This is a genomic window from Pseudomonas sp. IT-P12 (genome assembly GCF_949767465.1).
In the GTDB taxonomy this organism is placed as follows: domain Bacteria; phylum Pseudomonadota; class Gammaproteobacteria; order Pseudomonadales; family Pseudomonadaceae; genus Aquipseudomonas.
In genome coordinates this window covers 55,838-110,706 of sequence record NZ_CATKPY010000027.1, presented here as the reverse complement: position 1 = coordinate 110,706, position 54,869 = coordinate 55,838, and the positions used below count along the sequence as shown (strand labels likewise).

Sequence of the window (54,869 nt, the reverse complement as noted above, 5' to 3'; positions counted from 1 at the left end):
CCTAGGCTGGAGCTATCGCATGTGAGCTATCGCACTGGAGATCACTCATGCCCGGTCCACTGGCATCCCTCAAGATTCTGGATTTCTCGACCCTGCTGCCGGGGCCGTTCGCTTCGCTGCTTTTAGCCGACATGGGCGCCGAGGTATTGCGTATCGAGTCGCCGACCCGCACCGACCTGCTGCGCGTGCTGCCGCCCCATGACCAGGGCGTGTCGGCGAGCCACGCCTACCTCAACCGCAACAAACGCAGCCTCGCGCTGGACCTCAAGCAGCCCGAGGCGCTGGAAATCATCACGGCGTTGCTGCAGGACCACGACATCGTCCTGGAACAGTTCCGCCCCGGTGTGATGGAGCGATTGGGGTTGGGCTACGAAGCATTGAAGGCCATCAATCCGAAACTGATCTATGTGTCGATCACCGGTTACGGGCAGACCGGTCCCTACCGGGATCGCGCCGGCCATGACATCAATTACCTGGCGTTGGCCGGGCAGGCAAGCTACACCGGCCGCGTCGACTCCGGGCCGTTGCCTCTGGGCATGCAGGTGGCGGATGTCGCGGGTGGCTCGTTGCACGCGGTCGCAGGACTGCTGGCGGCGGTGATTGCCCGCCAGCACAGCGGCCTGGGGCAGTACCTGGACGTGAGCATGACCGACTGCGCGTTCAGCCTGAACGCCATGGCCGGTGCCGGTTACCTGGCCTGCGGCGAGGAGCCGGGCCGGGAAGCGCAGGTGCTCAACGGTGGCAGCTTTTATGACTATTACCGTTCGCGGGACGGACGATGGTTGTCGGTGGGCAGCCTGGAGCCGGCATTCATGAAGCAACTGTGCACGGCACTGGGCCTCGAAGAGCTGGCAGCCCTGGGCCTGTCGCCGCAACCGGCACGGCAAAAACAGCTCAAGGACGCATTGAAGATCGAATTCGAGAAACACGATTTCGCCGAATTGTGTGCGTTGTTTGCCGAACTGGATGCCTGTGTCGAACCGGTGTTGAGCCTGGGGGAGGCGGTGAGGCATCCGCAGTTGCAGGCACGGCAATTGGTGACCCAGGTTCCACGGGGCGATGGTTTGAGCCAGGCGCAGATGGCGTGCCCGCTGAAATTCTCCCAGGGGTTACCGCAGCCGCGGCATATCGGTGCGGCACTGGGTGAACATACGGATGAGGTGTTGGGGGCTTTAGGGTTCAGTGGGGAGCGGATTAGCGATTTGCGGCGGGCCAAGGTGATTCTTTAGCGCTTGTCCCGGCGCCATCGCGAGCAGGCTCGCTCCCACAGTAGCCGGCGTCGTTCATACATTTTGTCTGCGACATCTGACCCTGTGGGAGCGAGCCTGCTCGCGATAGGGCCAGACCGGTCACCACAAAAACCAGCTACTCGACTCGCATCTCCCCACTGAACACCAAGGTGTTGCGGCACCGCCGACACAGATACCTCCGCCCCTGGCGCACCAGGCTGTGGCGCTGGGCCGAGAAGGGGAAATCGCTGTCGGCGCACGGGCACTTGTAGATGTAGCGGGTCACGCTACGTCGCTTGACGTCATAGGTGTGGCAGCGATTGGGTGGCAGTTCGTATACACCGCGCATGATCAATTGCCACTCTTCACCATGGGGCTGGATGCGATCGCCGAACAACTGGTGGGCGATCAGGTGGGCGACCTCATGGGCCACGGTCTGCTTGAGGAAGTCTTCGGTGTTTTCCCGGTACAGCTGCGGATTGAACCGCAGCAGGTTCTCGTGCAGGTGCGCGACACCGGCTTTTTGCCCGCGCAGCTTGAGGCTGACCACCGGGCGTTTGAACGTTCGTTTGAAAAAGGATTCGGCTTGTTGGAAACAGTCTTCGACGCGGGTATTGAGTTGCTCGGGCATGCTTGATGGCTCTCCAGAGATGCCGAGTATGCCGCAACCCCGGGGCCTTGCGAATCGCCGATGCGCCGAATGGTCGTCGCGCCTGCGGTGGTCCTGGACAATAGAAGGCCGCCTTGCGGCGGCCTGTATTGGCAGATGTTGTTATTGGGTGACGTGTCGCTAATTGGTATAGACCGGCCCTACGCCAAGCCCCCAGACAATGACCGTGAACGCCATGATGGCCACCAGCACTACCAGGCCGACTGCAAGCACTGAACTCGAAAACAGGAAGCCCTCATCCGATGGAATATTCATGAAGGTCGGCAGCCCCACATACAGCAGGTACACCGTGTAGCAGATGGCCGCCGTCCCGACGATCATCCCCAGCCACATGTGGGGGTACAGGGCCGCGAGGCCGCCGACGAACAGCGGGGTCGCGGTATAGGTCGCAAACGCCACGCAGCGAGCCAGGCTCGGGTTGGCATCATAGGTGCGCGCCATCCAGTGAATGAACGCGCCCATCACTGCAACGCCCCCGAGCATCGCCAGGTACGACATGATCGTCATCCAGAGCGCACTCTCGTTCGTCAGCATCACCGGCGCACGGTTGCCGATCACCCAGCCAACCTGCGTGGTGCCGATAAACGCCGACACAGCGGGGATCGCCGCAAGAATCAGCGTGTGGGTCAGGTACATGTGGCTGATGCTTTCCTCCTGATCGCCACGGATTTCTTTCCATTCCTGGTCGGGGTGGGTGAAAAGCCCCACTACGTGATGGATCATGCCAGTCACTCCTCTTGTTTTTACCGTCGCCCCCCAGTGGAGCGCTTACGGGCCAAAGTGGCCAGGTAAGAAAGGTCTTTATATGTCTGCGACCTTATGTCGCAGTATAGAAAGGTCTTACCGGCGTTGGTGCAGGGGTGTTAGAGCAAATCGCGCTGTAAAGATGGCTGTTAATCGCCGCAAGCTCTGTCAAACGCCGGCCCTCCGGCAGACAGAGAGCGCTTCGCCAGCCCGGCGTTTATGCGTAAAATGCCGGCCTTTCGTCACACCTCACGGATTTCGCGTCATGGGCACTCTCACGGTCAACCAGAACAAACTGCAAAAGCGCCTTCGCCGATTGGCCGGTGAGGCCGTTACCGATTTCAACATGATTGAAGACGGCGACAAGGTCATGGTCTGCCTGTCCGGTGGCAAGGACAGCTACACCATGCTCGATGTGCTGATGCATTTGCAGAAGGTAGCGCCGATCAAGTTCGAGATCGTCGCCGTGAACATGGACCAGAAGCAGCCGGGCTTTCCCGAGGACGTGCTGCCGGCGTACCTGAAAACGCTGGGCATCGAGTATCACATCGTCGAGAAAGACACCTATTCGGTGGTCAAGGAACTGATTCCGGAAGGCAAGACCACCTGCTCGCTGTGCTCGCGCCTGCGTCGCGGCACGCTCTACACCTTTGCCGACGAAATCGGCGCGACCAAGATGGCCCTCGGTCATCACCGCGACGACATCGTCGAAACCTTCTTCCTCAACATGTTCTTCAATGGCTCGCTCAAGGCCATGCCGCCAAAGTTGCGTGCCGACGACGGCCGTAATGTGGTGATTCGGCCGTTGGCCTACTGCAACGAAAAAGACATCCAGGCCTACTCGGACTTCAAGCAGTTCCCGATCATCCCGTGCAACCTCTGCGGGTCGCAGGAAAACCTGCAGCGTCAGGTGGTCAAGGAAATGCTTCAGGACTGGGAGCGCAAGACTCCGGGCCGCACCGAGAGCATCTTCCGCAGCTTGCAGAACGTGATCCCGTCGCAGCTGGCGGACCGCAACCTGTTCGATTTCACCAGCCTGAAGATCGACGAAACCGCGGCTTCGCGCTTCGTCAACGTAGTCAACCTGTAAACAGGTTCTGTTTTTCAATACCAGGAGAGGGCATGCGCGATTACAAGTGGCTGAACGAGTACTGCCTGAACCGCTTCGGTTCGGCGGCTGAACTGCAAGCCCATCTGCCCGTTCCCAAGACCCCGGCGCAATTGCGCGACATCACCGACGACCGCTACCTCTCGACCATGGCCCTGCGTGTCTTCCGCGCCGGGCTCAAGCACAGTTTGGTGGACGCCAAGTGGCCGGCCTTCGAGGAAGTGTTTTTCCGCTTCGACCCGGAAAAGGTCGTGCTGATGAGTGCCGAACACCTTGAGCGCCTGATGCAGGATGCGCGAATCATCCGTCACCTGGGCAAGCTCAAGAGCGTGCCGCGCAACGCGCAGTTCGTGCTGGACGTGGCCCATGAGAAAGGTAGCTTCGGCACGTTGATCGCCGATTGGCCGGTGACCGATATCGTCGGCTTGTGGACGTACCTGAAAAAGCGCGGCAGTCAATTGGGCGGGCTGTCGGCGCCCCGGTTCCTGCGGATGGTCGGCAAGGACACCTTCGTGCCGAGCTATGACGTGGTGGCGGCATTGAATGCGCAGAAGATCATCGACAAGGTGCCGACCAGCCTGCGCGACCTGGCCCTGGTGCAAGACGTGTTCAACCAGTGGCACGAAGAGAGCGGTGGGCGGCCGATGAGCCAGATCTCGATGATGCTGGCTTACACCGCCAATCACTGACACCGAGTTGAATCCGTCAGCGGCAAGCCGATCCCGCTCCCACAGGGCAACGACCCTGATCCAGTGTGGGAGCGAGCCTGCTCCGGGCCGCGTTGCGACAATAGCGGTTGATCAGGCGGCGGCGATTGCGCCTTCACCCGCCAGCCTGCGGTTCAACTGATGCCGCCAGCGCACATACAGCAATGCCGAGCAGAACACCGCCAGGCTCGCGCCCATCTCCAGCAACCCGAACACCTGCCGGTTCGGGTCATACGCGGCCAACGCGCCCTTGATGAAATACAGATTCACCGCAAAACACATCCACGAATGCCCGCGGGGGCTGCCGACCAGCATGCCGGGCGCCAACAACAGCAGCGGCACCAGCTCGATCAGCAGAATCACCCAGGGTCGGGCGCCGTGCAGGTCCGCCACCCACAGGTAGTAGACGCACAGCAGCCCCACCAGGCCGAAAAAACACAGCAGGCTGATCACGCGCATGGCCCTCACGCGCGGCTCGAGCCATTCGATGGCGGGCAGGACTTTCGGCTTCTTGGCCACCCTCAGCCCTCCAGTTTCTGTGCGGTCCTGGCCAGGCGCAGGCCCAGGGCGCGGCACAGCGCCACTTCGTGGGTATCCAGGGCGCTTTTGCCATCGGCACCGGCGTGATGGCTGGCGCCGTACGGCGTGCCACCGCCCTGGGTTTCCAGGAGGGCCGATTCGCTGTACGGCAGGCCGGTGATCAGCATGCCGTGGTGCAACAAGGGCAGCATCATCGACAGCAGGGTGGTTTCCTGGCCGCCGTGCAGGCTGGCGGTGGAGGTGAACACACCCGCCGGTTTGCCCACCAGGGCTCCGGTCAGCCACAGGTTGCTGGTGCCGTCGAGGAAGTATTTGAGCGGCGCCGCCATGTTGCCGAAGCGCGTGGGGCTGCCGAGGGCCAGGCCCGCGCAGTTTTTCAGGTCATCGAGGCTGGCGTACAGCGCACCTTCGTCGGGAATGTCCGGCGACACGGCTTCACATTCGGCCGAGATCGCCGGCACGGTGCGCAGGCGCGCTTCCATCCCGGCCTGCTCGACACCCCGGGCAATCTGCCGGGCCATTTCGTTGGTCGAGCCGCTGCGGCTGTAATACAGCACCAGAATGTACGGCGCACTCATGGCAACAGTTCCAGGATCTGCTCGGGTGGGCGGCCGATCACGGCTTTGTCGCCGACCTCGAGAATCGGCCGCTCCATCAGTTTCGGGTGGGCGGCGATTGCGGCGATCAACTGCGCCTCGCTCAGGCTGGCGTCGGCCAGGTGGAGGGTTTTGTAGTCCTCTTCGCCGGTGCGCAGGAGTTGCCGGGCGCTGAGGCCGAGCTTTTTCAGCAAGCCCTGGATCTGCGCGGCGTCCAGCGGTTCATCCAGGTAGCGGACCACGGTCGGGGTCAGGCCACGGGCTTCGAGCAGCTCCAGCGCGCCGCGGGATTTCGAGCAGCGCGGGTTGTGATAAAGCGTCAGATCGGTCATGTGCGGGTCGCATTTGGCGTAAGGTGGCGGCTATTCTAACTGTGCTGCGCGTAATCCAGAACCTTGGGAGGCGATGGGTCGCAGGCGCATTCAATTTTGAACAAGGATTACGACATGACAAGGCGATTGGCAGCGGCATTCGCGATTTTCGCAGCGCTGATGCTGGGGGGCTGCGGCAACGATTACGGGATCGACCAGAACGGCCAGAAAGTCGCGGCCGAACGTCTGGACAAGCAGTGGCTGGTGCTCAATTACTGGGCGGAGTGGTGTGGGCCGTGCCGTACCGAGATCCCGGAGCTGAACACCCTGGCCGATCAATTGAAAGGCAAGAACATCGGCGTATTCGGGGTCAACTTCGACAACGTGCAGGGCGAAGAACTGAAAAGTGCCAGCGAAAAGCTGGGCATCAAGTTCACCGTGCTGGCACAGGATCCCAGCGAGATTTTCGACTTGCCGCGCAGCGAGGCGTTGCCGGTGACGTACATCATCGACAACAAGGGCAAGGTGCGTGAACAACTGATGGGCGAACAGACGGCGGCGGGCGTCATGGCCAAGCTGCAAGCATTGCAGGCGATCCCCTGAGCGCGATGATCGATCCCGCGTGCGAGCGCGGGACCGATACTCACACAGGGCTCAACCCTCTTCGAGCCACCAGCGCAGTGGCTTGCCTTCGGCGGGCCAGAAGCGCATCTGCTCGATCGATGACACGTCCCAGCGCTGTACGCCTTCCAGCGCCTGGAGGAAACGCTTTTCCTGTTCCATGAGCGCGGGTGCACACAATTTGCGGGTGCTGCCGACCTTGCCGAAACTCAGCTTGTCGCCGTCCAGCGTGTAGGGCGCAAACCAGTGGTTGCAGCCGGCATTGCCATAGGCCCGGCCGTCTTCTCCGAGGGTGATGGTCAGGTGGCTGTAATCCATCAATGGGCGCTCGCCAATCCACTCCAGAATGTAGCTGCGGTTCTGTTGCAGTTGGACCGGCTCGGCGGCGCAGCCCAGCAGGCTGGCACCGACCAGTGCGCTCAGAGCGAGGCGTTTCATCACGCAGGCTCCTGGCATTTCGGGCACAGGTGTTTCTCGCCAACGCTGCGCCAGCCCAGTTCGGCAATCCGCGCCGTGGCCGCAGGTTTTTCAGCCTTGTTGCCCAGCTTGGCGTCGACGGCGAACTCGAAGCTCAGTTCCCTGGCGCAGCTGTCGCAATTGACTTTCCAGGTGTGGATCGCCAGTTCGCCGAACACCGGGCCACTGGCCACCGCGACCCATTGACCGGGCGGGTTGATCAGGTGGCGTACCGTTTCGACGGTCAGGCGCATGGACAAGTCCTTGGCGCCCTTGAGGGTGACGACCAGCACGTCATTGTTGCGAATCGAGCCGCCGTTGCCGGTGACTTGATAACGCCCCGGCACCAGGGCGCGGCATTCGGTGAGGGTGTGTTGCGGGTTCATCAGGTTATAGCGGAAATCGTGTTCGACCATGGGTCCTCCAAATCTGCGCGGAATGCTAGCACGGACATCGGTGCCGCACTGCGCACAGAAGCGACCTTCGATCCGGTTCAGCCGACATCCACTCGGTTTTGCGGGTCGCCGGCCGCCCACGCGGCAATATTCTGCAATGTTGTCGCGGCGATGGCGCCCAGGGCCTCACGGGTCAGGAAGGCCTGGTGCGCGGTGACGATCACGTTGGGGAAGGTCAGCAGGCGGGCCAGCACGTCGTCCTGCAACGGCAGGTCGGAGCGGTCTTCAAAGAACAGCTGGGCTTCTTCCTCGTACACGTCCAGCCCCAGGTAACCCAATTGGCCCTCCTTCAAGGCCTCGATCAGCGCCGGCGTGTCCACCAGTCCACCGCGCCCGGTGTTGATCAGCATGGCGCCGGGTTGCATGTGCGCCAGCGAATCGCGGTTGATCAGGTGTTTGCTGTGCGCGTTGAGCGGGCAGTGCAGGCTGATGATCTGCGATTGCGCGAGCAACTGCGGCAAGTCCAGGTAGCGCGCGCCCAGCGCTTCGACCTGCGGATTGGGGTAGGGGTCGAAGGCCAGGAGCTGGCAGCCGAAGCCGTTCATGATTTTGGCGAAGGTCGCGCCGATCTGCCCGGTACCGACCACCCCGACGGTCTTGCCCACCAGGTCGAAACCGGTCAGCCCATGCAGGCTGAAATCCCCTTCGCGGGTGCGGTTGTAGGCACGGTGCAAGCGACGGTTGAGCGCCAGGATCAGCGCCACTGCGTGTTCGGCCACCGCATGGGGCGAGTAGGCCGGAACCCGTACGATCGTCAGCCCCAGGCGCTTGGCCACGGCCAGGTCGACGTGGTTGTAGCCGGCCGAGCGCAAGGCGATCAGGCGAGTGCCGCCTGCTGCCAGGTGTTCGAGCACGGGCGCGCCGAGGTCATCGTTGATGAACGCGCAGACCACTTCGTGGTGTTCGGCCAACGCCACGGTGTCCAGGCTCAGTCGTGCCGACTGAAAGTGCAGCTCGATGCCGGCGGGGAGGTCGGCACCGAGAAAGCTGTCGCGGTCGTAAGTCTGGCTGCTGAAAAGAATCGTACGCATGGCGTCCTCCTGGAAACTCAAAAACGGTTTGGCCGATCGAGGTGGGAGCGAGCCCGCTCGCCTCGAGGGCGTGCCAGTCGAGCAATGTCGGCTGATACGCCACGATCACCGCAAAGCGGGTCTCGCGCTTTTATCCTAGCGCCGAGCGTGGTCAACGCCATTGCGCTGCATCAGGCATTTATACGGGCCTGAGCCGCCAGTCGATTGATGGCCCGGTCGAGCTCTTCCAGGGCGCCGGAGGCTTTCGGGTCCTGTTGCTTGAGCAGGGTTTCGCTGCGTTGGCAGGCCGCCCTGAGCTGCGGCACCCCGCAGTAGCGGGTCGCGCCATGCAGGCGGTGCACCCGTTCGATCAACGCCGTGTGATCCTGGGTTTCGCGGGCCAAACGGATCGCTTCGCGGTCGGCCTCCAGCGACGCCAGCAGCATTGCCAGCATGTCCGCCGCCAGATCCTGCTTGCCGGCGGCCAGGCGCAAGCCTTCTTCGTGATCCAGCACCTGCAGTTCATGGCCGCTGCCGTGGCTGTCGCTGGAACGCTCCGGGACCTGATTGCGCAACGCCAGGCCGGTCCACTTCAACACCACCTGGGCCAATTGCCGTTCACTGATCGGTTTAGTCAGGTAGTCGTCCATGCCACTTTGCAGCAAGGCGCGTTTTTCGTTGGCCATGGCGTGGGCCGTGAGGGCCACGATCGGCATCGGCGTGCTGTGCCGTTCACTTTCCCACTGGCGGATGCTCTCGGTACTCTGGCGTCCGTCCATGCCAGGCATCTGCACATCCATCAGCACCAGATCAAAGGTCTCGCTCTGCACGGCCTTGACCGCGGCATAACCGCTTTCCACGGCGAGGACCTTGGCCCCGAGGTCTTCGAGCAGGGTTTGCACCAGCAACAGGTTGGCCGGGTTGTCGTCGACACACAGCACTTTGGGGGCCCGGCTGGCCACCGGCTCGCCGGGCTCGCTGCGTTGCTGGCGCGGGTTGACCAGGTCGGACAGGGACCGGCGCAGCTTGCGCGTGCAGGCCGGTTTGGCCTGAAGCTGACTGTGCGGGTTGGGCACCGACAGGTGGAACAACGTCTGTTCGGTGGTCGGGCACAAAACCAGCACCTTGCAGCCGAGGTGCTCAAGATCCCAGATGTGCTGGTTGAGGCGCTCCGGCGGCATGTCGTTGCTGGTGATGCCGAGCACGGCGAGGTCGATGGCCTGGTCGGTCTGGTGCGCGCCCATCACGCCATTGGTCAGCCTTTCCAGGGTATTGAACGGCGTGACCTCCAGGCCACAATCCTCCAGTTGATGCTGCAATGCCTGGCGCGCCAGTTCGTGGTTTTCCAGGACTGCGACCCGCCGTCCGAGCAGCGGCGCACCGGGCATGTCCTCGGCATCGTCACGGGTTTTGGGCAGGCTCAGGCTGATCCAGAACTCCGAACCTTCGCCGGGCGTGCTGTCGACGCCAATCTCGCCGCCCATCTGCTCGATCAGGCGCTTGGAAATCACCAGACCCAGGCCCGTGCCGCCCGGCTGCCGGGACAGCGAGTTGTCGGCCTGGCTGAAGGCCTGGAAGAGGGCGCGGACATCCTCGTTGGACAAGCCGATGCCGGTGTCCTGGATGCTGATGCGCAATTGCACGCTGTCTTCGTGTTCGTCTTCGAGCATGGCGCGGGCGACGATGGTGCCTTCGCGGGTGAACTTGATCGCGTTGCTCACCAGGTTGGTGAGGATCTGCTTGAGCCGCAACGGATCCCCCACCAGCGACAACGGCGTGTCGCGATACACCAGGCTCACCAGCTCCAGCTGTTTGGCGTGGGCGGCGGGAGCGAGGATGGTCAGGGTGTCCTGGAGCAGGTCGCGCAGGTTGAACGGAATATGATCGAGCACCAGCTTGCCGGCCTCGATTTTCGAGAAATCGAGGATCTCGTTGATGATGCCCAGCAGGCTGTCGGCGGATTTTTCGATGGTGCCCAGGTAATCGAGCTGGCGCGGTGTCAGTTCGCTTTTCTGCAACAGGTGGGTGAAACCGAGAATGCCATTGAGCGGCGTACGGATCTCATGGCTCATGTTGGCCAGGAATTCGGATTTGATCCGGCTCGCCTCCAGGGCTTCCTTGCGCGCCAGGTCCAGCTCGATGTTCTGGATTTCAATGGTTTCCAGGTTCTGGCGCACGTCCTCGGTGGCCTGGTCGATGCTGTGCTGCAACTCTTCCTGGGCGTTTTGCAGGGTGCCGGCCATGCGGTTGATGCCGGACGCCAGTTCATCCAGCTCCTGGCTGCCGAGGGGCGGCAGGCGGGTTTCCAGGTGGCCGTCCTTGAGCTGCGCCACCGCTTGCTGGATCTGGTTCAGCGGCCGGTTGATCGTGCGGCCCATGCGCAATGCCAGCAGCGCCGTGGCTGCCAGGCCTGCGCCGATCAGCAGCAGGCTGGCGAACAGGCTGCGATAGCCGCGCAGCAGCATGCCGTTGTGCGAGATTTCCAGTTCGACCCAGCCCAGCATGCGCTCGGTTTCCTCGGGAATCAGGTCGCCGGCGAGGTTGCGGTGCTTGCCGAACACCGGCAGCAGGTAACGGGTCGCGTCGTTGCCGCTGCGGCGCAGCATCTGCGAACCGTTGCCCAGGGGGGCCTGATTGAGCATGGTCGGGCCGGCATGGGCGAGTGGCGTGCGGTCCGGGGCGAGGAAGGTCACCGCGCGCACGTCAGGGGTTTCCAGGGATTGGGTGGCGATGCGTTCGAGCAGTTCGGCGTCGTTGTGGCTCATGGCCGGGGCGACGAGGGGCGCGAGCTGTTCGGCGATCATTTCGCCGCGCTGCATGAGTTGGGCTTGCAGGTCCGATTGCTGCATCCAGGTAAAGTAGCCGCCCAGCACCAGGGCCATCAGGCTGGTTGGAAGCAAGGTCAGCAACAGCACGCGGCCTTTAATTCCCAGTTTCTTCAGCACGCCACTCTCCTGCATCCAGCCATTTAGGAACCGGCACGTACATCCGGCACGCGCCACCTGCGCAGTGTAGCGATTTGCTTGCGGGCAATCCTCGTAAAATTGATGTCGCCATTCGTCGGGCCGCTCGGTGTCCGAAGGTCGCGGGCAACGCTCGGCTTGCCCCTGGCGAGGCAATCTTGAATAATCGCCAACTGAGAATTATTTGCAGATAGTCATGACTCCCAGTGCTGTTGGCCATCCCCGAATCCTTTCCATCGAAGACGACCTGGTGCTGGGTGCCTACGTGCACGAGCAACTGGGGCGCAGCGGTTTCCAGGTCACTTGGTGCCAGAACGGGCAGGAGGGCCTGGCGATGGCCCGCGAGAACACCTTCGACGTGGTGCTGATGGACATCCTGCTGCCGGGCCTGAATGGCTTGTCGGTGTTGACCGAGTTGCGCCAGAGCCATTCCACCCCGGTGCTGCTGATGTCGGCGCTGGGGGCCGAGGCGGATCGCATCAGCGGTTTTCGTCTCGGTGCCGATGATTACCTGCCCAAGCCCTTCAGCATGGCTGAATTGCACGTGCGCATCGAAGCGATCCTGCGTCGCGTCGCGCTGGACCGCCGACCGTCGGTCGAACCGCCGGTGCCGGCGGTGGACAGCCTGCGATTCGACGAGGAACGCTTCGAGGTGTTCTATGGCGAGCAGGCTGCCGGACTGACCCGCAGCGAATACCGCTTGCTCGACACTCTCAACCGTAATGGCGACGAAGTGTTGAGCAAAGCCTTCCTTTATCAGCACGTGCTGCAGCGCGGGTACGCGGCCCACGACCGCAGCCTCGACATGCACATCAGCCAGATCCGCCGCAAGCTCAAGGCCATCGGCTATACCGAGCGGGAAGTGCGCACGGTGTGGGGCAAAGGCTACGTCCTGGGTGCCGACCATGAAGTGGGCTGACCTGCCGGGGCGGCATTCGCTGTTCTGGAAACTTGCCTGCCTGCTGGTGGCGTTCTGTCTGCTGATGATCTGGCTGAGCTGGTCCTGGGGGCGCTACATGGAAGAGCGCAACCAGTTTCTCTCGGATGAAGCCCGGGGCACCCTGACCCGTTACGCCGCCGAAGCCGAACAGGCGTGGCGGCAGCGCCAGCGCCCCGGCGTCGATGCCTGGCTGCAGGTGATGCGTCAGCGCGAACAGGGTTGGTCGGGGGTCATCAGCGGGGATTTGCAGTCGTTGAGCAGTGAGGCGCTGACTGACCCGCAAATCGAGCGCCTGACTTTCCTGCGCGGCCTCGACTGGCCGATCCACAAGAAAAACCTGCCGTGGATGCGCGTGCCGTTTCCCGGCGATCCCTCCGCCGGCAGCCTGGTGATCCAACTGCCCCAGCGTTTCCAGCCTGGGCGCTATCAGGTGTTCTGGCGCGTGATCACCAATGTCGTCATCCCCGGACTGTTCACCCTGCTGCTGTGCGTCGGGCTGTATCGCCTGCTGGTGGTGCCCCTCAATCAGCTGCGCGAACAGGCGAACGCCTGGCGTGCCGATCAACTGGGCGTGCGCCTGTCCAGCCGCACCACCAACCGCTCCGATGAGCTGGGTGAACTGGGCCGTGCGTTCGACCACATGTCCGAACGTCTGCAAAGCACCGTTGCGCTGCAACAACAGCTGTTGCGCGACTTGTCCCATGAACTGCGCACGCCCCTGAGTCGTCTGCGCGTGGCCAGTGAAGGCGAGCAAAACCTGACGCAACTGCGCGAGCGCATCGGCCGCGAAGTCGACGGCATGCAGCGCCTGGTCGAGGACACGTTGCAACTGGCCTGGCTCGACACCGAGCGCGCGCCGTTGCCCGACGAAGCGATCCAGATCCAGGCGCTGTGGGAAATGCTCACCGAAAACGCCTGCTATGAAAGCGCTTGCCCGGTGGGGCGCTTGCAGTGCCGGGTGGATTCCACCTGCTGGGTTCGCGGCAACCTCAACACACTGGCCCAGGCCCTGGAAAACATCCTGCGCAATGCCATCCGGCATTCCCCGACAGGCGGCATCGTGCGTCTGGACGGGCGACGTGAAGGCCACTTCTGGCACCTGTGGCTGGAAGATGAAGGGGGCGGGGTGGCCGACAAGGATCTGGAACGGATCTTCTCACCGTTCATTCGCCTCGACGGCTCGCGACCGGGCAACGGCGGATTCGGCCTGGGCCTGAGCATCGCGCGAAACGCGGTACAGCGGCAGGGCGGGCAGATTTGGGCCGAGAACACCGGGGTTGGGTTGCGGGTGAATCTGCGGTTGGTGGCGGAGGTCGATGGCGTGCCTGATGACGGTGTCGCGAGCAGGCTCGCTCCCACTATGGACGTGGGCCAGCCAAAATGGGTGTGATCAACCCGGATCCCTGTGGGAGCGAGAGTGCCTTCGGGTCACTCTGAACCGGGCTTATTCCCATAAGCCATAAGCACCGCACTTTGCGTGATATGGCCCGTCAACGTTTGCCGGTATGATAGGCGCCCCCGCAGTCTGGATTGCGAATACGCCATGACCTTGCAGTACCCAACCATCGCCGATTGCGTCGGCAACACTCCGCTGGTCCGTTTGCAGCGCCTGCCTGGCGCCACCAGCAACACCCTATTGCTCAAGCTTGAAGGGAACAACCCGGCGGGTTCGGTCAAGGACCGTCCGGCGCTGTCGATGATCACCCGCGCGGAACTGCGCGGGCAGATTCACGCCGGCGATACGCTGATCGAAGCGACCTCGGGCAACACCGGGATCGCGTTGGCAATGGCGGCCGCGATCAAGGGTTACAAGATGATCCTGATCATGCCGGACAACTCCAGCGCCGAGCGCAAGGCGGCCATGACCGCCTATGGTGCCGAACTGATCCTGGTCACTCAGGAAGAAGGCATGGAAGGCGCCCGCGACCTCGCCCAGCGAATGGAAGCCGAAGGTCGCGGCAAGGTGCTGGACCAGTTCGCCAACGGTGACAACCCCGAAGCGCACTACACCACCACCGGCCCGGAAATCTGGCGCCAGACCGAGGGGACCATCACTCACTTCGTCAGCTCGATGGGCACCACCGGCACCATCATGGGCGTGTCGCGCTACCTCAAGGAACAGAATGACAACGTGCAGATCCTCGGCCTGCAGCCGATGGAAGGCGCGTCGATCCCGGGCATCCGTCGCTGGCCGCAGGAATACCTGCCGAAGATCTACCAGGCCGATCGCGTGGATCGCATCATCGACATGGCGCAAAGCGAGGCCGAGGACGTGACCCGTCGCCTGGCCCGCGAAGAGGGCATCTTCTGTGGCGTGTCCTCCGGCGGTGCCGTGGCCGGGATGCTGCGTCTGTCCAGAGAAGTTGAAAACGCGGTGATCGTCGCGATCATCTGCGACCGTGGCGACCGTTACCTGTCGACCGGCATTTTCGACGCGCCCAACTGATGGCCAGACACGAGAGAGGCCTGCGCTTCCAGCCCACGGGTGGCAGCAAGGCCGCGCAAATCCCGACCGGCAAAAAGCAGCGCCTGCGTATCGAGCGCCTGGCCAATGACGGTCGCGGCATCGCGTTTTTCGAAGGGCGTACCTGGTTCGTCCTCGGCGCCCTGGCCGGCGAGGAGGTCGAGGCGCGGGTGTTGGGTGCCCATGGCAAGGTGGTCGAGGCTCGCACCGAACGCGTGTTCCAGGCCAGCGAGCTGCGTCGCCCGGCACCGTGCGCCCATGCCGGTCGCTGCGGTGGCTGCAGTGTTCAGCATCTGCCTCACGGCGAACAGCTTGCCCTGAAACAGCGCATGCTTGCCGAGCAATTGTCCAAGGTCGCCGGTGTCGCGCCCGAAGAGTGGGCTGCGCCATTGAGCGGGCCGGAACTGGCCTACCGCCGGCGCGCCCGGGTGGCGGTGCGCTGGGACATCAAGACGAAGCAACTTGAGGTCGGTTTTCGCGCCGCTGGCAGCCAGGACATCGTGGCGATCGACGAATGCCCGGTGCTGGTACAGCCCTTGCAACCGATCATGACGCGCCTGCCGGACATGTTGCGGCGCTTGAGCAAGCCTCAGGCATTGGGGCATGTGGAGTTGTTCAGCGGTTCGAAGCTGGCAGTCCTGCTGCGGCACATGGCACCGTTGTCCGACGCCGACATGACGATTCTCAAGGAATTCTGCGCGTTCCATGAGGCGCAGTTGTGGCTGCATGGCGAGGGCGAACCGCAGCCGGTAGACCCCGATCAGCCCCTGGGCTATCGCCTCGAACAGTGGGACCTGGAGCTGGCCTACCGGCCGGGTGATTTCATCCAGGTCAACGCTGCGGTCAACGAGGCGATGGTCGCCCAGGCGCTGGCGTGGTTGAAGCCGACAGCGGATGAACGCGTTCTCGATCTATTCTGTGGTTTGGGCAACTTCGCCTTGCCGCTGGCCAAAACCGTTCGCGAAGTGGTGGCGGTCGAAGGTGTGCAGGCGATGGTCGAGCGGGCGGCCGCGAACGCCGCTGGGAACAATCTGCATAACGCGTCGTTTTTTCAGGCCGATTTATCCCAGCCTTTGACCGATGCCGAATGGGCGCGCGAAGGCTTTTGTGCGGTACTCTTGGACCCACCGCGTGACGGCGCTTTCGAGGTGGTGCGCAAGCTCAGGACGCTAGGCGCCGAACGGTTGGTGTATGTGTCGTGCAACCCTGCAACTCTGGCGCGCGATACGGTCGAATTGATCAAGCAGGGCTACCGGTTAAAACGTGCCGGGATTCTCGATATGTTTCCTCAGACGGCACATGTCGAGGCCATGGCGTTATTTGAAGCGAGCTAGGACGGCTCGTCTGGTCCGACTGACCCGCCCGTGCAGCACTCGTCATGGCCCCGCGAGTGCACCCGGCAACGAAGGTCAGCGATTTGACGCATTGAATCTGCGTCGTAGGGAAGGTAAAGCAAGATGGTACAGGTGAGAGCACACCAGCCGATCAACACCGACGGCAGTATCAATCTCGAGGCTTGGCTCGATCATGCGGTCAGTGTCGATCTGGCACTGGATCGCGAAGCCTTGAAGGAGGCATGCGAGTTCGCTCGCACGTCAGAACAACAGGCCAATGCGGCGAAAAACCTCTGGTCCGAAGGGACCTCGAGTTTCAGCACCGGCCTTGAGATCGCCGAGATTCTCGCCGACCTCAAACTCGATCAGGACTCGCTGGTCGCTGCGGTCCTGTACCGCGGCGTGCGCGAAGGCCAGATCCCGCTGCCCGCCGTGAGCCAGCGCTTCGGTCCGGTGGTCGCCAAGCTCATCGACGGCGTGTTGCGCATGGCGGCGATCAGCGACAGCCTGAGCCCGCGCAAATCCATGGTGATGGGCACCCAGGGCCAGGTGGAAAACCTGCGCAAGATGCTCGTGGCCATGGTCGATGACGTGCGTGTCGCGCTGATCAAGCTGGCCGAGCGCACCTGCGCGATCCGTGCGGTGAAAAATGCCGATGACGAGAAGCGCAACCGCGTGGCCCGTGAAGTCTTCGACATCTACGCCCCCCTGGCACACCGCCTGGGCATCGGTCACATCAAGTGGGAGCTGGAGGACTTGTCCTTCCGCTACCTCGAGCCCGATCAATACAAGCAGATCGCCAAGCTGCTCCACGAGCGGCGCCTGGATCGCGAGCGGTTCATCAGCGACGTGATGAGCCAGCTCAAGAGCGAATTGCAGGCCACCGGCGTTGAAGCCGATATCAGCGGCCGGGCCAAGCACATCTATTCGATCTGGCGCAAAATGCAGCGCAAGGGCCTGGAATTCAGCCAGATCTACGACGTGCGTGCGGTTCGCGTGCTGGTGCCGGAAATGCGCGATTGCTACACCGCACTCGGCATCGTTCACACCTTGTGGCGACACATCCCGAAAGAATTCGACGACTACATCGCCAACCCGAAAGAGAACGGCTACCGCTCGCTGCACACCGCCGTGATCGGTCCCGAAGGCAAGGTGCTGGAAGTGCAGATCCGCACCCATGCCATGCACGAAGAAGCCGAACTGGGCGTTTGCGCGCACTGGCGCTACAAGGGCACCGACGTCAAATCCAGCTCCAACCATTACGAAGAGAAAATATCCTGGCTGCGTCAGGTGCTCGAGTGGCATGAGGAGTTGGGCGATATCGGCGGGCTGGCCGAACAGCTGCGTGTCGATATCGAACCGGACCGGGTCTACATTTTCACCCCGGACGGTCACGCCATCGACCTGCCCAAGGGCGCGACGCCGCTGGACTTCGCCTATCGCGTGCATACCGAAATCGGTCACAACTGCCGTGGCGCAAAAATCAACGGGCGCATCGTACCGCTCAACTACAGCCTGCAAACCGGTGAGCAGGTCGAGATCATCACCAGCAAGCACGGCACGCCGAGCCGCGACTGGTTGAACCCGAACCTGGGTTACATCACCACCTCGCGGGCACGGGCGAAGATTGTCCACTGGTTCAAACTCCAGGCGCGCGACCAGAACGTCGCGGCCGGTAAAACCCTGCTCGAACGTGAACTCAGTCGCCTCGGCCTGCCGGCCGTGGACTTCGACAAGCTGGCCGACAAGGCCAACATGAAGACGGCTGAAGACATGTACGCGGCGTTGGGCGCCGGTGACTTGCGTCTGGCGCAACTGGTGAACCTGGCGCAGCAACTGGTCGAGCCGGAACGCGGCAACGAGCAGCTGGAACTGATCCCGCGCAAGGCCAGCGGCTACAAGCCGGGCAAGCGCGGCGACATCCAGATCCAGGGCGTCGGCAACCTGATGACGCAGATGGCCGGCTGCTGCCAGCCGCTGCCGGGGGATGCCATCGTCGGCTACATCACCCAGGGTCGCGGCGTCAGCATCCACCGCCAGGACTGCGCCTCGGTGCTGCAACTGGCCGGGCGCGAGCCTGAGCGGATCATCCAGGTCAGTTGGGGCCCGGTGCCGGTGCTCACCTATCCGGTGGACATCATCATCCGTGCCTACGACCGTTCCGGGTTGCTGCGTGACGTCTCGCAGGTCCTGCTCAACGAGCGGATCAACGTGCTCGCGGTCAATACCCGCTCGAACAAGGAGGACAACACGGCGTTGATGTCCCTGACCATCGAGATTCCGGGACTGGATGCGCTGGGGCGGTTGCTGGGAAGGATTTCCCAGTTGCCGAACATCATTGAAACCCGGCGTAACCGTACCCCTTGAAGATGCCCCTCCTGTGGGAGCGAGCCTGCTCGCGATGAAGGCGTGTCAGTCCTGTCAATGTTGACTGACACACCCTCATCGCGAGCAGGCTCGCTCCCACAGGAGATTTGTGTTGAGAACCCGATATGTACAGCCTCGATGACCTGCTGCACCTGATGAGCCGTCTGCGTGACCCGCAATTCGGCTGTCCCTGGGATATCAAGCAAACCTACGCCAGCATCGTCCCGCACACCCTCGAGGAAGCCTACGAGGTGGCCGATGCCATCGAGCGCGGCGATTTCGATCACCTGCAGGGCGAGCTGGGTGATTTGCTGTTCCAGGTGGTCTACTACAGCCAGCTGGCCCGCGAGGAAGGGCGCTTCGAATTTGCCGGGGTCATCGACAGCATCACCCGCAAGCTGATCCGCCGCCACCCGCACGTGTTCCCCACCGGGGACCTGTATGCGCCGCTGGATGTTCCGCGCCTGAGCGAGGAACAGGTCAAGCAGCGCTGGGAAGCGATCAAGGCCGAGGAGCGCGCCGAGAAGTCCGAGGCGCCGCAGCAGTTGTCATTGCTCGACGACGTGCCTGCCGCACTGCCGGCCCTGTCGCGCTCGGCCAAGCTGCAAAAGCGCGCGGGGCAGGTGGGGTTCGACTGGCCCGATGCGTTGCCGGTGCTGGACAAGGTGCGCGAAGAGCTCGACGAAATCCTCGAGGCGATGGCCGACAACGACCCGGCGGCGATTGCCGATGAAGTGGGCGACCTGCTGTTTTCCGTGGTCAATCTGGCGCGGCATCTGAAGGTCGATCCGGAAGCCGCCTTGCGCGGCGCCAACGGCAAGTTCGAAAGACGCTTCCGTTTTATCGAACAGGCATTGCGCGACACCCACCGACCCATGGAAGATTGCACCCTCGAAGAGTTGGACGCCCTGTGGGGCGAAGCCAAACGTCAGGAAAAGAATTTGCCCAACTGCGGTTGAGCAGTGGCCCAAGCGAGAAACAAGCACCATGAGCATTTCCCTTCGCGACCAGTTGCTCAAAGCAGGGCTGGTCAATCAAAAGCAGGCCAAACAGGTCGGCAAAGAGAAGCAGAAACAGCAACGTCTGGCCCACAAGGGACAGATCGAACTCGACGATTCCCAGCAGCGCGCTGCCCAGGAAGCCAAGGCCGAGAAGGTCAAGCGCGACCAGGAGCTGAACCGTCAGCAGCAGGAAAAGGCCGAGGCCAAGGCCCGTGCCGCGCAGGTCAAGCAATTGATCGAAGTCTCGCGCCTGCCGAAGCTGACCACCGAGGACTACTACAACTTCGTCGACGACAAGAAGGTCAAGCGCCTGTGCGTCAACACGCTGATGCGCAACAAGCTCAGCAACGGTTCGCTGGCCATCGTGCACCATGCCGGCGGCTACGAAGTGATCCCCCGTGAAGCGGCCCTGAAGATCCAGGAGCGCGATCCACAGCGCATCGTGCAGCTGAACGTGCAGACCGAAGAAGCGGCGGCCGAGGACGATCCGTACGCGGCCTACAAGATCCCTGACGACTTGATGTGGTAATCGGTCGCGTCCAACGACAAACCCCGCTCATGGCGGGGTTTGTCGTTTCAATGCTGTCGTTGGCTCAGGCTGATCGTAATTCCCGTTGCCGTTCCTGGAGTTCCAGCTCGGCCTTGTAGTTGTGGGCATCGATCTCGTTATGGAACATCCCGACCAGCAAGTCCTGTTGATGCACATCCCAGATCCGTACGCCGGCGGCTACGCCTTCATGGGACATGTGTGAATCGTCGCGTTCAGTCACTTTTACAGTCATCTGCTAGCTCCAATCTCTGTTATCTGCAGCAAGGCGTGTGCAGGTCTCTGTTATAGAGTTTGATAGCGAGCTAAGTAAATCGACGAATTTGGTAATGACTTGTTGCGAAATTCGCAACAGTGCTGCAGCCCGCCAATTACGCGACATTCGGTCGCAGGGCGGTTGGTTGCATGACAAAAGCTTCATGTTTGTGAAGCGCAACGGGGAGGGGAGGGCCCGAGTTTTTCCCCGGGCAAAAAAACGCCCCGAACCAGTCGGGGCGTTTTCAGGTACGGCTCAGCAGCGGGAAATTACTTGCCTTCCCAGCGCTTGAGGACCAGCGTCGCGTTGGTGCCACCGAAACCGAAGCTGTTGCTCATCACGGTGTCGATCTTGGCGTTTTCGCGGGTCTTGGTCAGAACGGGCAGGTCAGCCACTTCCGGGTCCAGCTCGTCGATGTTGGCGGAGCCGGCAATGAAGTTGCCTTCCATCATCAGCATGCAGTAGATCGCTTCGTGAACGCCGGCGGCGCCCAGGGAGTGACCCGACAGGCTCTTGGTGGAGCTGATGGCCGGTGCCTTGTCGCCGAACACTTCACGCACACCTTTCATTTCCGCGACGTCGCCGACCGGGGTCGACGTGCCGTGGGTGTTCAGGTAGTCGATCGGGGTGTCGACGGTGGACAGCGCCTGCTGCATGCAGCGGATTGCGCCTTCGCCACTTGGGGCAACCATGTCGTAGCCGTCGGATGTTGCGCCGTAGCCAACGATTTCCGCGTAGATCTTCGCGCCACGGGCCAGGGCGTGTTCCAGTTCCTCGACCACGACCATGCCGCCGCCACCGGCGATGACGAAACCGTCACGGTCGGCGTCGTAGGCGCGGGAGGCTTGTTCCGGCGTGTCGTTGCGCTTGCTGGACAGGGCGCCCATGGCGTCGAACAGGAACGACTGGCTCCAGTGTTCTTCTTCACCGCCGCCGGCGAACACGATGTCTTGCTTGCCCATCTGGATCTGTTCCATGGCGGTACCGATGCAGTGAGCACTGGTGGCACAGGCGGAAGCGATGGAGTAGTTCAGGCCCTTGATCTTGAACGGCGTGGCCAGGCAGGCGGAAACGGTGCTGCTCATGGTCCGCGTGACGCGGTATGGGCCGACGCGCTTCACGCCTTTCTCGCGCAGGATGTCCAGCGCTTCCATCTGGTTGAGCGTGGACGCGCCGCCGGAGCCGGCGATCAGGCCGGTACGCGGGTTGGACACTTGCTCTTCGGTCAGGCCGGAGTCGGCGATGGCGTCTTTCATGGCCAGGTAGGCGTAAGCCGCCGCGTGGCCGACGAAACGATAGATCTTGCGATCGATCAGTTCTTCAAGGTTGAGGTCGATGGAGCCGGAAACCTGGCTACGCAGACCCATTTCGGCATATTCCGGGTTGAACCGGATGCCCGGGCGACTTGCACGCAGGTTAGCGGAGACGGTCTCTTTGTCATTGCCCAGGCACGAAACGATGCCCAGACCAGTGATAACGACGCGGCGCATGCGGATAACCCTTAGAAGTTGTCAGTGGAGGTGAAAACGCCGACCCGGAGGCCTTCGGCGGTGTAGATTTCGCGACCGTCGACAGTCACCGAACCGTCGGCGATGGCCAGGTTCAGCTTGCCCTTCAGGACGCGCTTGATATGAATGTTATAGGTGACTTTCTTGGCGGTCGGCAGGACCTGACCGAAGAACTTCACTTCGCCCGAGCCCAGGGCGCGGCCGCGGCCTGGCAGACCTTGCCAGCCGAGGAAGAAACCGACCAGTTGCCACATGGCGTCGAGGCCCAGGCAACCTGGCATCACCGGATCACCTTCGAAGTGACAGGCGAAGAACCACAGGTCCGGATTGATATCCAGCTCGGCGACCAATTCACCTTTGCCGTACTTGCCACCCTCTTCGCTGATCAGGGTGATGCGATCAACCATCAGCATGTTCGGGGCGGGCAGTTGCGCGTTACCTGGGCCGAACAGCTCACCGCGACTGCAGCGCAGCAGGTCTTCCCGGGTAAAGGCGTTTTGTTTGGTCATGCGAGCTCCTCAATAATCCCATGCGGCAGGTGGGGCAAATCTTCCCGGCCGATCGAAGCGTTCATGCCTCGAGCCGGCAGCCTACTCATAGACTATTGCGTTGTGGTGAAAGTCACAGCACCAAGGACATGAAAGTACACTTGTGCACTGAAATTATTATACAAGCCCCTTTTCGGGCCTGTTCGGGTGCCTAAGACTGCCGCAATTTCGCTTTCCACGCCAGTCGCATATGCTCGAAAGGCCTGTATTACTGCACCCATCGTTGGAGAATCTGCTGCAAATCCGCACGTTTGAACGGCTTGGCCAGGTAATCGTTCATTCCTGCCGACAGGCAGGTTTCCCGGTCGCCCTGCAAGGCGTTTGCGGTCAACGCGATGATCGGCAGATCGGCGCAACCGGGCAGTTGGCGAATCTGGCGGGTGGCTTCGTAGCCATCGATGATCGGCAGCCGGCAGTCCATCAGGATGGCTTCGAAAATCAGGCTCTCGGCACTGCGCACGGCCTGGGCACCGTCGGTGGCGACGCTCACGGTAAAGCCCAGGCTGCGCAACATGGCTTCGATGACGGTCTGGTTGACCGGATTGTCCTCGACCAGCAGCACATTGCGACCTGCGCCATCGCCGCTGCCGGTTTGCGCCCGGGGCGTCAGCACCGGCAATGACTGTTTATACAGCGCCAGCGGGATTTCCAGGGTGAACGCCGAGCCGAGACCTTCTTCACTCTGGGCACGCAACGTGCCGCCCATGCGTTCGGCCAGGGTGCGGGCAATCGGCAACCCGAGCCCGGTGCCGCCGTAACGCCTGGAAATCGAGCTGTCCGCTTGCTGGAAGGCATTGAACATCGACTCCAGGCTGTCGGCCGGGATGCCAATGCCGCTGTCGCGCACGGTGCAGGTGAACCACAGCAGTTCGTGGTCCAGCGATTGCCACTGCGGTTCGATGCTCACCCGGCCCTGTTCGGTGAACTTCAGCGCATTGCCCACCAGGTTCACCAGGATCTGCCGGATGCGCGTCGGGTCGCCCTGAACCTGCAACGCCTGCATGTCCTCGGGGATCCGCAACGCCAGGTCGAGTCCGCGCTGGGCCGCGCTGTGCTGGAACGACTGGGCGCAACTGCTGATCAGGTCGGCCAGGTTGAACGCAATGTGCTCCAGCTCCAGTTCAGAGCGTTCGATGCGCGAGAAATCGAGAATGTCGTTGATGACTTTGAGCAGGTGTTCGGTGGACTCCGAGGCCAGCGCCGCATACTCGACTTGCTCCTCGGTCATCTCGGTGGTTTCCAGCAACTGCAACATCCCGAGTACGCCATTCATTGGCGTGCGCAGTTCGTGGCTCATCATCGCGAGGAAATCGGATTTGGCGTTGTTGGCCTTTTCCGCTTCTTCGCGGGTCTGGATCAACTGCGCCATGGCCTGATGCTGTTCACGGCTGGCCTGTTCGAGGCCGCTGGCCAGGTTGTTGATGTGCTGCGACAGCGCGCCCAGTTCGGTGTCATCGACAATCGGCAGCGGGGTCGTGTAGTCGCCGCTCTGGATCGCCTTCACCGCGTTGCCGATGTCGCGGATCGGCTGCGACAGGCTGCCGGCCAGGCGCCGGGCGATCAGGTAGGTGAACAGCAGGGCAAACAGCGCCAGGATGCCGGCCTTGAACAGGATCTCCTGCTGGCGTTTGCTGAAAGCGTCGCTGGACAGGCCGACGATCACCCGGCCCAGGTAGTCCTCGCCGGGCGCCGCGCTGGCGACCTTGCTGCCCTGGAAAAAATCATTGTGCAACGCGATCCGCTGCAGCCGTACCGGTGCCTGGAACACTTCGACCTGTTGCGAGCGGGTGTGGGTTTCCGAGGGATGCTCGACGTACACCAGAATCCGGTTGGCGCTGTCCTGAACCTCCAGAAAGCGTACGTTCGGTGTGGCCAGGGTGGCCTTGAGCAAGCTGTCGAGCACTTCGTTGTTGCCGGAAATCACCCCGTATTCCGCCGCAGGGGCCAGTTGATTGGCGATCAGTTGACCGGTGTGGTTCAGCTCCTGGCGCAAGTCCTGGATGCGCACGAAGGTGAAGAAGCTGATCAGCAGCAAGGTCAGCAACAGGGCCGGGCCGAGGCTGATGATCTGCGTACGGGTGTTGATGTCCCAACGACGACGGAAAGTCATGGGCGGCTTTCTCCTGCAGCCAACTGTGTTGCGACCAGCGCTTCATCGATCTGTTCAATACCTAATGAACGAGCCACTTGCGGGTTACTCAAGACTTTGAAGTGATTGGCGTAATGCGTGCGTGGCCAGGTGGCCGTTGGCCGGTCGAGCAATTCGTCGAGAATGGCCAGCCAGTCGCTCTGGTCGCTGTAGCTGCTGGCCAGGCTGCCGGCCTTGACGAAGCCGGCGTTCGGCCCGATCAGTGCGGTTTGTCGCGCGTAGCTGCTGAGCAGCAGGTTTTTCGCGGTCCTGGGGTTGTACAGGTCGGGGTCGTCGAGGCCCAGCAGCACGTCGCTGTTTTTCAGCAGGGCCTGCAACGGGCGGCTGTCATGGGTGTTGTCCCAGCGCTGAGTGACGATATCCAGGTTCAGCGCTTGGGCGGCCTGACGCAGTTCGTTCAGGAGAAATTCGCTGTGATGGTCGTACAGCACGCCGACCCGCCGGGCCTGAGGCAGCAGGCGGCGGATCAGGTGCAACTGCCGCTGCGGCGGTGGGTCGCTCCAAAGCAGACTCAAGCGTGGCGGCTGCGTTGTTCCCAGTCGTTGACGGGCCTGCAGGCGGCTGATGCGCAGCACCAGCGTCGCCGGGCCCAGGTCCTCCTGCAGACGCCAGTCGAGGCTCGGCAGGTCCAGCAGGATCAAGCGGGTTCTGCCGGGCAACTGACTCGGCGTCGGCAGACTGGCCACCGATTGAAAACGGATGGTGTCATCGGGACGCAGTTCGCCCAGGGCGGTCGCGAAGTCCTGTATGCCGGGGCTGTCGTCGGCGCCGATGAGCAGGATGTCCTCGGCGCAGGCCGACAGGCTCACCAGCCAACTGGCCAATAGCAGGCAGACCCCGGCCAGCAGGCGGCCAAGGTTTGGCATCTTGCGCGACGCACGCGGGCCCATCTAGAACATCAGCTCCGCGCTGAAGTACATCACTCGGCGCTGGTCATAACGGTTATCGATGAACGTGGTGGGTTGATGGTCGAGCCGCTGCTGCAGCACGCCCGCCAGTTCCAGGCTGGCCTTGCCCAGGCCGATGCGCCTGGCGATGCGCGTATCGACCCGCTCGAAGCGATAACCGTTGAGCGCATCGTCACCATAATAGAAGAGTGCACTGTTCCAGCCCTGGCCCCAGTTGCGCAGCCAGCCGGCGGAGCCACTGTTGCGGGCGGTCTGCCTGGCATCCAGCGGATTGCTCGCCTGGGCATCGACATAGGCGTAGCTCAGGCGCAGCCGGTCGGCGCTGCCCAGGCGCCAGTCGAGCTGGGTTTCTGCCCCGGTAAAACGCGAGTTGTTGGCATTGCTGGCGATGTACTGGTTGTTGCGCAGGGGTTCGCTGACCATGCCGGTGATTTCGTCGTGGAACGCTTTCACATCCACGGTCAGCCCCCATTCGGCGAAAAAGCCGTTATAGCCCACTTCCCTTGAACGCATACGTTCCTTGTCGAGGTCGCCGGGGCCGCGGGTCCTGACGAAATAACGGGCGCTGCTCTGGCCGTAGGCAGCGGGTTGCAGGTTGGTGACGCGGTAGCTCCAGTTGACGTTGTTCTCGAACATGTCCGGCGAGCGGATGGCTTGCGAATACACCGCGCGCAAACCGTGACGCGGATTGATCAGGTAGTTGACCGCCATACGCGGGGTCAACGAACTGCCGGTCAATTGCGTGTCCTCGAACATCGCACCGCCCTGCAGCAGCCAGTGCTCGGTCGCCCGCCATTCGAGCTGGCCGAAGACACGCCAGGTTGTGTCATCGAACTTGCCATTGAAGTAGGTCTCGGAATCGGCTCGGTCGTAACGATAGTTCATGCCGCTGACCAGCCGCAGGCTGTCGGACAGGCTGAGGGTGTCCTGCAGTTCGAGGTCGTAACGCGTCTCGCGGATGCTCTGGTCGATGTCGCCGCACAGCGTCTGGCTGGCGCCGGCTCGCCACTGATCCAGCACTTTATTGGCCAGGGCCTGTTCCGCCGCCGTGCCGGCCGGCGCACCGGGACCCAGGTAGCGCACGATATTACGCGCCAGGCGCTCGGTGTAGTTCGGGTCGATTTGCCAGAGCGAGGTCAGCTCGGGGCTGAACGAGACCTCGGCATCGCAGGCGCGCCATGTCTGCTGGCGATCCCAATGCTGGGCCGAACCCTGGATGTAAAGGCTGTGCTCAGGGCTGATGTCCAGGTTCCAGCGCAGGGAGCCGGCGTAGTCGTTGGCGACCACATCGGAGTCGTTCCCGGCGGCGGTAATCCCCGAGAACACCGGGCGATAGGTATAAGGTCGCTGATTGCTCCCTTCCTTGGCATTGAGCTGCCAATCGAGGCTTTGCCGTTCGTCGAGCATCTGGCTGACCGCGAGATTGAAGCGATTGAGACGACGGCTGTCGCGGTAATCGGCGCCGCGTCGATCGGAATCGAAGCCGTCGTCCTGCTGGCCGGACAACGACAGGCGCAAATCCCCGGTGTCCCAATCCACACCCTGGCTGGCATAGAAGTCGTCGATGCCACGCTGGCCGCGGCTGACCTTGAGTCGCGTGCCGTGGCTGTCGGCCGGGTTGCGGGTGATGACGTTGACCACCGCCATCAGTGCATTGGCGCCATAGCTGACGGTATTCGGGCCGCGGAAGACTTCGATGCGCTCGATGTCTTCCATGGCCACCGGAATATCGCTCCAGTCCACCGTGGCCAGGCCGGCGCGGTACACCGAGCGGCCGTCGATCAGCACCTGCAGGCGCCGGGCATCGCTGGCGTTGGTGCCATGGTAATTCACCGTGGGCTGGTTGCCGGTGACGCTGCCGACCATCATGCCCGGCACCAGGCGCAACAATTCGCTGATGTCACGGGCGCCACTGCTGGTGATCAGTTCACTGTCGATCACTGTCATGCTGCCGGGCACCGCGGCCGGTGACTGCTTCAGGCGCGTCGCGGTCAGTACCTGAGGCAGCGGTTCGCTGTCGAGGAACAGGTCGTCGGCCAGCAATGGCGGGCTGAAGATCAACGCCATAACCAGCGGCGAACGAGACGAAGCAGGGCCAAACGACACGACACATCCTTGATAGCGAATCACTGGCGCGCATGTTAACCGAGCCGATCGGCTTTTTCAGTCACGATGACGGCATTTTCCTCGCAATAAGTGATCTTCTTCTGACAAGAGCCGGTAATTGATGCGGGGGCTGTCCGTCACTGGGCCGCTCCGTATAATGCCGGCATCGCCACTGGTATGGATTAACGGATTGCATATGACTGAACAGCGCCCGATTGCGGTTCTGGGAGGCGGAAGTTTTGGTACCGCCGTGGCTAACCTGTTGGCCGAAAACGGGCATCAGGTCCGCTTGTGGATGCGTGACGCCGAACAGGCCGAGGCCATTCGGGTCAATCGCGAGAACCCGCGCTACCTCAAAGGCATCAAGGTGCTGGCGGCCGTAGACCCGACCACGGACCTGCTGGCAACGCTCGACGCGTGCGAGCTGTGTTTCGTTGCGTTGCCGTCCAGTGCGTTGCGCTCGGTGCTCGCGCCCCATGCGCAACGCCTGAGCGGCAAGATGCTGGTGAGCCTGACCAAAGGCATCGAAGCCCACACATTCAAGCTGATGAGCGAGATCCTCGAAGAGATCGCGCCGCAGGCGCGCATCGGCGTCTTGTCCGGGCCGAACCTGGCCCGTGAAGTTGCCGAGCATGCGTTGACCGCCACGGTAGTCGCCAGTGAAGACGAAGAACTCTGCCAGCAGGTCCAGGCCGCCTTGCACGGTCGCACCTTTCGCGTGTACGCCAGCGCCGACCGGTTCGGCGTGGAGTTGGGCGGGGCGCTGAAAAACGTCTATGCGATCATTGCCGGCATGGCGGTGGCGCTGGGCATGGGCGAAAACACCAAGAGCATGCTGATCACCCGTGCTCTGGCGGAAATGACCCGTTTCGCGGTGAATCAGGGGGCCAACCCGATGACGTTCCTCGGGCTGGCGGGCGTGGGTGACCTGATCGTGACCTGCTCTTCACCCAAGAGCCGTAACTATCAGGTCGGGTTTGCCCTCGGACAGGGCTTGAGCCTGGAGGAAGCGGTGACGCGCCTGGGCGAAGTTGCCGAGGGGGTGAACACCCTGAAAGTGCTCAAGGCCAAGGCCCAGGAAGTCGGTGTGTACATGCCGCTGGTCGCCGGACTGCACGCAATCCTGTTCGAAGGGCGCACGCTCAACCAGGTGATTGAACTGCTGATGCGTGGCGAACCGAAGACCGACGTCGATTTCATTTCCACCAGTGGTTTCAACTGATCACGTTTCAGACAAAGGCAGGGCATTGCACATGAACGATCCGAAAGTAGAAGCCAAGTACGAATCCATCCTGCTGCGGGTGTTGTGGATGATCGTCTTCCTGCTGGTCTGGCAGGTGGCGCAGTTCATCCTCGGCGCCGTGGTGCTGGTGCAACTGGTCTATCGTTTGTTCTATGGCGCCCCGAACGCCAGCCTGATGAATGTCGGCGACAGCCTGAGCCAGTTCCTGGCCCAGATCGGGCGTTTCGGCACATTTCACAGCGACCAGAAGCCCTGGCCGTTCGCCGACTGGCCGGCGCCGCGTACGCCGGAGGGTGAAGCACCGCACACCGTGGCGCCTGCACCGCATCCGGTCCGAGATGAGGAACCCAAGCTATGAAACTCTGGGTATTGCGTCACGGTGAAGCCGAACCCTTCGGCAGTCGTCCAGACTCGGAACGGGCGTTGACAGCCCACGGTCGAGAGGAAGTGTTGCGTTCGGCTGCCGAGTTGATGGGCACACCGATCACGGCCATCTACGCCAGCCCCTACCTGCGCGCGCAACAGACCGCCGAGATTGTGAGGACGGCTCTGGGCTTCGCTCCGGACATTCGCACCGTCGAATGGCTGACCCCCGACAACCGCCCGCAAGCGGTGGCCGAGCAGTTGGTGTCGGTCGACAACGCGCTGCTGGTCAGCCACAACCCGCTGGTGGGTAACTTGCTGGGCTACCTGCAAAACGGTCATGTGCAGGACCCCGAAACGGTCAAGACCGCGGGCCTGGCCGAGCTGGAGGGCGACTTGCCGCTGGCCGGGGCGATGAAGCTCAACGGTATCAAGCACCCGTAGTCCCATTGCAATCGGGCCAATGGTGTGGGAGCGGGCTTGCTCGCGAAGGCGGTGTTTCAGTCGGCGGTGATGACATCTGATACACCGCCTTCGCGAGCAAGCCCGCTCCCACATTAATCGGATAGGTCGGGATATGTATCTTTATGTGAAATAGCCAACCAAGCAACCGCTTGGTTGGCTACGCTTGCTCCAGACCAAAAAAACAAAGGAGCGATTCGCATGTCTGCTGCTTTCCGTTTGCCGCTGGACGTCTTCTACGAGCGTGAAGCCCGCCATCCCCGTCAGCGCTACCTGGTTCAGCCGGTGGGCGGCGGTCAGGTGCAGACCCTGACCTGGGAAGACGTCGGCCATCAGGCCCGTTGCGCCGCGCACTGGCTGCGGGCGCGCGAATTGCCGCAGGGCAGCCACATCGCCCTGATATCGAAAAACTGCGCGCACTGGATCATCGCCGACCTGGCAATCTGGATGGCCGGACACGTGTCGGTGCCGTTGTACCCCAACCTCACCGCCGACTCCGTGGCACAAGTGCTGCAACATTCCGAAGCGGCACTGGCGTTCATCGGCAAGCTCGATGACTGGCCCGGCATGTCCCGTGGGGTCAGCCCCGACCTGCCTACCATCAGCCTGCCGCTGCATCCGCCGGGCACCTTCGATTTCAGCTGGGCCGACCTGCAGGCCAGCTCACCGATCCAGGACAACCCGACGCCCGCCGCCGATCGACTGGCAACCATCATTTACACCTCTGGCACCACGGGTTTGCCCAAGGGCGTGATGCACACCTTTGGCAACCTGGGTTTCGCCACCAGTCGCGGTACGGAGTTGTTCGGCCTCAACGAGGCCGATCGGCTGCTGTCGTACCTGCCGCTGTGCCACGTTGCCGAACGCATGTTCGTCGAACTGGCCTCGATCTATACCGGGCAAACGGTATTTTTTGCCGAGAGCCTCGACACCTTCCTCACCGATATGCAGCGTGCGCGGCCCACGGCGTTGTTCGGCGTGCCGCGCATCTGGACCAAGTTCCAGATGGGGGTGTACGGCAAGATCCCGGCCAAGCGCCTGGATTTCCTGCTCGGGTTGCCCTTCATTGGCAAGCGGGTCGGGCACAAGGTGCTCGCCGGGCTGGGGCTGGATGCGTTGCGGGTGGCCCTGTCGGGCGCGGCCCCGGTGCCGCAGACCTTGCTGATGTGGTATCGCAAGCTCGGGCTGGACGTGCTGGAGGTGTACGGCATGACCGAAAGCTGCGGTTATTCCCATATCGGTCGGCCCGGCGAGTACAAGAGCGGCTGGATCGGCAAGCCTTGCCCGGAAGTGGAAGTGCGGATCGCCGAATCGGGCGAGGTCCTGGTGCGCAGCGGCGCGACCATGCTCGGCTATTTCAAGGAGCCGGAGAAAACCGCCGACACCCTCACCGAGGACGGTTTCCTGCGCACCGGGGACAAGGGCGAGCAGGACGCCGAGGGCAACCTGCGTCTGACCGGGCGGCTGAAGGAAATCTTCAAGACCAGCAAAGGCAAATACGTGGCTCCGGCTCCGATTGAAAACCGTTTGGCCGTGCATTCGCGGATCGAGCAGGTGTGTGTGGTCGGTGACGGTTTGATCGCCCCCATGGGGTTGTGCGTGCTGTCGGCAGTCGGGCAACAGGACGCCGGCGGCACCGCGCGTGCCGGTCTGCATTCGAGCCTGGAAAAGCTGCTGGAGGAGGTCAATGCGGCCCTCGACAAACATGAGCGCCTGCGCCGGCTGGTGGTGGTCAAAGACAGCTGGGCCGTGGAAAACGGTTTCCTGACGCCGACTCTGAAGATCAAGCGCAACGTGATCGAAGCGGCTTACGGGGCGCGGTTCGAAGAATGGAGTGAGCACAGCGACGCGGTGCTGTGGCAGGATTGAGTCACGAACAAAACCCATAAAGGATGTCAGCAATGAGTTTGTGGCGTACCACTCCGAACATCGAGCAGTTGAACGCGATTCAGAAAAACACCATTGGCGAAGTGCTGGATATCCGCTTCGAAGCCTTCGACGAAGAGTCCCTGACCGCCAGCATGGTGATCGACCACCGCACGCATCAGCCTTACGGACTGCTGCACGGCGGCGCCTCGGTGGTGCTGGCCGAGTCCGTCGGCTCCATGGCCAGTTACCTGTGCATCGACGCGAGCAAGTTCTACTGCGTAGGCCTGGAAATCAACGCCAACCATTTGCGCGGACTGCGCAGTGGGCGGGTCACCGCAGTAGCCAGGGCCATCCACATCGGACGCACCACCCATGTCTGGGATATCCGCCTGACCAGTGACGAGGGCAAAGCCAGTTGCGTGTCGCGCCTGACCATGGCGGTGGTGCCACTGGGCGAGACACCGCCCGTGCGCTGATGGCGCCAGCCGGGGTATTCGTCTGACCGGACTGTCATCATTCCTGGCCGTTACGGTCATTGCTGGCGGACGCGGTCTTGCGGACAATCAACGCCTGTCCTCGCTTATGGATTTGCCGGTATGTCGCAGCAGATATTTTTCGCCCACGCCAATGGTTTTCCCTCGGGAACCTACGGCAAGTTGTTCGCGGCGTTGGCGCCCGAGTACCAGGTCGCCCATTTGCAGCAGCATGCCCATGACCCGCGTTTCCCGGCGGATGACAACTGGCACAACCTGGTGGATGAACTCATCCACCACCTCCAGCAGCAGGCGCAGCCGGTGTGGGGCGTCGGCCATTCGCTGGGGGGCGTGCTGCATTTGCATGCCGCGTTGCGTTGTCCCGAACTGTACCGAGGCGTGGTGATGCTCGATTCGCCGGTGCTGACCCGCGCCGATCGGTGGGTGATCCGGGCCGCCAAGCGGTTCGGCTTCATCGACCGGCTGACGCCGGCTGGGCGCACGTTGGGGCGGCGCGAAGAATTTGCCGACCTCGAAAGTGCCCGTCGTTACTTCGCCGGCAAAACCCTGTTTCGCGGTTTCGATCCGGAATGCTTCGACGCTTACCTGCAGCACGGTCTGCACAGGGTGGGTGACAAGCTGCGCCTGCGTTTCGATCCCGCCACGGAAATCAGCATCTACCGGGGTGTGCCCCATACGAGCCCCGGCCAGGCACGCCACCTGAAAGTGCCGCTGGCCGTCGTCCGTGGTCGCGACAGCCGCGTGGTGATGCGTCATCACGCCAGCTCTGTCCGGCGCCTGCCGCTGGGTGAGTCCCTGAGCATGCCGGGTGGGCACATGTTCCCCCTCGAGCGCCCGCAGGACACCGCCACGCTGCTGAAGAACCTGTTCAGCCGCTGGGACGGTCGTCAGCAGCAGGACTGCGCATGAGTCCGGTCGTCGAGGAGGTTCGCCTGAGCCTGCCGCACATCGAGCTGGCGGCGCACCTGTTCGGCCCCGAAGACGGGTTGCCGGTCATCGCCTTGCATGGCTGGCTGGACAACGCCAACAGCTTTGCCCGCCTGGCGCCGAAACTCAAAGGGCTGCGCATCATCGCACTGGACATGGCCGGCCATGGCCACTCCGGACATCGGCCGACGGGGGCCGGCTACGCCATGTGGGACTATGCCCATGACGTGCTGCAAGTTGCCGAACAGCTTGGGCTCAGGCGCTTTGCCCTGATGGGGCACTCCATGGGCGCGATCGCGGCGCTGATCATCGCCGGCTCCTTGCCGGAGCGCGTAAGCCATCTGGCCCTGATCGACGGCGTCATTCCTCCGACCGACAAAGGCGAAAACGCCGCCGAGCGCATGGGCATGGCCCTGCAGGCACAGCTGGATCTGCGGGAGAAACGCAAGCCGGTCTATACCACCCTCGACCGCGCCGTCGAGGCCCGCATGAAGGGCCTGGTGGCGGTCAGTCGCGAAGCCGCCGAGCTGCTCGCCCAGCGTGGCCTGGTGCCGGTGCCGGGCGGCTACACCTGGCGCACCGATAGCCGTCTGACGCTGCCCTCGCCGCTGCGCCTGACCACCGAACAGGCCATGGCTTTCGTCCAGCGGGTCAGTTGTCCTGCGCGCCTGGTGGTCGCGGCCGACGGCATGCTGGCCAAGCATCCGGAGTTGCTGGAGCGTCTACCCTTCAGTCGTGAGCAGTTGCCAGGCGGCCATCATTTGCACCTGAACGATGAGCTCGGCGCCGATCTTGTCGCAGACTGTTTCAATCGGTTCTTCGCCATGCCTTGACTTGCGCCGGTCAACTGTCGAGGCTGGGCGGGTTGAAAGGGAGACAACCCATGATAGATCTCTACACCGTAGGTGCCCGGGCGATGCTGATCCGATGAACCTGTCCATACGTTCACTCAGTTTGCTGGCGCTGTGCTGTTTCAGTCCTCTGTCATTCGCTGCGGATGTGCCAGGCAGTCAGGACCTGCCGATCGTGCCGCGCATGGTCGATTCGCAGATCGTCGATTATCGCCCTGCGGTCGAACTCGAGCGGATCTACCCGATGGGGTCGATTCGCAGGATCAGCGGCCAACTGCGCTTCGACGGGCAGGTCAGTGCCCGTGGGCACGCCACGTCGGTCACTTACGAACTGCCACCGGAGCAAACCTCCAACGCCGCGTTTACCGCAGCCCGCGAAGCCTTGCAAAAACAGGACGCCCAGTTGCTGTTCTGGTGCCAGGCCCGTGATTGCGGAGCGAGCAGCCTGTGGGCCAATGAAGTCTTCGGCAACGCCAAGCTCTATGGCGCTGACGATCAGCAGGCCTACCTGCTGTTGCGACTGGCGGCGCCCAACGACAACACCCTGGTGGCGCTTTACGGCATCACCCGTGGCAATCGCAAGGCCTACCTGCACGTCGAGCAATTCGACGCGAGCGCGCCGTTGGGGGAATTGCTGCCGACCTCCGCGACCTTGCTGCGCGAGTTGAAAAGCACCGGCGAACTCGACTTTCCGAAACTGACCGATACACCCGACGAAACCTGGCTGCGACTGCTTTCCCGTGGCCTGAACCTGGACACCACCCTGCGGGTGAGCCTGTCCGGGCCGAACGCCGAAGCCTGGCGCCAGGCGTTGATGGGGCAGGGCGTGCGCGCGGCGCGCATGGAGACAGGTAGCGTCGAAGGCTCTGGTCTGCACATCGAGCTGTTACGATAAGCGGTGCCAGGCGAACGCGCGGGCTGCGTTCGCCTACTCTAATTGCAGACTGCTTTTTTCGAGAATCGGATGATCAATAACGATCGGCTGTTGGTGCAGATCCTGCTCCTGGTGCTGTTTGGCGCGAGCCTCTGGGTGATGGCGCCGTTCTGGTCGGCATTGTTCTGGGGCGCGGTACTGGCGTTTGCCAGTTGGCCACTGATGCTGTTGCTGACTCGTTGGCTCAACGGCCGCGAGTCCCTGGCGGCGGCTTTGCTGACCCTCGGCTGGATGCTGCTGGTGGCGGTGCCACTGGTGTGGCTGGGTTTCAACCTGGCCGATCATGTGCGCGATGCCACGGCCTTCATCAAGGATGTGCAGATGGACGGCCTGCCCGAGGCGCCGAGCTGGCTGGGCGGCATTCCCCTGGTGGGCGAGCGGCTGGTGGTGATCTGGAACAGCATCGATCAGCAGGGGGCGGCCCTGATGGTGTCGCTCAAGCCGTATCTGGGGCAGGTCGGCAACTGGCTGCTGGCACGCAGCGCGCAGATTGGCGGCGGCATTCTCGAATTGACGCTGAGCATCGTGTTCGTGTTCTTCTTCTACCGCGACGGGCCACGCCTGGCGGCATTCGTCCACGGGCTGCTGCAGCGGTTGATCGGTGATCGCGCCGGTTATTACATCGAGCTGGTGGCGGGTACCGTACAACGGGTGGTGAACGGCGTGATCGGCACGGCGGCGGCCCAGGCGGTACTGGCGCTGATCGGCTTTCTGATCGCCGGTGTGCCCGGGGCGCTGGTCCTGGGTATCGTGACCTTCCTGCTCAGCCTGATTCCGATGGGGCCACCCCTGGTGTGGATTCCGGCAACGGCCTGGCTGGCCTGGAAAGGCGACTACGGAATGGCGATATTCCTCGGGATCTGGGGCACGTTCATCATCAGCGGGGTCGACAACGTGCTCAAACCCTACCTGATCAGTCGGGGCGGCAACCTGCCATTGGTGATTGTGTTGCTGGGGGTGTTTGGCGGTTTGATTGCGTTCGGCTTTATCGGTTTGTTCATCGGCCCGACCTTGCTGGCCGTGGCCTACAGCCTGTTGACCGACTGGAGCAAGAGTCAGGCCCGGGTTGAAGATCGCCGCCCCTGAGGTTTTCCACCGATGGGGCGTCTTCGCGAGCCGGTGCGACGTCCGCCCTGCTCGCGAAGTGTTCGCCTCAGGTCGCCACATTGAGGTATTTGCCCACGGTCGCCACGTTGTCCAGCGAATACTGTTTGCTCAGGTTGGCGATCATTTTCTCCAATGCCTGGGCCACACTCGCCTGATCGGTGGAGCTGTCGCTGGTCTGCTCGCGCCCGGCCTGCAGCGCAGCCTTCAATTCGTCGCTACTGACGCCGCCACTGCTGTCGCTGTCCAGAACCTTGAGCAACGCGGCGCTGGTGTCGGTACTGGTCGATGACGTGCTCTCGCTGGCCTGCAACGCGCTGCTCAGTTCGCTGGCACTGATGCTGCCATCGCTGTCGGTGTCGAGCTGGCTGAACAGTGCTTCGTCGGAGGCCTGCTGAGGTGGCGGCGGTGGCGGGGCGAGGCTGGCCGCCAGCTCGTCCTGGCTGACGACGCCATCCTCGTTCTTGTCCAGGGCGGAAAAGATCTCGCTGCTGTCGGCGCTGCTGCCGGCACTGGTGAGGCCGGTGCTCAGTTCGTCGCTGCTGATGGCGCCATCACCGTCAGTGTCCAGGGCGCTGATCAGCGCGTCGGCCAACTCGGTCTCCGGTGCCTGATCACGGGGCGGCGGTGGCGGTGGCGCCATCGCGGCCATTTCTTCACTGCTCAGGCTGCCGCTCTCGTCGCTGTCCAGGTCAGCAAAATTTTTGCTCAGGCTGACCAGCAGACCGTCATCGGACTTCTGCGACAGGGCGCTGTCGAGCTCGTCCTGATCTACCGAACCGTCGCTGTTGGTGTCGAGTTTGCTCAGCAGTTCTTTCTGGAACTGCTGGCTGCGGGTATTGCTGGTGCTGCTGACACTGCTGGTATAGCTCGTGTAGTGGCTGACGCTACCGATCATTGGGCTCACTCCCTGGAATGGAAAACCGGCGGGTGCACCGGCTTATGCAGCCTCGGGGAGCTGTTTGTCGTGGGTATGTGGGGTTTGTACCGTTTGTCACACAAGCGCACTCGCGCGCCTGACGGACTGAGTTCGTTTCAGGCGCGGGGCAGGCGGATGACGGCGGTTAGGCCGCCGCCGGGGGTTTCTTGCAGCGTCAATTGCCCGCCTAGGCGTTCGGCCGCTTCCCGGGCAATGGTCATGCCCAGGCCGACACCGCCGGAGTTGCGGTTGCGCGAGCCTTCCAGGCGAAAAAACGGTTCGAACACGGCTTCGCGCTTGTCCGCGGCGATCCCTGGCCCATGGTCGACGACCCGGATCACCAGCTGTTCACGGCTGTCTTGCAGCTCGATCCGCGCCTGCCCGGCATAGCGCAGGGCGTTATCCATCAGGTTGTTTAGGCATGAGCGCAATGCCATCGGCTGGACCTGCAGCGGCGCGCAATGCCCACTGGCCTGGACATCGGCGCCCTGGTCCTGGGCGTTTTCACTGAGGGATTCGACCAGTGCCTGCACGTCCATCCATTGCACAGCCTCGCTGGTGCGTTGCTCGTGCAGGTAAGTCAGGGTGGCATCGAGCATGCCGATCATGTCGTCCAGGTCCTGGCGCATCTGGCCCTGCAGCTTCTCGTCATCGATCTGTTCCAGGCGCAACTTGAGCCGCGACAACGGGGTGCGCAGGTCATGGGAGACCGCCCCCAGCATTCGCGAACGCTGCTGCACCTGCTCGATGATGCGTTTCTGCATCAGGTTGAAGGCGAACGCCGCTTGCCTGGCCTCCCGAGGGCCGGATTCGTCCAGCGGCGGGCTGTCGAGGTTCTCGCTCAGGCGTTCGGCGGCATCGCTCAGGCGCTGGATCGGCCGGCTCAGCAGTTTGGCGCCGTACCAGGCGGCAATGATCAGCGAGACCAGTTGGAACGTCAGCGGCACCAGTGGTCCGCCGAACCACGGACGCGGTGGCCGGTTTTCGAAGCGCGGATCGGGCGGTGGGCGTTGGCCGTCGAAGCCTTCGGCGAACCCGGGGGGCGGTGGCGGGGGCGGAGGACCGTAATGATGGAACCAGGCAAAGGCCAGCAGGTGCGCCAGGATGATCGCCACCAACAGCACGCCGAACAGGCGGCCGAACAGCGTATCGAAGCGCGCACGCATCAGCCGATATCCCGGGCGTCGAACAGATAGCCTTCACCGCGAACGGTCTTGATCAGTTGTGGCGCCTTGGGATCGTCACCGAGTTTCTGGCGCAGGCGCGAGACCAGCAAATCAATGCTGCGATCGAAGGCTTCGATCGATCGTCCCCGGGCGGCGTCCAGCAGTTGTTCCCGGCTGAGCACCCGGCGCGGGCGTTCGATGAACACCCACAGCAAACGAAACTCGGCGTTGGACAACGGCACCACCAGTCCGTCTGCGGCGATCAACTGGCGCAGCACGCTGTTCAGGCGCCAGTTGTCGAAGCGCACATTCGCCCGTTGTTCGGTTCGATCGTCACGCACCCGCCGCAGAATGGTCTGGATGCGCGCCACCAGTTCCCGCGGTTCGAATGGCTTGGCCATGTAATCGTCGGCGCCCAGTTCCAGGCCGATGATCCGGTCGGTGGGCTCGCAACGCGCGGTGAGCATCAGGATCGGGATGTCCGATTCGGCGCGCAGCCAGCGGCACAACGACAAGCCGTCTTCGCCGGGCAGCATCAGGTCGAGCACCACCACATCGAAATGTTCGGCCTGAAGAGCCTGGCGCATGGCGGCGCCATCGGTGACGCCGGTGGCCTGGATGTTGAAACGTGCCAGGTAATCGATCATCAGTTCACGGATCGGAACGTCATCGTCGACGATCAGTGCGCGAATGCTCCAGCGCTTGTCGTCGCCGGGCGCTTTTTGATCGTCGTTCAAGGGGGCTTGGGTACTGTGCATGCGTGCGTTCATCTGCCAGGTAGGCTGCCAACCACAAAGATGGGCTGCGAGGTTGTGGTTTCAGCATAGGCGTCCGGCCCGAAGGCGGGAAGTGCTGTAAAGGACGGGTTGCGGCTGTCGAGGGTAGCGGGCAAGGGTGTTGCGGGCGTGTCGTGAGTGTATCGGTCTCGACACAATTGGCCAAAGGGCCGATCCTGGCTGGGCGCCGCCGACGATTTACCGATCATCGGGTCCCGCAGTCGCGCTGGTTCCGCTACAATGCGCGCCGATTTCGTCCTGCCTGAGAGCCCGCACATGTCCGCTTGCCAGACTCCTATCATCGTCGCCCTGGATTTCCCCACCCGTGACGCCGCGCTGAAGCTGGCCGACCAGTTGGACCCCAAACTGTGCCGGGTCAAGGTCGGCAAGGAGCTGTTCACCAGCTGCGCCGCAGAAATCGTCGGCACCCTGCGCGACAAGGGTTTCGAAGTGTTCCTGGACCTCAAGTTCCACGACATTCCGAACACCACCGCGATGGCGGTCAAGGCCGCGGCGGAAATGGGCGTGTGGATGGTCAACGTGCATTGCTCCGGCGGTTTGCGCATGATGGCGGCCTGCCGTGAAGTGCTGGACAAGCGCACCGGGCCGAAACCGCTGCTGATCGGCGTGACCGTGCTGACCAGCATGGAGCGCGAAGACCTGGCAGGTATCGGCCTGGATATCGAGCCACAGGAGCAGGTACTGCGCCTGGCGGCGTTGGCGGAAAAAGCCGGGATGGACGGCCTGGTCTGCTCGGCGCTGGAAGCCCAGGCCCTCAAATCGGCGCACCCGTCGCTGCAACTGGTGACCCCGGGGATTCGTCCGGCGGGCAGCGCCCAGGACGATCAGCGCCGCATCCTGACCCCGCGTCAAGCGCTGGATGCCGGTTCCGATTACCTGGTAATCGGCCGTCCGATCAGCCAGGCCGCAGACCCGGCGAAGGCGTTGGCAGCGGTGGTCGCCGAAATCGCTTGAACACCGCTCAACCTGTGGGAGCGGGCAAGCCCGCTCCTGCGGTTGATGGGTGGTAGGTTTCAGACGTTTGGTTAAACCTTCAGCACCAACTTCCCGAAGTTCTCCCCGCTGAACAACTTCATCAGTGTCTCAGGGAATGTTTCCAGCCCTTCGACGATATCTTCCTTGCTCTTGAGCTGCCCCTTGGCCATCCAGCCCGCCATTTCCTGGCCGGCAGCGGCGAACTGGGCGGCGTAGTCCATCACCACGAAACCTTCCATCCGTGCGCGGTTCACCAACAGCGACAGGTAGTTGGCCGGCCCCTTGACCGCTTCCTTGTTGTTGTACTGGCTGATGGCGCCGCAAATCACCACGCGGGCCTTCATGTTCAGGCGACTGAGTACCGCGTCGAGGATATCGCCACCGACGTTATCGAAATACACGTCGACACCTTTCGGACACTCGCGCTTCAGGCCGGCGTGGACGTCTTCGCTCTTGTAATCGATGGCGCCGTCAAAACCCAGCTCCTCGACCAGGAACTTGCACTTGTCTGCACCGCCGGCGATGCCGATCACCCGGCAGCCTTTGATTTTGGCAATCTGTCCGGCAATGCTGCCGACCGCACCCGCAGCACCAGACAGCACCACGGTCTCGCCCGCCTTGGGCGCACCGACGTCGAGCAGGGCGAAGTAGGCGGTCATGCCGGTCATGCCCAGTGCGGACAGATAACGCGGCAGCGGTGCCAGTTTCGGATCGACCTTGTAGAAACCGCGCGGCTCGCCGAGGAAATAATCCTGCACGCCCAGGGCGCCGTTGACGTAGTCCCCGACCGCAAACCCCGGGTTGTTTGACGCCACGACCTTACCGACACCCAAAGCGCGCATGACCTCGCCAAGACCCACTGGCGGAATGTAGGACTTGCCTTCATTCATCCAGCCACGCATGGCCGGGTCGAGGGACAGGTATTCGTTTTTGACCAGGATCTGGCCCGCGGCCGGCTCGCCGACCGGTACCTCCTGATAGGTGAACGTCTCACGGGTCGCCGCGCCCACCGGACGTTTGGCGAGCAGGAACTGACGATTGGTCTGGGAAGTCATGACAGGCACTCAAGGTGAATGAAGCCTTGTTGATAGACCTTCAGGGCCATTGCCGCAAGTTGGGCTGATGCGGCGAATGCAGCCTGATCCAGTGCGGTGATAGTCGCGCTGGTGGTTTCATCACTGCCACTCATGGGCACCCAACCGGCCTTCTGATAGTGCTGCCGCGAGGATGATGCCTGTGGCTAGACTGGGGGCACGCAAGCCGCGCATTCATCTCTTCGAGGACAAAACAATGAGCATGACGTTTTCCGGCCAGGTTGCTGTCGTAACGGGCGCCGCCAACGGTATCGGGCGCGCAACTGCGCAGGCGTTCGCCGCCGAAGGCTTGAAAGTGGTGGTGGCCGACATGGACACGGCCGGTGGCGAAGGCACCGTGGCGCTGATTCGCACGGCCGGTGGCGAAGCGACCTTCGTACGTTGCAATGTCACCCTGGAAAGCGATGTGAAAAACCTGATGGACGAAGTGGTGAATACCTACGGCCGCCTCGACTACGCGTTCAACAATGCCGGCATCGAGATCGAAAAAGGCAAACTGGCCGAGGGCACCCTCGATGAGTTCGATGCGATCATGGGCGTCAACGTCAAAGGCGTCTGGCTGTGCATGAAGTATCAGTTGCCGTTGTTGCTGGCCCAGGGGGGCGGGGCGATCGTCAATACCGCCTCGGTCGCCGGCCTGGGCGCCGCACCGAAGATGAGCATTTATGCGGCGTCGAAACACGCCGTGATCGGCCTGACCAAATCGGCGGCAATCGAATACGCCAAGAAGAAAATCCGTGTGAACGCCGTGTGCCCGGCGGTCATCGACACCGACATGTTCCGCCGTGCCTATGAAGCGGACCCGAAAAAAGGCGAGTTCGCCAACGCCATGCACCCGGTGGGCCGGATCGGCAAGGTCGAAGAAATCGCCAGCGCCGTGCTGTACCTGTGCAGCGACGGTGCGGCCTTCACCACCGGGCACTCGCTGGCGGTGGACGGGGGCGTCACGGCGTTTTGAAACAGTCCCGGGTTCCACCTGCGTGAGCGACGTTGCTCGCTCCCGCAAGACCTGGCTCACCCCCCCTGTCCAGACCGATCGGAATCCCATCTTGAGCGGCTCTCCTGCTTCGTCAAACACCCGGCAATGTGTTTCAAATGGTTAGATCCGGGAGTTTTGGCGGCGTTGTCGCACAACCCATTGAGCGCGCCTGTGATTAACTGTTTCGGTCAAACGAACAGGAGTTTGCTTGCTCATGGAATTGAGAATCGATCGACAGGCTTTGGTGCCGGTCGTGCAACAAATCGTCGACGCGCTGGCGTGCTGGCTGCGCCAGAGCGACATCGAACCGGGAACACGCCTGCCGTCTGCCCGGCAAATCGCGCGGACCAATTTGCTCAGCCAATCCAGCGTTGTCGAAGCGTGCGATCGCCTGGTGGCCCAGGGAGTGCTGGCGTCGCGTCATGGCTCTGGCTTCATTGTGGCCTCCCCCTCGGCGGCCGTTGCAGACACACCCTGGTTCGAGGGGGTGGAATGGCAGCCGGTTTGCGCTTCGGGCGAATTGACCTTGGGAGGCGGTGGGCTCCCCGAAAGCTGGCGCGAGACGGATGACCTGACGTATGCGATCCGCGAAGTCAGCCGCACCGACATGGCGAGCCTGTTCAACTACAGCGCGGCGCTGGGGTTGCCCGCGTTGCGCCGACAGATCGGCAAGCGCCTGAAACTGTTGGATATCACCGCAGATGACTCGCAGATCATGACGACCGCCGGGGCCAGCCAGGGCCTCGACCTGATCGCACGGACCCTGCTCCGGCCGGGTGATTGCGTGGTGGTCGAAAACCCCGGTTATTCGCCGCTGTTCGAGTTGCTCAGGCTGCAAGGGGTGTCGATGATCGAAGTGCCGCGCACGCCTCGCGGACCTGATATCCAGGTGCTTGAGGCATTGCTGCTGGAAAAGAAGCCGCGCGCGATGTTCATCAACAGCTTCTATCACAACCCGACGGGTACCAACCTGGCGCCGATGGTGGCGCAACAACTGATGCAATTGAGCAAGCACCATGGTGTGCTGGTCATCGAAGACGACGTCTACGCCGATCTGCATGGCGGTCCCGGTACGCGGCTGGCGGCTCTGGATGGCGATGTCATTTATCTGGGGAGTTTCTCCAAGACCCTCAGCAGCTCATTGCGCGTTGGCTTCGTGGTAGCCAGTGCCGAAGTGATTTCGCGCCTGGCCGAGGTCAAGCGGGTGAGCAGCCTGGGGGCATCGGGGTTTTGCGAAGCGGTAGTGGCCTGCCTGCTCGCCAGTGGTGCCTATCGCAAACTGGTGCTGCGTCTGCGCCAGCGTTTGCGACACGACCGCGAGGCCGCGTTGCAACTACTGGAGGACGCCGAGTGGGAGGTTTTCGGCAAACCCGTCGGCGGCCTGTTCATCTGGGCACGCCCCCGCAACACCGACTACGCTGAACTGCGGCTGCATGCCCGGCGCTTCGGTGTGCGGCTGTCTTCCCCGAGGGCCTTCAGTCCAGCCGGCGAGGTCAGTGACTGGCAGCGGATCAATGTCGCGTGTGCCTGCGATCCACGCGCCCGGGCGTTCTTTCAAGCCACCGCTTCGGATCGACCTCAAGCGTTCTGAAAACGACGTTGCCGTAGCTTTTTGCCATTATTCCGACGCCAGAGACTTGTGCTGGCAAAGGCCCGTTGCGAATCTGCGTCAACAGACTATGTCAGGGGACTAAGTGCAATGATTTCGGCCGTGCAAGGACGTTTTGCCAACCTCGGTATGGCGAAAAAACTGGGTGTCGGGTTTGTGCTGGTGCTGCTGTTGACCGCGCTGGTCGCGGCCATCGGCGTATGGTCCCTGCAAACCATCAGCCAGCGCTTCGACGGGCTCAAACAGATGTCGTCGCTCAACAGCGGCCTGCTCAAGGTGCGCCTGCTGGAGCAGGAGTACGCCTTGCACGGCAACCCGAAAGTCGCCACGGCCTTGCGCGAAGGGGTCGATGGCCTGATTGCCCTGGCCAATGAGCTCAAGGCCCAGTCGCCGGCCAATGTGCCGGTCATGAGCGATGTCGAGCAGTCCCTTGGGGCTTACCGCAAAGCCTTTGACGAGTTCGTCTCGTTGAGTCAGGCCAAGGACCTGGCGCTGGAAATGGCCAGTTGGTCGGTGTCCAGCGTGGCCAATAATCTGGATGTGCTGCAATCCGGGCTTGCTGACGATGGCGCCTACACCCTGAAAGACTCCGAAGGCAAGGATGGCGCCCAGTTCATCGAACAGGCCAGCCAGGTCAGCCAGGTGTCGCGGCTGATGCTGCAGGCCATGAACGAAGCCCGCGTGCGTCTGGATCAAAGTCGCAAGGGCGACGACAGTGCCGGGCAGGGCAAGATCGAACAGGCCGATCAGGCCCTGGCCCAGGCTGAGCAACTGAAAACCACGGTCAAGGACGAGGGTTACCTGACGGTTCTCAATGAAGTGGTCGGGCACATCGGCGGTTTCAGTGAGAAACTCACGGAATACACCGACCTGCTGGCTCAGGAGAAAACCGTCTACGGGCAGTTGAACCAGCGCGCCGCTCAGGTGATGGAGCGGGTCGACCAGGCCTACGTCGCTGAAGACCAATCGATGCAGACCGAACTGAAGAAGAATTCGCTGCTGATCATCGGTTCGTCGGCGCTGGCCCTGCTGGTCGGACTGATTGCTGCGTGGGTGATCACTCGCCTGATCGTCGGGCCGCTGCGCAAAGTGATCGGCGTGGCGCAGCAGATCGCGGCGGGCGACTTGAGCGCCACGGTTGAAGTGACTCGCCGGGACGAGATCGGGCAGTTGATGCAGGCCATGCAGCAGATGGGCGAGGGGCTCAGCAGTATTGTCAGCGGTTTGCAGGCGGGCATCGAGCAACTGGCCAGTTCGGCGCAGTCGCTGTCGGCAGTCACCGAGCAGACCAATCTCGAGGTCAGCAGCCAGAAAGAGGAAACCGAACAGGTCGCCACGGCGATGAACCAGATGACCGCCACCGTGCACGACGTGGCGCGTAACGCGGAGGAGGCTGCGCTAGCCGCGCAAACCGCAGACGACAAGGTCGAAAGTGGCCAGGCGGTGGTACGCCAGAGCATGACGCGGATCGAGCAACTGGCAGATTCGGCGTCTTCGGCCAGTTCCAGCATCGAGAGCCTGAGCGCGGAAATCCAGAACATCGGCACCGTACTCAGCGTCATCAAGAGTGTGGCCGAGCAGACCAACCTGTTGGCGCTCAACGCGGCCATCGAGGCGGCGCGCGCCGGTGAGCAGGGCAGGGGCTTTGCGGTGGTCGCCGATGAAGTGCGGGCGCTGGCCCGACGGACCCAGCAATCAACCGAGGAAATCGAGCGGCTGGTCAGTGCCTTGCGGTCGGCGGCGCAGTCGTCGGTGCAGCAGATTCAGAGCAGTGGCGAGCTGGTGAAGCTGGCGGTCAGTGATGCCTTACTGACCGAAAGCGCCTTGGGCAGCATTGCCTCGGCGGTGTCGTTGATCCAGCAGATGAACCAGCAGATCGCCGCGGCCGCCGAAGAGCAGAGCTCCGTGGCCGAGGAGATCAACCGCAGCGTGACCAGTATTCGCGCCAGTGCGGATCAATCGTCGTTGGCGATGCAGGGTAACGCCGCGTCCAGTATCGAGCTGGCACAGTTGGGCAGTGAGCTAAAGGGAATGGTGGGGCATTTCAGGCTTTGAAGCTGAATCGGTAACGGTAGGCGCGAGTTCGCTCGCGAGGGTGGTCAACAACGACGTTGGCCACCTGACACCCGGTGGTGATCTCGCCCCTATCGAGAGCCTGCTGGCTCCCGCCGCAGGTTAGGCTGATCAGTCGTAGATCACGCGCTTCTTCCAGTCTGCATCGACGTCCTTGAGGCCTTCGGTCAGCGGGTTCACTTCGTCTTCAGCCGGCGCATTCTCGTCCATGACCTGTGCGTTGGCGCGGGCCAGGAGTTTTTCCAGGTATTCGAGTTGTTCGGCATACACCTGCGGTTCCTGCTGTTTGCGCAGGTATTGCACGCCGCGCTCGAAGGCCAGACGGGCCTGGCCTGGCTGGTTCTGTTGCAGGGAGTGCTGGCCAAGGTTATTGAAGAACTCGATGTGCAGCAGGACCAGGATGTGGCGAACTTCGCGGATCCAGCGTTTGGCCTCGTTGGGCATCAGGAAACCGTCTTGCGCTGCGCGGGTGATCTGGCCATGCAGGGCTTCGAGCAGGAAGCGCACATCCTTGGCCTTGGCTTCGGTCTGGATCGGTGCGGGCGGATTGTTGACCGGGATCGATTCGCCCTGGCCGATCAGCGTGTTCAGTTCACTGATTCGCGCCTTGAGGTTGGCGCTGGATTTCTCCAGGTTCAACAGGCGCTGGCAGACGTTCAGCTCCAGGCGAGTCAACAACAGCTTGAGGGCCGGTGTCATCAGTTGGCCGGGGAAGGTTTCGGTGATTTCGCCGCAACGACGCAAGCGGTCATTGAGTTCGACCTGGGTACGGGCCCTTTCCAGTTTATTGGCTTCCACCACATGGTTCATGTACCCAATGGCGATCAAAAGTGCGATCCCGGCTACGACGAGCAGGGTGATCATGAGTGGAGTCAACGGTAAGACCTCTTTATGGGATTCGCGAGCGAGTTTAGTGGCTTGGCATGGGGCCGCATAGGGCCGCCCGACGGGTTGGATCGAACGCGCTTGTCACTGTATCGACCGCAACGCTGCTTATATAAGCAATGACCATCGAATTGCACATTGCCATCATCTTTGGCGTGGGTGAACTATAACGTCTTGGCGAGTGTCAGAATATAGGCGTCAAACAGCGGGCGATCAAAAAGCCCCATTCCTTGCGCAAAGCAGGGCGAAGTCATTGATTTAAATAAATTTATATCTGGGGGTTGACGACCCTTCAATCCATCCATAGAATGCGCGCCACTTGCAGCGTAAAGCACACAGCGAAACGCGGCGGGGAGTGAATGTAGTACGTGTGTCCCCTTCGTCTAGTGGCCTAGGACACCGCCCTTTCACGGCGGTAACAGGGGTTCGAGTCCCCTAGGGGACGCCAATGCGGGAATAGCTCAGTTGGTAGAGCACGACCTTGCCAAGGTCGGGGTCGCGAGTTCGAGTCTCGTTTCCCGCTCCAATTTTAAACGGCGTTGCTTTCGGGCAGGGCTGAGTGAAACCAGAACCTCATTTTCGGATGCGGATCTGGACACCGAAACACACACCATGTGTTCCGGGTAGCGTGTCCCCTTCGTCTAGTGGCCTAGGACACCGCCCTTTCACGGCGGTAACAGGGGTTCGAGTCCCCTAGGGGACGCCATTTGCGGGAATAGCTCAGTTGGTAGAGCACGACCTTGCCAAGGTCGGGGTCGCGAGTTCGAGTCTCGTTTCCCGCTCCAAATTCAGAAAAACGCCGCTCATTGAGCGGCGTTTTTTTTTGCTTTCGATTTGTCTCCAGACCACCCAAAGGCCCGCCAGTCAGACTGAGCGGGCCTTTTGTGTGTGGGCTGTTTTCACATCGACAGAATCAGGCGCCCTGCGAACAGAATCAGGATCACCCCCATGGTGCGTTCAAACCAGTGCCCCATGCGCATGAACAGCACACGCACCCGGTGGCTGGAAAAGAACAGCGCAACGATCACGAACCACAGGGCATTCACGAAACACATCCAGGCCCCGTACAGCGCCTGGATGCCCAACGGGGTCGCGGTGTTGATGAGGGTGGTGAAAATCGCCAGGAAAAACAGCGTCGCCTTGGGGTTGGTGGCATTGGTCAGGAATCCGGTGGTGAACGCCTTGGTCAGCGTTTGTTCGACCAGCGGTTCATCCGTGTGCCTTGCAACGTCGAGCGTCGTCTTTGGTTGGCTGCGCAACAGGCTGATGCCGAGGTACAGGATGTAGGCACCGCCGATGATCTTGGCCACGGTCAACAGCCAGGGCAGGGTGTGCATCAGGGCGCCGACACCCAGCAGGGTGTAAAGCACGTGCACGGAAATGCCTGCGCCGATGCCCAGGGCGGTGCAGATGCCCACGCCGCGACCGAAACGCACGCTCTGGCGGATGGTGACCGCGAAGTCCGGCCCCGGGGCCACCACGGCGAGAAAGTGAATGGTCGCCAGCGCCAGGAATTCACCCAGGTAATTCGAATACTGCATCTCAACTCCAGAACGTCAGGGGTGAAGCATTGCCGCGATAGCCGACAAAGAATGAAAGGCTCAGGCGTGGATCCGCCACGCCGGGTGTGACTGCGTGCATGCAACGCGAATCGAACATGATGAAATCACCGGGCTCGGGACGGACTTCCAGGGCCGGGGCGCCCAGCAACGCCGGGTCGATGCCGTAGCTGTCGCCGCGCATGTCGTCGAACTGGTCCGGGGAAATATCCTGGTCCCACATCTGCAATGCGCCGCCCTCCACGGGCATGTTCAGGTACACGTTGCAGGCGAACTGGGCGTCGAGGCTTCGTGCCTGATAGCTGTCAGGCGCGTCCTTGGCGAAGATGTCGTGATGGGCCAGGAAGCAGACCCCGGGCTTCACCACCCGGGACAACCCGACATACATCTTGCGTCCGTAGAGGCTTTCCAGGTGGGCGCCGGCGGGCCAGGATTCGTCGAGCATGCAGCGCAGGGTGTCGACCGGAGAGGCGTAGGGCGCGCAACGGTCGCGCAAATCCGCGATGTTGCGGGTCGCCCGATCGAAGTAGTCCTCGATCAGCAGTGGCTGGTTTTCCGCTTCATAAAACGCCATGCCGATGCGACCGATGCTCGGTGCGTTGATATAGCCCTCGAAACCCGGGGCAAGAATCCTGTCGCCGATCTTTTGCGCCAGCGGCGGGGCCAGGAAGCTTTTGACGCGGATGGCGAGGACTTCTTCGTTGGCCAGTTTTTGTATGCACGTCTCATCGAGACGCTCGACGTCAAGCATCATGGTCAAGGTCCATCTATCTGATAGTCAACGGAACCGGTGAATGCAGGCATTCCCGGCGTCGGGCGAGAGCGGATCCGCCATCGCCCGCAGGCTCAATCCACGGTGTAGTGGACTGACAGCGTGCCCTTCTTCTGCGAAACGGCAGTGATCGTGACTTTGCCCAAATCCTTCAGGCTGCGTACATGGGTGCCGCCACAGCCGTAGGCCGGCAGTTCACCGAAACCGATTTCCCGGGCGCCTTCGCGCAACGAGGTCAGGCGTGGCAGGTCATGGGCGATCCATTGTTCGAGGCCGAACTCGATGGTCCGGGCATCCGCCTCTTGCGCCGAATCCGTCGGTTTGAACTGCACTCGTCCTTCGCCCGGCCAGTGATGCGCCTTGATCGGCATCCAGCCCATGGCTTGCACGAAGTGACCGATCAGATGACCGGCCGAATGCATCCGCGTATTGAACCGGCGACGCGGCTCATCGACGCGAATCTGGGTCATGCCGGGCGCTATCGGACGGTCGACGAAATGCAGGATCCGCTCCGGATCCTGCACCACGCGCAGGACCTGGCTGTCGCCGATCCAGCCGGTGTCGAAGGGCTGTCCGCCGCCCTGGGGATGAAACAGTGTGGCGCGCAACTCCACGGCGAATTCCTGCTCGTGGGGCGTGCATTGCAGTACTTCCACGTTGGCCTTGAGGTCATCACTATGGAAAAACAGGCGGAGCGTCATAGTCCATGCCATCGTCAACGGTTATGTATTTCATTATATGAAGCGTGGAATTGCGTGATAATCCGTTCAAACATCAAAGGACTGTTGCTTCGTGAGCATAAATCTTCCCCTACCGTTGCTCGGCGAAATGGCGATTTTCGTCAAGGTTGTCGAGACCGGAAGTTTCTCAGAGGCCGCGCGTCAACTGGGCGCTTCGCCGTCGGCGATCAGTCGCAGCCTGTCGCGCCTGGAGAAGGCCTTGGCCACGCGCCTGCTGCAACGCACCACGCGCAAGTTGCGCCTGAGCGATGCGGGCGAGGAGGTCTTCAAGCGCTGTCGGGAGATGGTCAGCGCTGCCAAGTCGGTCATGGAGATCAGTGGCCAGTTCACCGATGAAGCGCAGGGGCTGGTGCGCGTCAGCGTTCCCAAGGCGGTCGGGCGATTCGTGATTCATCCGCATATGCCGGAGTTTCTGCGGCGATATCCCAAGGTGGACGTGGAGTTGTTGCTCGAGGACCGCCAGGTGGATCTGATCGACGACCATGTCGACCTGGCGATCCGCATCACCGATCAGCCACCCGCCGGCCTGGTGGGGCGGCAACTGCTGACCATCGACCATATGCTCTGCGCGACGCCGCAGTACCTGGCGGAACATGGCACCCCGACTCATCCCCATGATCTGCTCAACCACAGCTGCATCTACCTGGGCGAAACACCGAGCGATGCGCGCTGGAAATTCAAGAAAGGCACCAAGGCGGTCACCGTTGGCGTGCGTGGGCGCTATGCCGCCAATCACACCGGTGTACGACTGGGCGCGGTGTTGCAGCATATCGGGATTGGCAGCCTGCCTTACTTCACGGCGCGTCATGCGCTGGAGCAAGGCCTGATTGTGCAGGTGTTGCCGGACTGGACGTTTCTGGCGTCCTCTTACCACGGCGGCGCCTGGCTGCTGCATTCCCCAACCCGATACCTGCCGCCGAAGCTGCGGGTGTTGATCGATTACCTGGTCGAGTGCCTGGCGAAGGAGCCGACCTTGAGCAAGCCGGGCAAGGCCGGCGCGTCGAGCCAGGTTGCGACGGCGTACGAGTTGCCGGAGAGTGACGGGTTGTTCTGATGCACGAAGACTGTCGGCGCGAGGGGGGCGCCGAGTCCTCGCTCGCGATGATCGTCAACGATAACGCTGGTTGCCTGACACGCGGCGGTGTCCTCTGGATCTTCGCGAGCAAGAACTCGGCGTCCCCCTCGCTCCTACCGGGATTACTCAGTGCTTGCTGTCGTCGTTCGACATCGCCAGCAGCTGTTTTTCCTGATGCCAGTCGAACGGTTCGTCGTTCTGTTCGGCTTCGAAGCGACGATCTTCCAGGGCCTGGTACAGGTCGATTTCTTCATCGGGCATGTAGTGCAGGCAGTCGCCGGCGAAGTACCACAACAGGTCGCGAGGGACCAGGTGAGCGATTTGCGGGTAACGGGTCATCACCTGGCACAGAATGTCCTGGCCCAGGTACTGGCTTTCGATCGGGTCGACCGGCAGCAAGGCGCGCAGTTCGTCGAAACGCTCCAGAAACAAGGCATGGCTTTCTTCAGGAACCTGTTCGGCCTCACCCACGGCGACCAGGATGCTGCGCAAGTGGTCAAGCAAGACGAGATGGTCGGCAACGACGTTGGACACGAGATAAGTCCTCAAGAGCAAAACGGGCGCGGGAGTATAAAGCGCCCGCGCCCGTTTTTACATGGCTGGCGGGATCAGCGGACTTTCCCCGGCGCCAGCGTCAGTTCCTCCTTGGCGAAATCATCCACGTCGATCACCTTGCGTCGCGCCACTTCGGCGGCCTGCAGGCTGTGCGCTTCCAGGGGCTGCAACACACCAGCCTCGAGCGCGGCATCGATGACGTTTTCCCCGGCCGCCGGTTTGACCTGACCGCTCTTGAGCGCCACATGCAGTTTTTTCTGCGCAGGTTTCACCGCCTCCAGCGCGTCGAAGGCGTGTTGCAGGGCGCCGACGGCGTCATCGGCCGATTGTGGGCGGAAGCAGCCACCGAGCAGTTCCTCCAGGGCCGGATCGCCTTTGGCCCGGCCAATCACCGCCGCGACTTCGGCGTCGAGCTTGTCCGACGGCCCTTTGTGCCGACGTCCGAACGGAAACACGATGACCCGCAGCAGGCAGCCCAGCACCCTGTTCGGGAAGTTGGTCAGCAGTTCGTCCAGCGCGCGTTCCGACTGACCAAGGCTTTCTTCCATCGCCCAGTTGAACAGCGGTGCCATGTGCGCCGGAGAGTCGAGGTCGTGATAGCGCTTGAGCGCGGCGGAAGCGAGGTACAGGTTGCTCAGCACATCCCCCAGGCGCGCCGACAGGCGTTCGCGGCGTTTCAGCTCGCCACCGAGCAGCATCATGCTCAGGTCGGCGAGCAGGGCGAATGCGGCCGCCTGACGGTTGAGCGCACGGAAGTAGCCCTGGCTGAGCTTGTCGCCCGGCGCCTTCTCGAAATGGCCCAGGCCGAGGTTGAGCACCAGAGTGCTGGCTGCGTTGCTGATGGCAAACCCGATGTGCTTGAGCAACAGGCCATCGAACTCGATGAGCGCCTGCTCCTTGTCCTCACGCCCGGCGAGGGCCATTTCCTTGAGCACGAATGGATGGCAGCGAATGGCGCCCTGGCCGAAGATCATCAGGTTGCGCGAAAGGATGTTCGCGCCTTCCACGGTGATGAAGATCGGCGCACCGTTCCAGCTGCGGCCCAGGTAATTGTTCGGCCCCATGATGATCGCCTTGCCGCCGTGAACATCCATGGCGTGGCTGATGCATTCGCGGCCGCGTTCGGTGAGGTGATACTTGAGAATTGCCGACAGCACCGACGGTTTCTCGCCCAGGTCCACCGCGTTGGCGGTCAGCATCCGCGCCGCGTCCATCATCCAGGCGTTGCCGCCGATGCGCGCCATCGCTTCCTGGATGCCCTCGAACGCCGACAGTGGCACGTTGAACTGTTCACGAATCTGCGCGTATTGACCGGTCACCAGGCTGGTGAACTTCGCTGCGCCGGTACCGACCGCCGGCAGCGAAATCGAACGCCCCACCGACAGGCAATTCATCAGCATCATCCAGCCTTTGCCGAGCATGTCCTGGCCGCCGATCAGGAAGTCCAGCGGGATGAACACGTCCTTGCCGGCGTTCGGGCCGTTCATGAAGGCTGCGCCCAGGGGCAGGTGGCGCCGGCCGATCTCCACACCGGGGGTATCGGTCGGAATCAGCGCCAGGCTGATGCCCAGGTCTTCTTCCTCGCCCAGCAAGTGATCCGGGTCATAGGCTTTGAATGCCAGGCCGAGGAGGGTGGCGACCGGGCCCAGGGTGATGTAGCGCTTTTCCCAGTTCAGGCGCAGGCCTAGGGTTTCCTGGCCTTGCCATTGACCTTTGCAGATCACGCCGGTGTCGGGCATTGAACCGGCGTCGGAGCCGGCCAGTGGTCCGGTCAGGGCGAAGCACGGGATGTCATCGCCCCGGGCCAGTCGTGGCAGGTAATGGTTGCGTTGTTCGTCGGTGCCGTAGTGCAACAGCAGCTCGGCGGGGCCGAGGGAGTTGGGGACCATCACGGTGGACGCGAGGTCGCCGCTGCGGGTCGCCAGTTTCATCGCCACCTGGGAGTGGGCGTAGGCGGAAAAACCCTTGCCGCCATATTCCTTGGGAATGATCAGAGCAAAGAAGCCGTTGTCCTTGATGTGCGCCCAGGCCTCGGCGGGCAGGTCCATGTCCTGGCCGATCTGCCAGTCGGTGACCATTGCACAGAGTTCGTCGGTCGGGCCATCGATGAAGGCCTGTTCCTCTTCGGTCAATTGAACCTTGGGGTAGGACAGCAACTTGTCCCAATCCGGACGGCCGCTGAACAGTTCACCGTCCCACCATACCGTGCCGGCGTCGATGGCGTCGCGCTCGGTTTCCGACATCGGTGGCAGGGTTTTCTGGAACCAGTCGAACAGCGGCGCGCTGAAGTATTTGCGGCGCAGGTCGGGCAGCAACAGCGGCAGGGCAACGGCGGCGATCAACAGCCACAGGACCAGCAGCAACCCGCCAGGCGCACGGCTGAAGGCACCCATCGCCACCACATAGACGGCAACGATGCACAGGGCGGGCAGAGGGGCAATACGGCGGTGGGCTAAATACGCTATCCCGACAACCAGAACCAGTATCCACAACAGCAGCATATTTAATCCTCCGTGAATCAAGGGCAAAAACAACCTTCAGAGCTTAGACGGCATCCGCAAAACAGGTTGGTCAGAGCGGTTTGATTGAAATCGTGGGAAACCTTCCAAGAGTGTGTAGGACCGGTTGGCAGCGGACCGCACAAAACGTTCGAGGGGCGGGCGGCAAAGCGTCCATGTTTGGCCGAAACGTCGTTATCTTCGTGCTGAACCTGTCGCTAGACTCGTGGCTTCTCCAGGAGATTGTTCGCATGCACGAGTATTTGAGTCCCGGTCGCTTCATCGATAGTGACCACCCGTCGGTAGTGGAGTTCGCCGAAAAACACCGTGGCAATCGTCGCGATCCGCTCGAGCAGGCGATCAATCTCTACCACGCGGTGCGCGAGGCCGTGCGTTACAACCCCTACACCTTCAGTCGCGACCCTGGCACCTTGCGTGGCAGTCATGCACTGGCGGCCGGTGAAAGTTACTGTGTGCCCAAGGCCACGTTGCTGGCCGGTGCGGCTCGACATTGCGGAATTGCCGCACGAATCGGCCTGGCGGATGTGCGCAATCATTTGTCGACCCCACGTTTGCTGGCGTTGCTCAAGAGCGATGTGTTCGCCATGCATGGTTATACCGAACTGTTCCTGAACGGCCGCTGGGTCAAGGCCACGCCAGCGTTCAACCAGCAGCTGTGTGAACTGTTCAATGTGGCGCCGCTGGAATTCGATGGCATCCACGACAGCGTGTTCCACCCCTTCAATCGCGAGGGCGCGCCGTTGATGGAGTATTTGATCGATCACGGTCAGTTCGCCGACGTCCCGGAAACCTTCTTTTTCGAGCACCTGGAAAAATGCTACCCGCATCTGTTCGGCGACGCGTTGCCGCCGCTGCTGGGTGACATGCAGAGCGATTTGAGTCGCGCTTGATCCGGCGTATGCTGCCTGCGCACTCATCCATTAAGAGGCAGCCATGCTGAAGATCTGGGGTCGAAAAAATTCGTCGAATGTCAGGAAGCCCTTGTGGGCGGCCGAGGAACTGAACCTGGCCTATGAAGCCATCGATGCGGGCGGTGCCTTTGGCGTCGTCGACACGCCGCAGTACCGGGCGATGAACCCCAATGGTCGGGTGCCTGTGATCGAGGACGACGGTTTCGTGCTGTGGGAGTCGAATGCGATCGTGCGCTACCTGCTGGCCCTGCATGCCGCCGGTACCGCGTGGTATCCGGACGACCTGAAAGCGCGCGCCATCGCCGACAAGTGGATGGACTGGACCACCTCCAGTTTTGCCGGCCCGTTCCGCACGGTGTTCTGGGGCGTTTTGCGCACGCCGGCCGATCAGCAGGACTGGCCCGCCATCCACGCGGCGATCAAGGAATGCGACACACTTTTGTCGATGGCCGATCA

Annotated in this window: 53 protein-coding genes, 4 tRNA genes and 1 pseudogene (1 of these 58 cut by a window edge); 32 read left to right on the top strand and 26 right to left on the bottom strand. The window is 62.3% G+C overall.

Annotated features, from left to right (window positions below):
- Positions 1–47: 47 nt before the first annotated feature.
- Positions 48–1,229 (top strand): CaiB/BaiF CoA transferase family protein, encoded by a 1,182-nt coding sequence (locus ACM6IM_RS27365; protein ID WP_414866820.1) that lies wholly within the window; start codon positions 48–50, stop codon positions 1,227–1,229.
- Between the two features lie 136 nt (positions 1,230–1,365).
- Here ACM6IM_RS27365 and ACM6IM_RS27360 read toward each other — a convergent pair whose 3' ends face one another.
- Both ACM6IM_RS27360 and ACM6IM_RS27355 read right to left on the bottom strand, forming a co-directional pair.
- Complete coding sequence (locus tag ACM6IM_RS27360) at positions 1,366–1,860, bottom strand: SprT family zinc-dependent metalloprotease (protein WP_192305883.1); 495 nt, start codon at positions 1,858–1,860, stop codon at positions 1,366–1,368.
- Positions 1,861–2,019: 159 nt separating this feature from the next.
- Entirely contained in the window at positions 2,020–2,622 is a 603-nt protein-coding gene (locus ACM6IM_RS27355; protein ID WP_192305885.1) for a Yip1 family protein, read from the bottom strand.
- 286 nt (positions 2,623–2,908) lie between these two features.
- Here ACM6IM_RS27355 and ttcA point away from each other — a divergent pair, with 286 nt between their 5' ends.
- On the top strand, positions 2,909–3,733 hold the full coding sequence (gene ttcA, locus ACM6IM_RS27350; protein ID WP_192305887.1) for a tRNA 2-thiocytidine(32) synthetase TtcA: 825 nt from the start codon (positions 2,909–2,911) through the stop codon (positions 3,731–3,733).
- A gap of 32 nt (positions 3,734–3,765) precedes the next feature.
- Positions 3,766–4,440 carry a DNA-3-methyladenine glycosylase I gene (locus tag ACM6IM_RS27345; protein WP_414866819.1) on the top strand — a complete coding sequence of 225 codons (675 nt, stop codon included), beginning with the start codon at positions 3,766–3,768 and terminating at the stop codon, positions 4,438–4,440.
- Between the two features lie 111 nt (positions 4,441–4,551).
- Here ACM6IM_RS27345 and ACM6IM_RS27340 read toward each other — a convergent pair whose 3' ends face one another.
- From ACM6IM_RS27340 to arsC, 3 genes are read right to left on the bottom strand one after another with little or no spacing between them, the layout of a single operon-like run.
- The gene (locus ACM6IM_RS27340; protein WP_192305891.1) at positions 4,552–4,977 is read right to left on the bottom strand and encodes a DUF2069 domain-containing protein; all 426 of its coding nucleotides are present in this window, start codon (positions 4,975–4,977) and stop codon (positions 4,552–4,554) included.
- A 2-nt stretch (positions 4,978–4,979) separates the two neighbouring features.
- A complete protein-coding gene (gene wrbA, locus ACM6IM_RS27335) occupies positions 4,980–5,576 on the bottom strand; it encodes an NAD(P)H:quinone oxidoreductase (RefSeq protein WP_414866818.1) in 597 nt (198 codons plus the stop codon).
- Positions 5,573–5,926 carry an arsenate reductase (glutaredoxin) gene (gene arsC / locus ACM6IM_RS27330; protein WP_414866817.1) on the bottom strand — a complete coding sequence of 118 codons (354 nt, stop codon included), beginning with the start codon at positions 5,924–5,926 and terminating at the stop codon, positions 5,573–5,575. Before arsC ends, wrbA begins: the two co-directional genes overlap by 4 nt.
- A 114-nt stretch (positions 5,927–6,040) precedes the next feature.
- On the opposite strand from arsC, the gene ACM6IM_RS27325 reads away from it, so the two are divergent.
- Complete coding sequence (locus tag ACM6IM_RS27325) at positions 6,041–6,508, top strand: TlpA disulfide reductase family protein (protein WP_201193231.1); 468 nt, start codon at positions 6,041–6,043, stop codon at positions 6,506–6,508.
- A 51-nt stretch (positions 6,509–6,559) separates the two neighbouring features.
- On the opposite strand, the gene ACM6IM_RS27320 is transcribed toward ACM6IM_RS27325, so the two are convergent.
- From ACM6IM_RS27320 to ACM6IM_RS27305, 4 genes are all read right to left on the bottom strand, one after another.
- A complete protein-coding gene (locus ACM6IM_RS27320) occupies positions 6,560–6,964 on the bottom strand; it encodes an META domain-containing protein (RefSeq protein ID WP_192305899.1) in 405 nt (134 codons plus the stop codon).
- Positions 6,964–7,398: a hypothetical protein gene (locus ACM6IM_RS27315; protein WP_192305901.1), complete on the bottom strand. Its 435-nt coding sequence runs from the start codon at positions 7,396–7,398 to the stop codon at positions 6,964–6,966. The genes ACM6IM_RS27320 and ACM6IM_RS27315 overlap by 1 nt, the downstream gene beginning before the upstream one ends.
- Positions 7,399–7,475: 77 nt before the next feature.
- Entirely contained in the window at positions 7,476–8,468 is a 993-nt protein-coding gene (locus ACM6IM_RS27310; RefSeq protein WP_414866816.1) for a 2-hydroxyacid dehydrogenase, read from the bottom strand.
- Between the two features lie 170 nt (positions 8,469–8,638).
- A complete protein-coding gene (locus tag ACM6IM_RS27305) occupies positions 8,639–11,392 on the bottom strand; it encodes a response regulator (RefSeq protein WP_414866815.1) in 2,754 nt (917 codons plus the stop codon).
- A gap of 214 nt (positions 11,393–11,606) precedes the next feature.
- Between ACM6IM_RS27305 and ACM6IM_RS27300 the strand changes: the two genes are divergently transcribed.
- From ACM6IM_RS27300 to ACM6IM_RS27270, 7 genes are all read left to right on the top strand, one after another.
- Positions 11,607–12,329: a response regulator transcription factor gene (locus ACM6IM_RS27300; protein WP_414866814.1), complete on the top strand. Its 723-nt coding sequence runs from the start codon at positions 11,607–11,609 to the stop codon at positions 12,327–12,329.
- Complete coding sequence (locus ACM6IM_RS27295) at positions 12,316–13,740, top strand: histidine kinase sensor domain-containing protein (protein WP_414866813.1); 1,425 nt, start codon at positions 12,316–12,318, stop codon at positions 13,738–13,740. Before ACM6IM_RS27300 ends, ACM6IM_RS27295 begins: the two co-directional genes overlap by 14 nt.
- Before the next feature lie 153 nt (positions 13,741–13,893).
- Positions 13,894–14,796 carry a cysteine synthase CysM gene (cysM, locus tag ACM6IM_RS27290; RefSeq protein WP_201193223.1) on the top strand — a complete coding sequence of 301 codons (903 nt, stop codon included), beginning with the start codon at positions 13,894–13,896 and terminating at the stop codon, positions 14,794–14,796.
- A complete protein-coding gene (gene rlmD / locus ACM6IM_RS27285) occupies positions 14,796–16,148 on the top strand; it encodes a 23S rRNA (uracil(1939)-C(5))-methyltransferase RlmD (protein WP_414866812.1) in 1,353 nt (450 codons plus the stop codon). Before cysM ends, rlmD begins: the two co-directional genes overlap by 1 nt.
- Before the next feature lie 123 nt (positions 16,149–16,271).
- Complete coding sequence (relA, locus tag ACM6IM_RS27280; RefSeq protein WP_192305915.1) at positions 16,272–18,515, top strand: GTP diphosphokinase; 2,244 nt, start codon at positions 16,272–16,274, stop codon at positions 18,513–18,515.
- Positions 18,516–18,640: 125 nt separating this feature from the next.
- Complete coding sequence (gene mazG, locus ACM6IM_RS27275; protein WP_192306405.1) at positions 18,641–19,474, top strand: nucleoside triphosphate pyrophosphohydrolase; 834 nt, start codon at positions 18,641–18,643, stop codon at positions 19,472–19,474.
- 28 nt (positions 19,475–19,502) lie between these two features.
- Complete coding sequence (locus ACM6IM_RS27270; RefSeq protein WP_371048445.1) at positions 19,503–20,045, top strand: DUF2058 domain-containing protein; 543 nt, start codon at positions 19,503–19,505, stop codon at positions 20,043–20,045.
- 64 nt (positions 20,046–20,109) lie between these two features.
- On the opposite strand, the gene ACM6IM_RS27265 is transcribed toward ACM6IM_RS27270, so the two are convergent.
- The 6 genes from ACM6IM_RS27265 to ACM6IM_RS27240 form a co-directional block, all read right to left on the bottom strand.
- Positions 20,110–20,298, bottom strand: a complete 189-nt coding sequence (locus ACM6IM_RS27265) for a hypothetical protein (protein WP_192305919.1) — start codon at positions 20,296–20,298, stop codon at positions 20,110–20,112.
- Between the two features lie 290 nt (positions 20,299–20,588).
- Positions 20,589–21,809, bottom strand: coding sequence for a beta-ketoacyl-ACP synthase I (fabB, locus tag ACM6IM_RS27260; RefSeq protein ID WP_192305921.1), 1,221 nt, complete (start codon positions 21,807–21,809; stop codon positions 20,589–20,591).
- A gap of 11 nt (positions 21,810–21,820) precedes the next feature.
- A complete protein-coding gene (fabA, locus tag ACM6IM_RS27255; protein WP_003227150.1) occupies positions 21,821–22,336 on the bottom strand; it encodes a 3-hydroxyacyl-[acyl-carrier-protein] dehydratase FabA in 516 nt (171 codons plus the stop codon).
- A gap of 247 nt (positions 22,337–22,583) precedes the next feature.
- A complete protein-coding gene (locus tag ACM6IM_RS27250) occupies positions 22,584–24,485 on the bottom strand; it encodes an ATP-binding protein (protein ID WP_201193219.1) in 1,902 nt (633 codons plus the stop codon).
- The gene (locus ACM6IM_RS27245) at positions 24,482–25,414 is read right to left on the bottom strand and encodes an ABC transporter substrate-binding protein (protein ID WP_414866811.1); all 933 of its coding nucleotides are present in this window, start codon (positions 25,412–25,414) and stop codon (positions 24,482–24,484) included. The genes ACM6IM_RS27250 and ACM6IM_RS27245 overlap by 4 nt, the downstream gene beginning before the upstream one ends.
- On the bottom strand, positions 25,415–27,538 hold the full coding sequence (locus ACM6IM_RS27240) for a TonB-dependent receptor plug domain-containing protein (protein WP_414866810.1): 2,124 nt from the start codon (positions 27,536–27,538) through the stop codon (positions 25,415–25,417).
- 196 nt (positions 27,539–27,734) lie between these two features.
- Between ACM6IM_RS27240 and ACM6IM_RS27235 the strand changes: the two genes are divergently transcribed.
- From ACM6IM_RS27235 to ACM6IM_RS27195, 9 genes are all read left to right on the top strand, one after another.
- A complete protein-coding gene (locus tag ACM6IM_RS27235; protein WP_414866809.1) occupies positions 27,735–28,760 on the top strand; it encodes an NAD(P)H-dependent glycerol-3-phosphate dehydrogenase in 1,026 nt (341 codons plus the stop codon).
- A gap of 31 nt (positions 28,761–28,791) precedes the next feature.
- Positions 28,792–29,139, top strand: a complete 348-nt coding sequence (locus tag ACM6IM_RS27230) for a DUF4389 domain-containing protein (RefSeq protein WP_414866808.1) — start codon at positions 28,792–28,794, stop codon at positions 29,137–29,139.
- Positions 29,136–29,588 (top strand): phosphohistidine phosphatase SixA, encoded by a 453-nt coding sequence (sixA, locus tag ACM6IM_RS27225; protein WP_414866807.1) that lies wholly within the window; start codon positions 29,136–29,138, stop codon positions 29,586–29,588. The genes ACM6IM_RS27230 and sixA overlap by 4 nt, the downstream gene beginning before the upstream one ends.
- Before the next feature lie 219 nt (positions 29,589–29,807).
- Positions 29,808–31,475 carry an AMP-binding protein gene (locus ACM6IM_RS27220; protein WP_414866806.1) on the top strand — a complete coding sequence of 556 codons (1,668 nt, stop codon included), beginning with the start codon at positions 29,808–29,810 and terminating at the stop codon, positions 31,473–31,475.
- Between the two features lie 32 nt (positions 31,476–31,507).
- Complete coding sequence (locus tag ACM6IM_RS27215) at positions 31,508–31,951, top strand: hotdog fold thioesterase (protein ID WP_192305937.1); 444 nt, start codon at positions 31,508–31,510, stop codon at positions 31,949–31,951.
- Between the two features lie 120 nt (positions 31,952–32,071).
- Positions 32,072–32,878, top strand: a complete 807-nt coding sequence (locus ACM6IM_RS27210) for an alpha/beta fold hydrolase (protein WP_414866805.1) — start codon at positions 32,072–32,074, stop codon at positions 32,876–32,878.
- Positions 32,875–33,729, top strand: a complete 855-nt coding sequence (locus tag ACM6IM_RS27205) for an alpha/beta hydrolase (RefSeq protein WP_414866804.1) — start codon at positions 32,875–32,877, stop codon at positions 33,727–33,729. The genes ACM6IM_RS27210 and ACM6IM_RS27205 overlap by 4 nt, the downstream gene beginning before the upstream one ends.
- Positions 33,730–33,835: 106 nt before the next feature.
- Positions 33,836–34,642, top strand: a complete 807-nt coding sequence (locus ACM6IM_RS27200; protein ID WP_414866917.1) for a DUF4892 domain-containing protein — start codon at positions 33,836–33,838, stop codon at positions 34,640–34,642.
- A gap of 69 nt (positions 34,643–34,711) precedes the next feature.
- Entirely contained in the window at positions 34,712–35,767 is a 1,056-nt protein-coding gene (locus ACM6IM_RS27195; protein WP_192305943.1) for an AI-2E family transporter, read from the top strand.
- Positions 35,768–35,834: 67 nt separating this feature from the next.
- On the opposite strand, the gene xopAW is transcribed toward ACM6IM_RS27195, so the two are convergent.
- The 3 genes from xopAW to ACM6IM_RS27180 all read right to left on the bottom strand — a co-directional run bounded on the left by xopAW (position 35,835) and on the right by ACM6IM_RS27180 (position 38,628).
- A complete protein-coding gene (gene xopAW, locus ACM6IM_RS27190; protein WP_414866803.1) occupies positions 35,835–36,683 on the bottom strand; it encodes a XopAW family type III secretion system calcium-binding effector in 849 nt (282 codons plus the stop codon).
- A gap of 137 nt (positions 36,684–36,820) precedes the next feature.
- Positions 36,821–37,870 carry a sensor histidine kinase gene (locus ACM6IM_RS27185; RefSeq protein WP_201193205.1) on the bottom strand — a complete coding sequence of 350 codons (1,050 nt, stop codon included), beginning with the start codon at positions 37,868–37,870 and terminating at the stop codon, positions 36,821–36,823.
- Positions 37,870–38,628, bottom strand: coding sequence for a response regulator (locus ACM6IM_RS27180; protein WP_192305950.1), 759 nt, complete (start codon positions 38,626–38,628; stop codon positions 37,870–37,872). Before ACM6IM_RS27180 ends, ACM6IM_RS27185 begins: the two co-directional genes overlap by 1 nt.
- Positions 38,629–38,922: 294 nt before the next feature.
- Here ACM6IM_RS27180 and pyrF point away from each other — a divergent pair, with 294 nt between their 5' ends.
- A complete protein-coding gene (gene pyrF, locus ACM6IM_RS27175; protein WP_192305952.1) occupies positions 38,923–39,621 on the top strand; it encodes an orotidine-5'-phosphate decarboxylase in 699 nt (232 codons plus the stop codon).
- Between the two features lie 71 nt (positions 39,622–39,692).
- On the opposite strand, the gene ACM6IM_RS27170 is transcribed toward pyrF, so the two are convergent.
- Entirely contained in the window at positions 39,693–40,697 is a 1,005-nt protein-coding gene (locus ACM6IM_RS27170; protein WP_192305954.1) for an NADP-dependent oxidoreductase, read from the bottom strand.
- The gene (locus ACM6IM_RS27165) at positions 40,694–40,831 is read right to left on the bottom strand and encodes a hypothetical protein (protein WP_414866802.1); all 138 of its coding nucleotides are present in this window, start codon (positions 40,829–40,831) and stop codon (positions 40,694–40,696) included. Before ACM6IM_RS27165 ends, ACM6IM_RS27170 begins: the two co-directional genes overlap by 4 nt.
- Before the next feature lie 101 nt (positions 40,832–40,932).
- Between ACM6IM_RS27165 and ACM6IM_RS27160 the strand changes: the two genes are divergently transcribed.
- From ACM6IM_RS27160 to ACM6IM_RS27145, 4 genes and pseudogenes are all read left to right on the top strand, one after another.
- Positions 40,933–41,694: an SDR family oxidoreductase gene (locus ACM6IM_RS27160; RefSeq protein WP_077749218.1), complete on the top strand. Its 762-nt coding sequence runs from the start codon at positions 40,933–40,935 to the stop codon at positions 41,692–41,694.
- Between the two features lie 235 nt (positions 41,695–41,929).
- Positions 41,930–43,306, top strand: coding sequence for a PLP-dependent aminotransferase family protein (locus tag ACM6IM_RS27155; RefSeq protein WP_414866801.1), 1,377 nt, complete (start codon positions 41,930–41,932; stop codon positions 43,304–43,306).
- 108 nt (positions 43,307–43,414) lie between these two features.
- A pseudogene (locus ACM6IM_RS27150) lies at positions 43,415–44,470 on the top strand (HAMP domain-containing protein); the annotation flags it as partial.
- A 27-nt stretch (positions 44,471–44,497) separates the two neighbouring features.
- Entirely contained in the window at positions 44,498–45,379 is an 882-nt protein-coding gene (locus tag ACM6IM_RS27145) for a methyl-accepting chemotaxis protein (RefSeq protein WP_414866916.1), read from the top strand.
- Between the two features lie 129 nt (positions 45,380–45,508).
- On the opposite strand, the gene ACM6IM_RS27140 is transcribed toward ACM6IM_RS27145, so the two are convergent.
- The gene (locus ACM6IM_RS27140) at positions 45,509–46,261 is read right to left on the bottom strand and encodes a hypothetical protein (RefSeq protein WP_192305962.1); all 753 of its coding nucleotides are present in this window, start codon (positions 46,259–46,261) and stop codon (positions 45,509–45,511) included.
- 393 nt (positions 46,262–46,654) lie between these two features.
- Between ACM6IM_RS27140 and ACM6IM_RS27135 the strand changes: the two genes are divergently transcribed.
- The 4 genes from ACM6IM_RS27135 to ACM6IM_RS27120 all read left to right on the top strand — a co-directional run bounded on the left by ACM6IM_RS27135 (position 46,655) and on the right by ACM6IM_RS27120 (position 47,067).
- Positions 46,655–46,730, top strand: a tRNA-Glu gene (locus ACM6IM_RS27135).
- Positions 46,731–46,732: 2 nt separating this feature from the next.
- A tRNA-Gly gene (locus ACM6IM_RS27130) sits at positions 46,733–46,808 on the top strand.
- Positions 46,809–46,912: 104 nt separating this feature from the next.
- A tRNA-Glu gene (locus ACM6IM_RS27125) sits at positions 46,913–46,988 on the top strand.
- A 3-nt stretch (positions 46,989–46,991) separates the two neighbouring features.
- A tRNA-Gly gene (locus ACM6IM_RS27120) sits at positions 46,992–47,067 on the top strand.
- A 114-nt stretch (positions 47,068–47,181) separates the two neighbouring features.
- Here ACM6IM_RS27120 and ACM6IM_RS27115 read toward each other — a convergent pair.
- The 3 genes from ACM6IM_RS27115 to ACM6IM_RS27105 form a co-directional block, all read right to left on the bottom strand.
- Complete coding sequence (locus ACM6IM_RS27115; protein WP_201193195.1) at positions 47,182–47,823, bottom strand: LysE family translocator; 642 nt, start codon at positions 47,821–47,823, stop codon at positions 47,182–47,184.
- Between the two features lies 1 nt (position 47,824).
- Positions 47,825–48,595 carry a 2OG-Fe(II) oxygenase gene (locus ACM6IM_RS27110; protein WP_414866800.1) on the bottom strand — a complete coding sequence of 257 codons (771 nt, stop codon included), beginning with the start codon at positions 48,593–48,595 and terminating at the stop codon, positions 47,825–47,827.
- Between the two features lie 92 nt (positions 48,596–48,687).
- Positions 48,688–49,314 (bottom strand): alanyl-tRNA editing protein, encoded by a 627-nt coding sequence (locus ACM6IM_RS27105; RefSeq protein WP_192305968.1) that lies wholly within the window; start codon positions 49,312–49,314, stop codon positions 48,688–48,690.
- A gap of 91 nt (positions 49,315–49,405) precedes the next feature.
- Between ACM6IM_RS27105 and ACM6IM_RS27100 the strand changes: the two genes are divergently transcribed.
- Positions 49,406–50,407 carry a LysR family transcriptional regulator gene (locus ACM6IM_RS27100; protein ID WP_192305970.1) on the top strand — a complete coding sequence of 334 codons (1,002 nt, stop codon included), beginning with the start codon at positions 49,406–49,408 and terminating at the stop codon, positions 50,405–50,407.
- A 147-nt stretch (positions 50,408–50,554) separates the two neighbouring features.
- Here the strand turns inward: ACM6IM_RS27100 and ACM6IM_RS27095 are convergent, their stop codons facing one another.
- The gene (locus ACM6IM_RS27095; protein WP_192305973.1) at positions 50,555–50,962 is read right to left on the bottom strand and encodes a PA2817 family protein; all 408 of its coding nucleotides are present in this window, start codon (positions 50,960–50,962) and stop codon (positions 50,555–50,557) included.
- Positions 50,963–51,036: 74 nt separating this feature from the next.
- A complete protein-coding gene (locus ACM6IM_RS27090; protein ID WP_414866799.1) occupies positions 51,037–53,484 on the bottom strand; it encodes an acyl-CoA dehydrogenase in 2,448 nt (815 codons plus the stop codon).
- 248 nt (positions 53,485–53,732) lie between these two features.
- Here ACM6IM_RS27090 and ACM6IM_RS27085 point away from each other — a divergent pair, with 248 nt between their 5' ends.
- Positions 53,733–54,392, top strand: coding sequence for a transglutaminase-like domain-containing protein (locus ACM6IM_RS27085; protein ID WP_414866798.1), 660 nt, complete (start codon positions 53,733–53,735; stop codon positions 54,390–54,392).
- Positions 54,393–54,435: 43 nt separating this feature from the next.
- On the top strand, positions 54,436–54,869 hold the 5' portion of the coding sequence (locus ACM6IM_RS27080) for a glutathione S-transferase family protein (protein ID WP_192305979.1). Its footprint extends 190 nt past the window's final position; the window shows 434 of its 624 coding nt (coding positions 1–434); the start codon lies at positions 54,436–54,438; the stop codon falls past the right edge of the window.

Bases quoted from the DNA above. Each gene is read 5' to 3' on its own strand.
- ACM6IM_RS27365 (WP_414866820.1), top strand. From the start codon at position 48: ATGCCCGGTCCACTGGCATCCCTCAAGATTCTGGATTTCTCGACCCTG.
- ACM6IM_RS27360 (WP_192305883.1), bottom strand. From the start codon at position 1,860: ATGCCCGAGCAACTCAATACCCGCGTCGAAGACTGTTTCCAACAAGCC.
- ACM6IM_RS27355 (WP_192305885.1), bottom strand. From the start codon at position 2,622: ATGATCCATCACGTAGTGGGGCTTTTCACCCACCCCGACCAGGAATGG.
- ttcA (WP_192305887.1), top strand. From the start codon at position 2,909: ATGGGCACTCTCACGGTCAACCAGAACAAACTGCAAAAGCGCCTTCGC.
- ACM6IM_RS27345 (WP_414866819.1), top strand. From the start codon at position 3,766: ATGCGCGATTACAAGTGGCTGAACGAGTACTGCCTGAACCGCTTCGGT.
- wrbA (WP_414866818.1), bottom strand. From the start codon at position 5,576: ATGAGTGCGCCGTACATTCTGGTGCTGTATTACAGCCGCAGCGGCTCG.
- arsC (WP_414866817.1), bottom strand. From the start codon at position 5,926: ATGACCGATCTGACGCTTTATCACAACCCGCGCTGCTCGAAATCCCGC.
- ACM6IM_RS27325 (WP_201193231.1), top strand. From the start codon at position 6,041: ATGACAAGGCGATTGGCAGCGGCATTCGCGATTTTCGCAGCGCTGATG.
- ACM6IM_RS27320 (WP_192305899.1), bottom strand. From the start codon at position 6,964: ATGAAACGCCTCGCTCTGAGCGCACTGGTCGGTGCCAGCCTGCTGGGC.
- ACM6IM_RS27315 (WP_192305901.1), bottom strand. From the start codon at position 7,398: ATGGTCGAACACGATTTCCGCTATAACCTGATGAACCCGCAACACACC.
- ACM6IM_RS27310 (WP_414866816.1), bottom strand. From the start codon at position 8,468: ATGCGTACGATTCTTTTCAGCAGCCAGACTTACGACCGCGACAGCTTT.
- ACM6IM_RS27300 (WP_414866814.1), top strand. From the start codon at position 11,607: ATGACTCCCAGTGCTGTTGGCCATCCCCGAATCCTTTCCATCGAAGAC.
- ACM6IM_RS27295 (WP_414866813.1), top strand. From the start codon at position 12,316: ATGAAGTGGGCTGACCTGCCGGGGCGGCATTCGCTGTTCTGGAAACTT.
- cysM (WP_201193223.1), top strand. From the start codon at position 13,894: ATGACCTTGCAGTACCCAACCATCGCCGATTGCGTCGGCAACACTCCG.
- rlmD (WP_414866812.1), top strand. From the start codon at position 14,796: ATGGCCAGACACGAGAGAGGCCTGCGCTTCCAGCCCACGGGTGGCAGC.
- relA (WP_192305915.1), top strand. From the start codon at position 16,272: ATGGTACAGGTGAGAGCACACCAGCCGATCAACACCGACGGCAGTATC.
- mazG (WP_192306405.1), top strand. From the start codon at position 18,641: ATGTACAGCCTCGATGACCTGCTGCACCTGATGAGCCGTCTGCGTGAC.
- ACM6IM_RS27270 (WP_371048445.1), top strand. From the start codon at position 19,503: ATGAGCATTTCCCTTCGCGACCAGTTGCTCAAAGCAGGGCTGGTCAAT.
- ACM6IM_RS27265 (WP_192305919.1), bottom strand. From the start codon at position 20,298: ATGACTGTAAAAGTGACTGAACGCGACGATTCACACATGTCCCATGAA.
- fabB (WP_192305921.1), bottom strand. From the start codon at position 21,809: ATGCGCCGCGTCGTTATCACTGGTCTGGGCATCGTTTCGTGCCTGGGC.
- fabA (WP_003227150.1), bottom strand. From the start codon at position 22,336: ATGACCAAACAAAACGCCTTTACCCGGGAAGACCTGCTGCGCTGCAGT.
- ACM6IM_RS27250 (WP_201193219.1), bottom strand. From the start codon at position 24,485: ATGACTTTCCGTCGTCGTTGGGACATCAACACCCGTACGCAGATCATC.
- ACM6IM_RS27245 (WP_414866811.1), bottom strand. From the start codon at position 25,414: ATGGGCCCGCGTGCGTCGCGCAAGATGCCAAACCTTGGCCGCCTGCTG.
- ACM6IM_RS27235 (WP_414866809.1), top strand. From the start codon at position 27,735: ATGACTGAACAGCGCCCGATTGCGGTTCTGGGAGGCGGAAGTTTTGGT.
- ACM6IM_RS27230 (WP_414866808.1), top strand. From the start codon at position 28,792: ATGAACGATCCGAAAGTAGAAGCCAAGTACGAATCCATCCTGCTGCGG.
- sixA (WP_414866807.1), top strand. From the start codon at position 29,136: ATGAAACTCTGGGTATTGCGTCACGGTGAAGCCGAACCCTTCGGCAGT.
- ACM6IM_RS27220 (WP_414866806.1), top strand. From the start codon at position 29,808: ATGTCTGCTGCTTTCCGTTTGCCGCTGGACGTCTTCTACGAGCGTGAA.
- ACM6IM_RS27215 (WP_192305937.1), top strand. From the start codon at position 31,508: ATGAGTTTGTGGCGTACCACTCCGAACATCGAGCAGTTGAACGCGATT.
- ACM6IM_RS27210 (WP_414866805.1), top strand. From the start codon at position 32,072: ATGTCGCAGCAGATATTTTTCGCCCACGCCAATGGTTTTCCCTCGGGA.
- ACM6IM_RS27205 (WP_414866804.1), top strand. From the start codon at position 32,875: ATGAGTCCGGTCGTCGAGGAGGTTCGCCTGAGCCTGCCGCACATCGAG.
- ACM6IM_RS27195 (WP_192305943.1), top strand. From the start codon at position 34,712: ATGATCAATAACGATCGGCTGTTGGTGCAGATCCTGCTCCTGGTGCTG.
- xopAW (WP_414866803.1), bottom strand. From the start codon at position 36,683: ATGATCGGTAGCGTCAGCCACTACACGAGCTATACCAGCAGTGTCAGC.
- ACM6IM_RS27185 (WP_201193205.1), bottom strand. From the start codon at position 37,870: ATGCGTGCGCGCTTCGATACGCTGTTCGGCCGCCTGTTCGGCGTGCTG.
- ACM6IM_RS27180 (WP_192305950.1), bottom strand. From the start codon at position 38,628: ATGCACAGTACCCAAGCCCCCTTGAACGACGATCAAAAAGCGCCCGGC.
- pyrF (WP_192305952.1), top strand. From the start codon at position 38,923: ATGTCCGCTTGCCAGACTCCTATCATCGTCGCCCTGGATTTCCCCACC.
- ACM6IM_RS27170 (WP_192305954.1), bottom strand. From the start codon at position 40,697: ATGACTTCCCAGACCAATCGTCAGTTCCTGCTCGCCAAACGTCCGGTG.
- ACM6IM_RS27165 (WP_414866802.1), bottom strand. From the start codon at position 40,831: ATGAGTGGCAGTGATGAAACCACCAGCGCGACTATCACCGCACTGGAT.
- ACM6IM_RS27160 (WP_077749218.1), top strand. From the start codon at position 40,933: ATGAGCATGACGTTTTCCGGCCAGGTTGCTGTCGTAACGGGCGCCGCC.
- ACM6IM_RS27155 (WP_414866801.1), top strand. From the start codon at position 41,930: ATGGAATTGAGAATCGATCGACAGGCTTTGGTGCCGGTCGTGCAACAA.
- ACM6IM_RS27145 (WP_414866916.1), top strand. From the start codon at position 44,498: ATGCAGGCCATGCAGCAGATGGGCGAGGGGCTCAGCAGTATTGTCAGC.
- ACM6IM_RS27140 (WP_192305962.1), bottom strand. From the start codon at position 46,261: ATGATCACCCTGCTCGTCGTAGCCGGGATCGCACTTTTGATCGCCATT.
- ACM6IM_RS27115 (WP_201193195.1), bottom strand. From the start codon at position 47,823: ATGCAGTATTCGAATTACCTGGGTGAATTCCTGGCGCTGGCGACCATT.
- ACM6IM_RS27110 (WP_414866800.1), bottom strand. From the start codon at position 48,595: ATGATGCTTGACGTCGAGCGTCTCGATGAGACGTGCATACAAAAACTG.
- ACM6IM_RS27105 (WP_192305968.1), bottom strand. From the start codon at position 49,314: ATGACGCTCCGCCTGTTTTTCCATAGTGATGACCTCAAGGCCAACGTG.
- ACM6IM_RS27090 (WP_414866799.1), bottom strand. From the start codon at position 53,484: ATGCTGCTGTTGTGGATACTGGTTCTGGTTGTCGGGATAGCGTATTTA.
- ACM6IM_RS27085 (WP_414866798.1), top strand. From the start codon at position 53,733: ATGCACGAGTATTTGAGTCCCGGTCGCTTCATCGATAGTGACCACCCG.